The sequence below is a fragment of the Pseudomonas sp. TE9122 genome, from assembly GCF_056278925.1.
Genome location: NZ_JBWBQI010000001.1, coordinates 2614934 through 2672604 on the forward strand (window position 1 = coordinate 2614934; position 57671 = coordinate 2672604).

General features: G+C 60.5%; 40 protein-coding genes and 1 pseudogene (2 of these 41 running past the window's edge). 13 read left to right on the plus strand and 28 right to left on the minus strand.

Translation table 11 applies throughout. The features are described 5' to 3' along the window. From ACZ9BE_RS11855 to ACZ9BE_RS11870, 4 genes are all read left to right on the plus strand, one after another. Positions 1-527, plus strand: partial view of a glucose 1-dehydrogenase gene (locus tag ACZ9BE_RS11855; RefSeq protein WP_016774822.1) — the 3' portion only. It extends 331 nt beyond the left edge of the window; 527 of the gene's 858 nt are visible here — the last part of the coding sequence; the start codon falls outside the window, past its left edge; its stop codon occupies positions 525-527. Between the two features lie 87 nt (positions 528-614). Next, positions 615-1226, plus strand: a complete 612-nt coding sequence (locus tag ACZ9BE_RS11860) for a Yip1 family protein (RefSeq protein WP_056786193.1) — start codon at positions 615-617, stop codon at positions 1224-1226. Between the two features lie 42 nt (positions 1227-1268). Continuing rightward, complete coding sequence (locus ACZ9BE_RS11865) at positions 1269-2612, plus strand: cation:proton antiporter (RefSeq protein ID WP_476249461.1); 1344 nt, start codon at positions 1269-1271, stop codon at positions 2610-2612. Positions 2613-2796: 184 nt separating this feature from the next. Further along, a complete protein-coding gene (locus tag ACZ9BE_RS11870) occupies positions 2797-3090 on the plus strand; it encodes a hypothetical protein (protein ID WP_056786199.1) in 294 nt (97 codons plus the stop codon). Between the two features lie 234 nt (positions 3091-3324). Here the strand turns inward: ACZ9BE_RS11870 and ACZ9BE_RS11875 are convergent, their stop codons facing one another. From ACZ9BE_RS11875 to ACZ9BE_RS11890, 4 genes are read right to left on the minus strand one after another with little or no spacing between them, the layout of a single operon-like run. Continuing rightward, positions 3325-3858 carry a hypothetical protein gene (locus tag ACZ9BE_RS11875; RefSeq protein ID WP_016774826.1) on the minus strand — a complete coding sequence of 178 codons (534 nt, stop codon included), beginning with the start codon at positions 3856-3858 and terminating at the stop codon, positions 3325-3327. Between the two features lie 57 nt (positions 3859-3915). Next, on the minus strand, positions 3916-5856 hold the full coding sequence (locus ACZ9BE_RS11880) for a hybrid sensor histidine kinase/response regulator (RefSeq protein WP_476249462.1): 1941 nt from the start codon (positions 5854-5856) through the stop codon (positions 3916-3918). After that, positions 5849-8179, minus strand: coding sequence for an ATP-dependent DNA helicase (locus ACZ9BE_RS11885; protein WP_476249463.1), 2331 nt, complete (start codon positions 8177-8179; stop codon positions 5849-5851). Before ACZ9BE_RS11885 ends, ACZ9BE_RS11880 begins: the two co-directional genes overlap by 8 nt. Beyond that, a complete protein-coding gene (locus ACZ9BE_RS11890; protein WP_476249464.1) occupies positions 8176-9828 on the minus strand; it encodes a VRR-NUC domain-containing protein in 1653 nt (550 codons plus the stop codon). The genes ACZ9BE_RS11885 and ACZ9BE_RS11890 overlap by 4 nt, the downstream gene beginning before the upstream one ends. A gap of 195 nt (positions 9829-10023) precedes the next feature. Here ACZ9BE_RS11890 and ACZ9BE_RS11895 point away from each other — a divergent pair, with 195 nt between their 5' ends. Beyond that, a complete protein-coding gene (locus tag ACZ9BE_RS11895) occupies positions 10024-10248 on the plus strand; it encodes a YgdI/YgdR family lipoprotein (protein ID WP_016774830.1) in 225 nt (74 codons plus the stop codon). A gap of 207 nt (positions 10249-10455) precedes the next feature. Here the strand turns inward: ACZ9BE_RS11895 and ACZ9BE_RS11900 are convergent, their stop codons facing one another. From ACZ9BE_RS11900 to ACZ9BE_RS11960, 13 genes are all read right to left on the minus strand, one after another. After that, positions 10456-12309, minus strand: coding sequence for a polyurethane esterase (locus ACZ9BE_RS11900; RefSeq protein ID WP_476250138.1), 1854 nt, complete (start codon positions 12307-12309; stop codon positions 10456-10458). Between the two features lie 303 nt (positions 12310-12612). After that, entirely contained in the window at positions 12613-14301 is a 1689-nt protein-coding gene (locus ACZ9BE_RS11905; protein ID WP_476249465.1) for a polyurethane esterase, read from the minus strand. A 58-nt stretch (positions 14302-14359) separates the two neighbouring features. Then, positions 14360-17437 (minus strand): autotransporter domain-containing protein, encoded by a 3078-nt coding sequence (locus tag ACZ9BE_RS11910; RefSeq protein WP_476249466.1) that lies wholly within the window; start codon positions 17435-17437, stop codon positions 14360-14362. Positions 17438-17682: 245 nt separating this feature from the next. Beyond that, positions 17683-20628, minus strand: a complete 2946-nt coding sequence (eprS, locus tag ACZ9BE_RS11915) for an autotransporter serine peptidase EprS (protein WP_476249467.1) — start codon at positions 20626-20628, stop codon at positions 17683-17685. 632 nt (positions 20629-21260) lie between these two features. Beyond that, the gene (locus ACZ9BE_RS11920; RefSeq protein ID WP_476249468.1) at positions 21261-22631 is read right to left on the minus strand and encodes a TolC family outer membrane protein; all 1371 of its coding nucleotides are present in this window, start codon (positions 22629-22631) and stop codon (positions 21261-21263) included. A gap of 2 nt (positions 22632-22633) precedes the next feature. Then, positions 22634-23983, minus strand: coding sequence for an HlyD family type I secretion periplasmic adaptor subunit (locus tag ACZ9BE_RS11925; RefSeq protein WP_041480285.1), 1350 nt, complete (start codon positions 23981-23983; stop codon positions 22634-22636). After that, a complete protein-coding gene (locus ACZ9BE_RS11930; protein ID WP_056789839.1) occupies positions 23980-25752 on the minus strand; it encodes a type I secretion system permease/ATPase in 1773 nt (590 codons plus the stop codon). Before ACZ9BE_RS11930 ends, ACZ9BE_RS11925 begins: the two co-directional genes overlap by 4 nt. Positions 25753-25931: 179 nt before the next feature. Then, positions 25932-26354 (minus strand): AprI/Inh family metalloprotease inhibitor, encoded by a 423-nt coding sequence (locus tag ACZ9BE_RS11935; protein WP_476249469.1) that lies wholly within the window; start codon positions 26352-26354, stop codon positions 25932-25934. 91 nt (positions 26355-26445) lie between these two features. After that, positions 26446-27891: a serralysin family metalloprotease gene (locus tag ACZ9BE_RS11940; RefSeq protein WP_476249470.1), complete on the minus strand. Its 1446-nt coding sequence runs from the start codon at positions 27889-27891 to the stop codon at positions 26446-26448. 463 nt (positions 27892-28354) lie between these two features. Next, positions 28355-29440, minus strand: coding sequence for a polyamine ABC transporter substrate-binding protein (locus ACZ9BE_RS11945; RefSeq protein ID WP_150740902.1), 1086 nt, complete (start codon positions 29438-29440; stop codon positions 28355-28357). A gap of 55 nt (positions 29441-29495) precedes the next feature. After that, on the minus strand, positions 29496-29840 hold the full coding sequence (locus ACZ9BE_RS11950; protein WP_056789830.1) for a cupin domain-containing protein: 345 nt from the start codon (positions 29838-29840) through the stop codon (positions 29496-29498). A 31-nt stretch (positions 29841-29871) separates the two neighbouring features. Beyond that, a complete protein-coding gene (locus tag ACZ9BE_RS11955) occupies positions 29872-31278 on the minus strand; it encodes an NAD(P)/FAD-dependent oxidoreductase (RefSeq protein ID WP_056789827.1) in 1407 nt (468 codons plus the stop codon). Positions 31279-31330: 52 nt separating this feature from the next. Next, entirely contained in the window at positions 31331-32143 is an 813-nt protein-coding gene (locus ACZ9BE_RS11960; RefSeq protein ID WP_252882090.1) for a helix-turn-helix domain-containing protein, read from the minus strand. Positions 32144-32408: 265 nt separating this feature from the next. On the opposite strand from ACZ9BE_RS11960, the gene ACZ9BE_RS11965 reads away from it, so the two are divergent. Then, complete coding sequence (locus ACZ9BE_RS11965) at positions 32409-32681, plus strand: DUF1652 domain-containing protein (protein ID WP_041480416.1); 273 nt, start codon at positions 32409-32411, stop codon at positions 32679-32681. 50 nt (positions 32682-32731) lie between these two features. Here ACZ9BE_RS11965 and ACZ9BE_RS11970 read toward each other — a convergent pair whose 3' ends face one another. After that, complete coding sequence (locus ACZ9BE_RS11970) at positions 32732-35206, minus strand: UvrD-helicase domain-containing protein (protein ID WP_476249471.1); 2475 nt, start codon at positions 35204-35206, stop codon at positions 32732-32734. Positions 35207-35465: 259 nt separating this feature from the next. Here ACZ9BE_RS11970 and ACZ9BE_RS11975 point away from each other — a divergent pair, with 259 nt between their 5' ends. After that, positions 35466-36161 carry a pirin family protein gene (locus ACZ9BE_RS11975; RefSeq protein WP_016774845.1) on the plus strand — a complete coding sequence of 232 codons (696 nt, stop codon included), beginning with the start codon at positions 35466-35468 and terminating at the stop codon, positions 36159-36161. Between the two features lie 54 nt (positions 36162-36215). Here the strand turns inward: ACZ9BE_RS11975 and pgm are convergent, their stop codons facing one another. From pgm to ACZ9BE_RS11995, 4 genes are all read right to left on the minus strand, one after another. Continuing rightward, the gene (gene pgm / locus ACZ9BE_RS11980) at positions 36216-37862 is read right to left on the minus strand and encodes a phosphoglucomutase (alpha-D-glucose-1,6-bisphosphate-dependent) (RefSeq protein WP_056789815.1); all 1647 of its coding nucleotides are present in this window, start codon (positions 37860-37862) and stop codon (positions 36216-36218) included. A 108-nt stretch (positions 37863-37970) separates the two neighbouring features. Continuing rightward, positions 37971-39371: an aminotransferase-like domain-containing protein gene (locus tag ACZ9BE_RS11985; RefSeq protein ID WP_236169045.1), complete on the minus strand. Its 1401-nt coding sequence runs from the start codon at positions 39369-39371 to the stop codon at positions 37971-37973. Between the two features lie 49 nt (positions 39372-39420). Further along, positions 39421-40887 (minus strand): hypothetical protein, encoded by a 1467-nt coding sequence (locus ACZ9BE_RS11990; RefSeq protein WP_252867676.1) that lies wholly within the window; start codon positions 40885-40887, stop codon positions 39421-39423. Between the two features lie 551 nt (positions 40888-41438). Next, positions 41439-42461 (minus strand): zinc-dependent alcohol dehydrogenase family protein, encoded by a 1023-nt coding sequence (locus ACZ9BE_RS11995; RefSeq protein ID WP_095180096.1) that lies wholly within the window; start codon positions 42459-42461, stop codon positions 41439-41441. A 270-nt stretch (positions 42462-42731) separates the two neighbouring features. Between ACZ9BE_RS11995 and ACZ9BE_RS12000 the strand changes: the two genes are divergently transcribed. Further along, complete coding sequence (locus tag ACZ9BE_RS12000) at positions 42732-43646, plus strand: LysR family transcriptional regulator (protein ID WP_016774850.1); 915 nt, start codon at positions 42732-42734, stop codon at positions 43644-43646. A 6-nt stretch (positions 43647-43652) separates the two neighbouring features. Here ACZ9BE_RS12000 and ACZ9BE_RS12005 read toward each other — a convergent pair whose 3' ends face one another. The 3 genes from ACZ9BE_RS12005 to gcvA form a co-directional block, all read right to left on the minus strand. Next, the gene (locus ACZ9BE_RS12005; protein ID WP_256809980.1) at positions 43653-44414 is read right to left on the minus strand and encodes an SDR family oxidoreductase; all 762 of its coding nucleotides are present in this window, start codon (positions 44412-44414) and stop codon (positions 43653-43655) included. Positions 44415-44443: 29 nt separating this feature from the next. Next, positions 44444-45271, minus strand: coding sequence for a DMT family transporter (locus ACZ9BE_RS12010; protein WP_041480272.1), 828 nt, complete (start codon positions 45269-45271; stop codon positions 44444-44446). 75 nt (positions 45272-45346) lie between these two features. Beyond that, positions 45347-46252, minus strand: coding sequence for a transcriptional regulator GcvA (gene gcvA, locus ACZ9BE_RS12015; RefSeq protein WP_476249472.1), 906 nt, complete (start codon positions 46250-46252; stop codon positions 45347-45349). Between the two features lie 370 nt (positions 46253-46622). Here gcvA and mexE point away from each other — a divergent pair, with 370 nt between their 5' ends. The 3 genes from mexE to ACZ9BE_RS12030 are packed head-to-tail and all read left to right on the plus strand — an operon-like array spanning position 46623 to position 52501. Beyond that, positions 46623-47876, plus strand: a complete 1254-nt coding sequence (gene mexE, locus ACZ9BE_RS12020; RefSeq protein ID WP_095180098.1) for a multidrug efflux RND transporter periplasmic adaptor subunit MexE — start codon at positions 46623-46625, stop codon at positions 47874-47876. Positions 47877-47891: 15 nt separating this feature from the next. Further along, entirely contained in the window at positions 47892-51083 is a 3192-nt protein-coding gene (locus tag ACZ9BE_RS12025; protein WP_095180099.1) for an efflux RND transporter permease subunit, read from the plus strand. Next, complete coding sequence (locus ACZ9BE_RS12030; RefSeq protein ID WP_039761555.1) at positions 51080-52501, plus strand: efflux transporter outer membrane subunit; 1422 nt, start codon at positions 51080-51082, stop codon at positions 52499-52501. The genes ACZ9BE_RS12025 and ACZ9BE_RS12030 overlap by 4 nt, the downstream gene beginning before the upstream one ends. Before the next feature lie 202 nt (positions 52502-52703). Here ACZ9BE_RS12030 and ACZ9BE_RS12035 read toward each other — a convergent pair whose 3' ends face one another. From ACZ9BE_RS12035 to ACZ9BE_RS12045, 3 genes are read right to left on the minus strand one after another with little or no spacing between them, the layout of a single operon-like run. After that, positions 52704-53633 (minus strand): HlyD family secretion protein, encoded by a 930-nt coding sequence (locus ACZ9BE_RS12035; RefSeq protein ID WP_370695142.1) that lies wholly within the window; start codon positions 53631-53633, stop codon positions 52704-52706. A gap of 25 nt (positions 53634-53658) precedes the next feature. Further along, the gene (locus tag ACZ9BE_RS12040) at positions 53659-53859 is read right to left on the minus strand and encodes a DUF1656 domain-containing protein (protein WP_016774855.1); all 201 of its coding nucleotides are present in this window, start codon (positions 53857-53859) and stop codon (positions 53659-53661) included. Next, a complete protein-coding gene (locus ACZ9BE_RS12045) occupies positions 53849-55984 on the minus strand; it encodes an FUSC family protein (protein WP_476249473.1) in 2136 nt (711 codons plus the stop codon). The genes ACZ9BE_RS12040 and ACZ9BE_RS12045 overlap by 11 nt, the downstream gene beginning before the upstream one ends. A gap of 171 nt (positions 55985-56155) precedes the next feature. Here ACZ9BE_RS12045 and ACZ9BE_RS12050 point away from each other — a divergent pair, with 171 nt between their 5' ends. Both ACZ9BE_RS12050 and ACZ9BE_RS12055 read left to right on the plus strand, forming a co-directional pair. Continuing rightward, positions 56156-57211 carry a tetratricopeptide repeat protein gene (locus tag ACZ9BE_RS12050; protein WP_476249474.1) on the plus strand — a complete coding sequence of 352 codons (1056 nt, stop codon included), beginning with the start codon at positions 56156-56158 and terminating at the stop codon, positions 57209-57211. 132 nt (positions 57212-57343) lie between these two features. Next, a pseudogene (locus ACZ9BE_RS12055) lies at positions 57344-57671 on the plus strand (ATPase domain-containing protein); it runs 1176 nt beyond the window's last position.

A 57671-nucleotide genomic window follows, 5' to 3' on the forward strand; every position in this document is an offset into this window, starting at 1 on the left:
TCGACAAGACCGTCGAGCGCTTTGGCCGCATCGACATTCTGGTCAACAACGCCGCGTTCCAGATGACCCATGAAAACTTCGAGGAAATCCCCGATGACGAATGGGTGATGACCTTCGACGTGAATATCACTGCCATGTTCAGGATCTGCCAGGCGGCGATCAAACACATGCGCCCCGGTTCGTCGATTATCAACACCAGCTCGGTCAACTCGGACATGCCCAAGCCGACTCTGCTGGCGTACGCCACCACCAAAGGCGCAATCGCCAATTTCACCGGTGGCCTGGCGCAGATGCTCGGGCCGAAGGAAATTCGCGTCAACAGCGTCGCCCCTGGCCCGATCTGGACGCCGCTGATCGTCTCGACCATGCCCGACGAAGAAGTACAGAACTTCGGCGGCAGCACCCCGCTCGGCCGTCCGGGCCAACCGGTGGAAGTCGCACCGATTTACGTGCTGCTGGCCTCCGACGAAGCCAGCTATATCACCGGCCAGCGCTACGGCGTGACCGGCGGCAAACCGATGCTGTAACCGTGCAGCAGAAAAACTGAACCCGAGCGGCATGGCATCTCTCCATACCTTTAAGCGCCTACGGGCCAACTGGAACAGGAGGTTGTCATGTCCGCCCCCCTCGTCAGACTCTTCACCCAACCCAACTTCGCCTGGACCGATATCCGCCGCGAAGAAGAAACCCATCCCCGCCACTACCTCGCGCATTTGCTGCTGCTCGCGTTGATTCCGGCCGTGTGCCTGTTCATCGGCACCACTCAAGTCGGTTGGAGCCTCGCCGCGGGTGAGAACGTGCGCCTGAGCACGGCCAGCGCCCTGCAGTTGAGCGTGCTGCTGTACGTGACGATTGTCGCCGGTGTGGCGGTTATCGGCGGGTTTATCAGATGGATGTCGCGTTCATTTGACGCGCGGCCAACGCTGAATCAATGCATCGGTTTTGCCGCTTACACGGTGACGCCGTTTTTCCTCGCCGGGATCGCCGGGCTGTACCCGAGCCGCTGGCTGGCGATTCTGGTGCTCGGCGCGGCGTCAATCTATTCGACGTTTTTGCTGTTCGTCGGCCTGCCGACCTTCATGCATGAGCGCAAGGAGCAAGGCCTGTTGTATTCGGCGTGCGTGTGGGGCGTCGGCCTGCTGGTGCTGGTGACCATGCTGGTGTCGATGATTCTGCTGTGGTTCAACGTGCTCATCCCCGAGTACCTGCGCACGACCGTGAGCTGACCCGGTGCGCCTGTCCTTGAGAATTCACCGAAGTGAGCGGTCATGAGTTTCGGCGTATGGGTCGCGGTGCTCGGCGCCGTGCTGCTGACGCTGGCCCTGACGTCGTCTTGGTTGCGCTGGATGCCGGTCACCACCTCGGCGGTGTGCCTGCTGCTCGGCATCGCCATCGGCCCCAGCGGCCTCGACCTGCTGCAATTGCCGCTGGAAGAATCATCATTGTGGATGGAGCACCTGACTGAAGTCGCGGTGCTCTTTTCCTTGTTCGTCTGCGGTCTGAAGCTGCGGTTGCCGTTGGCCCACAAGACCTGGCGTATCGCTTTTGGTCTGGCCGGGCCGGTAATGATTCTGACGATTATCGGCGTGTGCCTGCTATTGCATTGGGGCCTGCAATTGCCGTGGGGACCGTCGTTGCTGATCGGCGCGATTCTGGCCCCGACCGACCCGGTGCTCGCCGCACTGGTGCAGGTCAATGATGCGCAGGACGTCGACAGCGTGCGCTTCGGCCTCTCCGGTGAAGCCGGGCTCAATGATGGCGTGGCTTTCCCTTTCGTGATTCTCGGCCTGCTGTTGCTGCACGGTGACGGCAGCGCTGGCGAATGGCAGCACTGGGTGCTTCGCAGTCTGTTGTGGGCGGTGCCGGCGGGTTTGCTCACCGGTTACTGGATGGGGCGCGGCATTGGCCGCATCGCTCTGTTACTACGCATTCACAACGAGGACAGCACCCTCGGCCCGAACGATTACCTGACCCTCGCGCTGATCGCACTGTCCTACGTGGTGGCCGACGCCATTGGCGGCTACGGCTTTCTTGCGGTCTTCGCTGCTGGCCTGGGTCTGCGTCAGGAGGAAGTCAAATCCACGGGCATCACCCAGGCACCTGCCGAGCATCTGGTGCAGCCGGTGGTCGGTCATCAGAACGTCGAACCACAGAACGCCGTGCATGGCGACACGGAGCAGTTGGAAGACAGCCAGGTCGCGGCGGGAATCATGATGGGCGACATGCTCGCATTCGGCAGTCTGGTCGAGCGGGCGATGGAAGTGTTTCTGGTGACCCTGCTCGGCGTCGTGCTGATTGCGCATTGGGACTGGCGGGCGTTGTGGATCGGCGCCGTGCTGTTCGGTCTGATCCGACCGCTGAGCGTGACGCTGATGCCGTGGGGCAATCTGCTCAGCGGGCCGCAGCGTTTGTTGATCGGCTGGTTTGGCATTCGTGGCATCGGCAGCCTGTTCTATCTGTTCTTCGCCCTGAACCATGGCCTCGATTCCGACGTTGCCAAGGTCTGTACCGACATCACGTTGTCGGTGGTGGCCCTGAGTATCCTGCTGCATGGCATCAGCACACAGCCGATGCTGGCGCGCTATGAAAGTCTGAAGCAACGAAAAAGCTGATTCTTCAACCGCTGCGCTTTGACGAAAATCATCGAAGATTTTTCTACAAAAAAATGGATCGCCGGGCGCGACCCAAGGGTCACACCTTTAACCGCGCCAACCATCCAGCGCGACCCGGCAGGTTCGGTTCCCCTGCGGTGAACAGCCTATCAAACGGAACCCCGACACAAACAAGGTCACAGTCATGAACGAATGCTCGACTCCTGCGCAAATCAAGGCTTGCAGAGCACTGGCTCTGGAACGCAATCGTCAACTGTTCGAAGAAGCCCACGAACTGAACCGAGCGGCCAACGCGCTGCTGGAACAGACCCCGACCGACTTCGAACGCTTTGAGCAATACCGGGCACTGCGCAAGAAAGCCGATGCGAAATTTGAAGATGCGATTGATCATCTGTGTGTGCTGAATGAGGATTTTCCGCCTATTCCGGCAGCGGTGCAGAATGCTGTTACACCGCGGCGTGAGCTGGAAATTGCGTGATAAAAGTCAAAAGCCCCTCACCCTAGCCCTCTCCCCGAGGGAGAGGGGACTGACCGGGGTGTTCTCACGTGCTACACCGACCTGGCGTACCGCGCCGAATGTAGATTTTGAAAAGCATGAAGATCTGCTCCCTTTCCCCCTCGCCCCCTTGGGGGAGAGGGCTGGGGTGAGGGGGTAAGATCTCACTAACACCACAAAATCCAGCACCTGTCCCCTGCCCCCGACCAATCCACCTCAAGGATTGGTCACCTGAATAAACACCGCATACACCCCCAACATCACCCAGAACGTCGCAAAAATCCAAGGCGTGCGCACTGAGAACAGCAGCGACTTGCGATAGCCCTTGTGGCTCGATTCCATTTCGCTGAACAGTGGAGACTCGTCATACGCCGCGCCCATCACCGGCTCGCTGTGCAGCAACTGGCTCTGTTTGAAGTGCCAGTGATCGATGATGTCGTACGCCGCACGAATCCCCGGCCAGGCATTCAGCGAACTGAGCACACCAAGCAGCGCCAGAAACGGCGGCACGACAAGGGTGAACATCTTGCCCCACTCGGGATTTAGGTTGGCCATGCACGAGGCGAAAGCGATCACCAGAAACGACTGCGCCGCCAGATAGGCGTCGGTGCGGTTGGCAAGGATGCTGGTTTCGTACTGGATTTCCCGGCGATAGAAATCCAGACGCTCCTTGGGTGAGCCAAACATCTTGGCGTCGTGTTCAGCCAAGGCTTCTTCAACAGCGCTTGGCTGGGTCAATATGCGAGACAAGATACGTGCCCTCCAAAAGTGAACAAGACTTTTGGAAAGGCACGCGTCAGCACTAGTTCAGCCGGATCGACCAGCGCGCCACTTCATCGACTGGGCGATGATCTGTACCAGATTCAACTGGGTGAACGGTTTCGGCAGACGCTGCAGATCGGCGGCGAAGCCTTCCAAACGTTCGGCGTATCCAGTGGCGAGAATGATCGGCAAATCCGGCTTGAGCATGCGCAAGGCATGGGCCAGTTGCGCGCCGCTCATTTTTGGCATGGCCATGTCGGTGATCACCAGATCGATCACTTCGCCCTGATCGAACAGCGCCAGCGCCTGGGCGCCGGAGGTCGCGCCGATGACGCGGTGGCCGAGGTCTTCCAGCAGCAGACTGGTGCTGGTCAGCACCAGCGAATCGTCATCGACCACCAGCACACTGAGCCTCGGCACCGCAATGGGCGCGGCGTTGCTGTACGCCGGGCGACTGGCCGTTTGCTCTAGCGCCACCGGAATCCACAGTTCGGCCGCCGTGCCGTGGCCCTTCTCGCTTTTGAGAGTAAAGCGCCCGCCCAACTGCTCGATAAAGCCGTGCACCATCGACAAGCCCAGCCCGGTGCCTTTGCCCAGGCCCTTGGTGGTGAAGAACGGGTCGCGGGCGCAGGCCAGCGTGGCTTCATCCATGCCTTCGCCGCTGTCGATCAGGCTCAGGCACACGTAACGCCCCGCTGCCAGGGTCGAATGAGTTTGTTCCAGCACCACTTCGGCTTGCGCCTGAATGATCACCGTGCCGCCCTCGGGCATGGCATCGCGGGCATTGGTGGCGAGATTGAGGATCGCCAGCTCCAGCTGATTGCTGTCGGCCAGCACTGGCTGCAGATCGTCGGGAAAGCGTGTTTCGATACGAATGCCCGGTCCGAGCGAACTGCGCAGCAGCCCGGTGATGCCTTGCACCAGTTGCGGGATATCCACCGATTCGGTCTTGAGTTCCTGACGCCGGGCGAAGGCCAGCATGCGCTGGGTCAACGAGACACCGCGCAAGGCCCCTTGGGTGGCGTTCTCCAGCAGTCGAGCGATTTTCGGCGCGTCGCCGATGCGTTTCTGCACGATCTCGAGATTGCCGAGAATCACCGTCAGCAGGTTGTTGAAGTCATGGGCGATACCGCCGCTGAGTTGGCCGATCGCCTGCATCTTCTGCGCCTGGAACAACGCCTCGCGGGTCTTTTCCAGGGCCTGCTGCGCCTCGTGCGCCTCGGTCACATCGCGGGTGATCTTGGCAAAGCCGAGCAGCGTGCCGGTGTCGCCGCGAATCGCATCGACGACCACGTGGGCAAGAAACCGCGTGCCGTCCTTGCGCATCCGCCAACTGCGGCTCTCGAACCGGCCTTCGCGGGTGGCAATCTCCAGCGAGCGCTGCGGCTCGCCGAGTTCGCGGTCTTCGGGGGTGTAGAAAATCGAAAAATGCTGGCCGATGATTTCTTCCGGCAAGTAACCCTTGATGCGCTGCGCGCCCTGGTTCCAGTTGCTGACGCAACCTTCGGGGCTGAGCATGTAGATCGCGTAGTCGGTAACGCCCTGCACCAGCAGGCGGAACTGCTGTTCGCTTTGCTTGAGGGTTTCCTCGGCCATCTTGCGGTCGGTGAGGTCGCGAGTGATCTTGGCGAAACCGAGCAGTTCGCCGTTGGGGTCGATGATCGGATCGATCACCACGTGCGACCAGAAGTGCGTGCCGTCCTTGCGCACGCGCCAGCCCTCGCCTTCGAAGCGACCTTCACGGATCGCTGTGTCCAGCGCCCGTTGCGGCATGCCGTTGGCGCGGTCTTCCGGGGTATAGAAACGCGAGAAATGCTCGCCGATGATTTCCGCTTCTTCGTAGCCCTTGAAGCGTTTGGCGCCGGAGTTCCAACTGGTGATGGTACCGTCGGGGTCGATCATGTAGATCGCATAGTCGACAACCGCGTCGATCAGCAGCCGGAAACGGCTGTCTTCGATCGCTGCGGTACTGTTGTTTTCACTCATCACACTCACCAGCCACTGTCATGGGCTGAAGTATGCGTGAATCCGTCGATTTGAAAAGCGCCGGTTCGCTTTTGATCGCCCACCAGCGCGGCAGCAGTTGCTGGATGCGGCTCTCGGCAAAGCGGTCATCAATGAGCATGACCGTGCCGCGATCCTCACGGGTGCGAATCACCCGCCCGGCGGCTTGTACGACTTTTTGCATGCCCGGATACAGATAGGTGTAGTCGTAGCCGGCGCCAAAAATGGCGGCCATGCGCCGCTTCATCTGCTCGTTGACCGGGTTGAGCTGAGCCAGCCCCAGCGTGGCGATGAACGCGCCGATCAGCCGCGCGCCGGGCAAATCGATGCCCTCGCCAAACGCCCCGCCCAGCACCGCAAACCCGACGCCCTGGCTGTCGGCGCTGAACTGGTCGAGAAACGCCTGCCGCGCGCCCTCGGCCATGCCCCGCGATTGCAGCCATTGAGTGATGTGCGGATGGCGCTCGGCCAATAAGGTCGCGACCTGTTGCAGGTAATCGAAACTGCTGAAGAACGCCAGATAGTTGCCCGGGCGCTCGCTGAACTGGCGCGCGATCAGCTCGACGATAGGCTCCAGCGAGGCCTGGCGATGGTTAAAACGCGTGGAGATCTGGCTGACGATGTGCACCTGCAACTGCTCGGCGCTGAACGGCGATTCGACGTCGATGCACACCGTGTCGGCGGGCGTGCCGAGCAGGTCGGCGTAATAATTGCGCGGGCTCAGCGTGGCCGAGAACAGCACGCTACTGCGCGCCGCTGTCAGGCGCGGGCCGATGAACGAAGCCGGCACCACGTTGCGCAGGCACAGTTGCGACAACGGACGTTTGCGGTCGAGATCGCGTTTGCTGATATCGAACAGGTAATGCTCGTCGTACAGCTCGGCGACCCGGGCGAATTGCAGCAAGTCGAAATAGAAATTCTGCAGGCCGCTGTCGAGGCCTTGCGGATGTTCGTTGAGGTAATCGCCAATGGCCGCGCAACACAGCGAAATGGCGTGCAGGAGCTTGTCCGGCGCCTTGTCGTACGCCTGATACGCCGCCAGTTGCGGCGCATGCAGCGCGTTCCATTCGCGGTTGACCCGTTGCAGGGCATTCTTCAGCGCTGCCGGCGCGGTTTTGCGCACGCTGGCGAGGGTGAACTGGTCGAGGCTGGCGCTGTACATTTGCCGGCCGCGTTCGACCAGGTTGTGCGCCTCGTCGGCCAGCACCGCGACTTTCCATTGATTGAGCTGGGCCAGGCCGAACAGCAGCGCGCTGAAGTCGAAGTAATAGTTGTAGTCGGCAACCACCACATCCGCCCAACGGGCCATTTCCTGACTGAGGTAATACGGGCATACGCTGTGCTGCGCGGCAACTTCACGCATCGCCGCCTGATCCAGCAGATTGATATGGCTGGCAGATTCGCGGGCAGCCGGCAGGCGATCATAAAAACCCTGGGCCAACGGACAGGATTCACCGTGGCAGGCTTTGTCCGGATGTTCGCAGGCCTTGTCGCGAGCAACCATTTCCATCACCCGCAGCGGCAAGTCCGGCGCTTGCCTGAACAACACCTGACTGGCATCGAGCGCCAGTTTGCGTCCGGGAGTCTTGGCGGTGAGAAAGAACACCTTGTCCAGTTGCTGCGGCGCCAGGGCCTTGAGCATTGGGAATAGCGTGCCAAGGGTTTTGCCAATCCCGGTCGGTGCCTGGGCCATCAGACAGCGGCCGGTGCTGACGGCTTTGAACACTGATTCGGCCAGATGCCGTTGGCCGGGACGAAAATCCGCATGCGGGAACGCCAGTTGCTGCGCGGCCAGATTGCGCGCTTCGCGATGGGCCATTTCCTGCTCGGCCCATTGCAGGAACAAGCCGCACTGCTGCGTGAAAAACGTCTGGAGTGACTCGGCGCTGTGGGATTCGACCAGGCAGGTTTCCTTTTCGCTGACGACGTCGAAATACACCAGCGCCAGATTGATCTGCTGCAATTGCAGTTTCTGGCACATCAACCAGCCGTAGATTTTCGCCTGCGCCCAGTGCAACTGGCGGTGATTGGCCGGTTGCCTGCTGAGGTCGCCGCGATAGGTTTTGACTTCTTCCAGGCAGTTTTGCGCCGGGTCGTAGCCATCCGCCCTGCCCTTGACCTTCAGCTCGCCGAATTCGCCTTGCAGCGCCACTTCGCTCTGGTACTGCTCACTGCGCCGCGACGCCACGGTGCGATGGCCGACGATGCCTTCGAGCGCCGTTGGTGACGGGGTGAAGCGCAGGTCGAGATCACCGGTCTTGGCGGTGAACTCGCACAGTGCACGCACGGCAACGCTGTAACTCAAGCGCTCTGCTCCGCCCATTGCACGTAACACACCGCCACTGGCATCTGGTGCTCGTGGCAGAACTCCAGCCAGCGCAGTTGATTGTCCTGCAAGCGGTCGCCGGGGCCTTTGACTTCGATCATCCGGTAGGTCTTGTGCTGCGGCCAGAACTGGATCAGGTCCGGCATGCCAGCGCGGTTGGCCTTGATGTCGAGCAATAGACGATTGCACCAGTGTTTGAGGTGTTCGGCGGGCAGACAGGCCAGCGCCTGTTCCAGCAAGTCTTCGTTGAGCGCGCCCCAGAACACGAACGGCGACTGGATGCCCCACTTGTCGACGAAGCGCTGGCGGATGGTCTCGGCGTAGCGGCCGTCATCGAGTTCGCCCAGGCAGGCCTGGAACAGCTCGGCGCGGCGCTCGAGGAAGTCTTCGCTGAGCAGATCCACCGGGCCGCGCTGGAACGGGTGGAAGAACGCGCCCGGCAACGGCGCGAAGATCGCCGGCCAGCACAACAGGCCGAACAGTGAATTGATCAGGCTGTTCTCGACGTAATGCACCGGGCCGTCATCGGCGTGCAAGTGCGCTTGTACGTGAAATTCCACCGACCGCGCCGGATCGCTGCGCGGCAAATGCAAATCGAGGCGCTCGACCTCTCTGGCCTTGGCACGCTTGAGCGGCGGGCCACCGAGTTTGCGCCGCAGACGCGGGACGATGCGTTGTAAGCCCTGCTGCTCGGCGGCACTTTGCGGCGCCTGTTCGGCCAGCGTGCCGAGCTCCAGCGCCAGCGCGTATTCGCCGCAACGTTCAAGCACACGGATCATCCGCAGTCGCGCACCAGGATAGGCGCAGTCGCGGTAAACACTCAGGGCCAGCGCAAAGTCGCCGATGCGCTCGGCATACTGGCCGATCTGGAACAACGCCTTGGCTTGCCGACGGCGTAGCCACGGGTTGTCGAACTGCACGGCGTTGATCTGTTCGACGATTTCCGCCAGCGGCTCACCGGCCTCGAAACGCAGCTGGCACTGATGCAGAAACAGGCAGGCATCGACGTCTTCGCGACTGCGCAGGCCTCGGGAGTCAGCGCAGAACTCGACTTTTTCATAAGTGAAGATGCCCAGGTCGGCCAGCACGAACTCCGACCAGTCCTGATACAGATTGCCGAAGAACATCAGCCGCAGGCGATCGCACAAATCCATCAGGGTCAGGCTGAACAGCCGGTCGGCCAGTTGCGGCGCCCAGACGCGCAGGGTTTGCGCCTCGCTGAACTGTTCGGCCAGCACGGGCAGCCACTCGTCCTTGCGCCCTTTCGGCTGTTCTATAAAGGTGCCGAACGCTTGCAGCAGCTCGGCCTTGAGCAGGACATCAAACAGCTCTGCCAGGGTCAGCGCAGCGTGTTCGTCGAGCCAGCCGTGTTCGAGCAACGGCCGCGCCGCCTCGGCAATGTCGCCGATTTCCAGATAGTTGAGTTTGCTCGCGCGAAAGTGAATGCCCTTGCGCATGACCATGCGCACCAGCAATCCCTGCGAGGCTTGCGGCAGCGTGTTGAAGTCGCGGATGAAGCCGTGCTCGCTTGCGCTCATCACATCGGCATAGCGAAGCCCAAGCCAATCAAGCACTTGCCGGAAGTTGTTGAGGTAATAGAACGGATCGTCGAGAGGGTTGGAGGTCACGGGAATTCAAAGCCACGGCAAGCGAACACTGGTTATGCGTACAGATAACAGCTCAGCCCTGCCCGGCGCAAACGGAAAAAGATCAATGGCATTTTTTCGCGCCGCCATCGAACTTTTCCGCCGCTGCTGGCACCAACCGCGTTACAGGGCCGACAATGCCCGCAATCACATTCAAGCAAGGAGTCAGAGGTGGGTATGAAAATCAAGATGCTGGGTATTCCTGTAGCAGTCGCAGCCCTGTTGGCGCTGGGCGGCTGTTCGACCCAGACCGTGGTGACGCTGCAGAACGGCACCCAGTACCTGACTGAGGACATGCCGAAGACCGAGACCGAAGATGGTTTCTACGAATTCGAAGACATCTCTGGCGCCAAGGTCAAGGTTCGCGCCGATGAAGTCGCGACCGTGCGCAAGGAAGACTGACTTGGCCTGAATGATCGTTCCCATGCGCAGCAAAGGAATGCCTCCACGGACGCTCCGCGTTCGGCTCTCGAGTGGGACGCAGAGCGTCCCGGGCTGCATTCCCACGCGGAGCGTGGGAACGATCACACACTGGATCTGCGTCGTTCACAAATCCCCTGTGGGAGCGAGCCTGCTCGCGAAGGGGCCGGCACAGGCCCCGCATCAACCTCAGGCGATAACCACCCCGTCGTCGCTCAAACTCCCCAGCGCCACCCCCACCAACGTCACCGAATCCCCACCAAATGTCAGTACGGTATCCTGCCCGACCGCCGACGCATGGGCGCGCAAATCATCCCCCGGCAACACACCCTGTACGCCGAGAAACACCAGTTTGTCATCGGCCGTGTAGCCAACGACCCGATCCTGGCCGAACGCGCCGTGGAACAGAAACGTATCCGCCCCGCCGCCCGATTCCAGCAAATCGTTGCCAGCGCCGCCGACAAACACATCATTGCCCGCGCCGCCGAGCAAATGATCATTGCCCTCAAGGCCAAACAGCCAATCGCCGCCCGCATGCGCCTTGAGCATGTCATTGGCAGCCGTGCCTTTCATGCTCGACTCATAAACGGTGAGATTACTGCCGACTTTCAGCCCCGTGGCCGTGACGCTGTGCAACACGTCGTCCTTGAACACGCCCCAGAGAAAACCCGGCTCTTTGCTGACAATGCTGCCGATGTCGCGGGTAATGCTGATCCCGCCGTTGGCATCGCGGATGTACAGGTTGCCGGCACCGTCGTTGGCGAAATCAAAGTTCTTCACTGTTTGCTGCAAGTCGAGCGTGTTGTTGCCCTGCCCGCCCAGAATGACGTTGTAGCCGCCGATGTCGCGGAAGCTGTCGTTGCCGGCGCGTCCCTCCAGGTAGTCGTTGCCGCTGCCGCCCTGGATCAGGTCGTTGCCGTCACTGCCAATAATGAACGTGCTGCCCTTGTGGGTTTCGGCGTTACGGTTGAGGTCCTGTACCCAAGTGTTGGCCCGCGCCGGGTCGGACAGGTTGGCGACGATGATCGTCGAGTCGCGGCTGGTAAGGTCGTAGAACTTCGATTCCAGCACGCGGGTCATGCCGTCGCCGTAGCCAGTGGGCAGGTGCGAAATCCAGGTCGGGATATTCAGGATCGAATACGGCAGCACGTTCCAGGCGTTCGAGGCGTAGTGATCGTTGAAGCTGACGAGGTTGTCGGTGGTGGATGTGTGCGGCGCATCGTGCACACCCACCGAGGCACTGCTGAAGGTCGAACCGTCGAGGGCGCGAAACACCGGGTCGTTTTCGTAGCCGATATTCAGCACCTTGTCGCCGCTGCTCTGGGTCGGCGAGGCGTAGGCGATGTAGTTGGAATCGGCGAAGAAACCGCCCCACTTGCCAGCGCTCAAGTCAGCCATGCTGTTCACCGCCAGGCCGCCCAGGCTATGACCGCTGACCAGCACGTCCTTGCCGCTGAGGCCGTTGGCCCGGGCGAATGCGACGACATCGTTGAGCAGATTGCCGAAAGCTTCGCCGACGTAGTTTTTTGCGTAATCGGCCGGGCCGAACGCCGCGAGCAGATCGTTGATCACGTCGCCAATCGAATCACCAATGAGGATTTCGCGCGGGCCGCTGGTGCCGCGAAAGGCGATACCCAGTTCGGTGAGGTGACCCTGGACATCGTACTTGCCGAGGATTTCCACTTGCGCGCTGGTGTAGCCGGCCTTCTCGCCGAAGAACGTCCCGCGTGCATCGGTCTTGCCGTCGTAGCCCAATTGCGCAGCGGTGATGGGCGTCCAGCCGGCCTTTTGCACGGCATCGAGGGCGAGTTTTTCCGAGTCGGGATTCCACGGGATACCGGGGATCACCCCTTGCGAATCGGTGCCGCCAATCAGTGCGGTGACCAGCGTTGCCGGCAGGCCCAGGCCGAAGCCGTTGTGCTGATAACCGGCGGCGAAGCCGTTATCGAGGTTGTGATAGGAATACAGCGTGATCGCCATGGCATCGCTGAACAGCGCCGCGGAATCGGCTGTGCCGAAGTTCTTGTAGTCGTATACACCCATTGCCATTGCCTCTCTTGTTGTTGGAATTGTCAGAGATAGCTCACAGCCAGAGCGCGGGGCTCTGGAGCATTCGTTACATCTTGCACATCCTCTGTAGGAGCTGCCGAAGGCTGCGATCTTGTGGGACGCAGAGCGTCCCCGGCTGCATTCCCACACAGAGCGTGGGAACGTTCATGTGTACGCCGTACCTGTGGGAGCGAGCCTGCTCGCGAAGGCGGCAGCACATTCAACATCACAATCGCCTGACCCACCGCTTTCGCGAGCAGGTTCGCTCCCACAATGAGATCTCCTGCAACTTCGGAATCAGGCAAAGACGAAACTCGAGTCCGTCAGGTCAGTCACGCCGACGCCAATCAGCGTCACGGCAAAATCGCCGACCTTCAGCACGGTATCAGCGCCGGACTGCGCGGCATGCTGCTTGTAGTCATAACCCTGTCCCGCGCCCGCGACGCCCATGAACAGCAGTTTGTCGCTGCCTTGATAACCATTGATCGCATCGAAACCGAACGCACCGCTGAACAGGAAGGTGTTGCCGCCACCCACCGCCGTCATCACGTCGTTGCCGGCGCCACCCACAAAAGTCACCTGCGACTTGTCGCTGATCAGTTGATCATCGCCACCAAGGCCAAACAGCCAGTCGCCATCGGCCGTGGCATGCAAGGCATTGCCGTAGCCATCACCGCTGAGCGAATGGTTGTACTGGGTCAGTTCGCTGCCGTTGCTCAGGCCCTTGGCGGTGACGCCCCAGGTGATCTCCTTGCTGCCCCACCACGAACCGGCCTCTTTACTGACCAGCGCGCCGATGTCGCGGGTCAGGCTGACGCCGCCGTAGGCGTCGCGCACGTACAGCGTGCCGTCGCCGTCGTTGGCGAAGCTGAAGTTCTGCAACGGTTTCTGCAGTTCGAAGGTGTTATGGCCCTGCCCGCCGAAAATGACGTTGTAGCCGCCGTCATCACGAAAACGGTCGTCGCCGCCCAGTCCTTCAAGAAAGTCGTTACCCGCCCCGCCCTTGAGCCAGTCGCTGCTCTGCGTGCCGATGATGAAGGTGCTGCCGCTGTGCGGCTCGCCGCTGCGGCCCAGGTCCTCGACCCAGGTCTTGCTCCGCGATGCCTCGTCGAGATTGGCGACGATGATTGTCGAGTCGCGCTCGGTCAGGTTGTAGAACGCCGAATCGATCACCCGATTCAAGCCATCGGCGTAGCCCAGTGAACTGTGCGCCGACCAGTTCAACGGGTTGGCGATGCTGAACGGCACCAGGTTCTGCGCCGTGGAAGCGTAGTTATCGGTGAAATTGACCAGGTTGTCGGTGGTCGATTCGTGGGGCTTGTCGTGCTTGCCCATCGATGCCGTGCTGAACGTGGTGCCGTCGAGCACGCGAAATACCGGATCGTTTTCGAAACCGATATTGAGCACCTGGTTGCCGGAGTTGCTCTGGGTCGGCGAGGCGAAGGCGATGTAATTGGCATCCTTGTAGAAGCCGCCCCAGTTGTCCCCGCTCAATTCAGCAACACTATTTACCCCAAGCCCGCCGAGGCTGTGGCCGCTGATCAATACGTCCTTGGCAGCAACACCGTTGGCAATCGCGAAAGCGGCGACGGCCTTGAGCAGATTGTCGAACGCGTTTTTCGCGTAATTGCTCGCGTAATCCGACGGCCCGACCGCCGCGAGCAGATTGTTTTTCAGATCACCGAAAGTGTCGCTGTAACCCAGCCCGCCAGTGCCGCGAAAGGCAATGCCAAGGCCGATCAACTTGCCAGCAGCGTCATACTTGCCGAGCACTTCGGCCTCGGCGCTGGTGAAGCCATCCTGTTCCCCGAAGAACGTGCCTTGCACGCCGACCTTGCCCTGATAGCCCAGCGCCGTCGCCGTGACCGGTGCCCACGCCGTGGCCGGCAACGGTTTGCCGGTGGGCGTGTAGGCATACAGCGTCAGTGCGATGGCGTCGCTGTACAACCCTTTGCCGTCGGCATTTTTGTAATCGAACAATCCCATGTGCAGCGCTCCTTTTCCTTGAAAAACCGGCAGCCCGAGAAGCGCTGCCGGTTACGCCTCAGAACTGCCAGTCGAGGGTCAGACCGACGCCGTGATCCTTCTCGTTCGAGCCGATCAGGCCGTTGTAGTCAAGGTTGACCCGCACGTCGCGATTGAGCGCCAGCCCGGCGCGCACTCCGACCACAGCAGCGTCACGATCCATCGACACGCTCTGCACGGTGAACGCGCTATTGCCGTTGGCGAAGGCCAGATGGCTGTCGGCATCGACGCTGCTCAGGTTGTGCTGCCAGCCGAGACTGGCGCCCAGTTCCAACTGATGCTTGTCCGACACAGCGAAGCTGCGCTTGGCGCGCACGCCGAGGGTCGACAGCACCACGTCGCGGTTGTCTTCACCACCCTTGAGCGCGGCAGCGTCACCCTTCTCGGTGAAGCTGTCGGTGTTGAGGTGCACGTAGGACAGATTGGCGAACGGCTCCAGGTTCATCGGTTGCAGGCCCAGATCGTATGCGGCCTCGGTGAACACTTGCGCGGTGGTCGCGTCGCGTTTGGTTTTCTGTTTGCCGCTGACGTCGCCGAACTGCAGATCACGTTTGACGTCGATGCGATGCCAGCTGTAGGCGCCGCCGACGGTCAGGCGCAACGCGTCGATTTCATGGCCCAGATACGCACCCAAGTGGTAGCTGTCGACCGACGCCGACGAATGCGTGCCGCTGCCCATGCTCAACGAACTGTCGCTGTAACCGGTGACGAAACCGAGACGGGTATCTTCAGCAATCAGACCGTCGACACCAGCCAGCAGCCCACCGATGGAGCTATTGGAATCGGCATTGTCGTGTCCGCCGTCACTCTCGCCCCACGAGCCGAGGACCTTGACCCAGACGTTGCTGCGATCATCAGTCGGCGCATCGGCATTGAACAGATCACGCTCACGCAGGCGCTCGCCGACGGCTTCGCGCAGGTAGCGGCTGTCGTTGATCAGCAGCGTGCCGATGGCCGGGTGAATCTCGCCGGACAACTGTTGAAAGGCCTGCTGCGCCGACGCCGCGTTGGGCGACAGCAACAGGGTTTCGAACAGCGCGTTGCCCGCACCCAGACGTTCGGCAGCCGCACCGACGGCGCGCTGGTTCGGCGTCAGACCGACGCTGGCGAACGATGCCTCATTGCGCCCGACCGCCAGTTGAATGCCGCCCGCCGAATAATCCAGAGTGCCGCCAAGGAAGGCGTAATTCGGCAAGACCTGACCGAAGCGCCCTTCAATGCCGCCCGCCGCTTGCAGGATGTTGTAGCGAGTGCCGAGCAGGCTTTGCACTTCGCCGGTGCTGAGCAAGGTCGGGCTGTTTTCCAGCGACAGGCTCACCGTGGCACCGTCGATGATGGCTTTGCCGCCCGCAACGATCTGATCGCTGCTGGTTGGCGACAGCTCTACGGCGTAGGTCGAACCCGGCGCGAAGGTCACGTCACCGGCGACGTTCAAGGTGCCGATGGAGTTGCCCGGCGCCACCGTACCGCCGCTGTTCACTGCCAGCGCGCCGATGCGGCCATTGCCGCCGAGGATGCCGCCATTGTTGACAGTGACCGCCGATTGCAGCGAACCGTTGATGGCCAGTCGACCCTGATTGACCAGGGTCGGGCCGCTGTAAGTGTTATTGCCGGTCAGCACCAGGGTGCCGATGCCTTGCTTGGTCAGACCGCCGTGGCCGCCGATGTCGTTGCGCCAGGTGTCGAGGCCGCACGTGATATCGATGCACACGCGTTCGGTGGGTTTGCCCTGATCGATGATCGCACCGATGCCCGGCAAGTCAGCCACGAACTGGCCGGACCCGTAAGCGCCCTGCACGCGGAATTCTTCGGGAATGTCCTGCTCGGTCACGAACATCGCCGGGCCGTTGATGGCCTTGCGCAGGTTGATCATGCCCCAACCGTACAAGGCGTCGATGCCCGGCGCACCGAGGTCGGTCGCAGTGGTGCGCAACACGCTGGCGACCTGGTCGCCGCTCATGTACGGAAAACGCTCCATCAGTACGGCAATGGAACCAGCGACATGCGGCGCCGCCATCGAGGTGCCGTTGTAATTGGCGTAGCTGGTGGTCAGGTTGCCGGCGTTGGTGCCTTCGATGATCGAGCTGTAGATCTTGGTGCCCGGCGCCGAGACGCAGTAACTCGCCGTATAGCCGCAGCGCGAGGAGAACGTGCTGATCACGTACGGATTGGCGCTGGCGGTGTCCGGGTTTTGCTGCAACGCGGCGACGGTGATCCAGTTCGGCGCGATGTCCGGGACGAAATAACCCAGGCCGGCAATGGCGTCGGGATTGTTCAGGTTGTAATCGTTGCCGGCGGCAAAAATGGTGACGATGCCGCTGCGAGCGGCGGCGATGGCGCCGTCGTAAGCGCCGCCGGGTTTGGTGCCGAGCAGCGTGCGGATTTCGTTAAATTGCAATTGCGCGTCGTTGACGGTGAAGTGCGGATACGCCGGATCGCGGCCGCCGAGGTCGAAGCGGTCGGTGATGCCGATGCCCCAGCTGTTGTTGATGATCCGCGCACCGCTGGCGATCAGCGCATCCCAACCGGCCTTGTACACCGCGCCGTCGTTGCCGCGCACGATGCCGTCTTCCGGGCCTGGGTCGCCGTTATCGGCGCTGATGATCTGCGCACCGAATGCAACACCGTGCATCACCCCGCCGTCGCGACTGCCCGCCGCGATGCCGCCGACGTGCGTGCCATGGGCGCCGAGCTTGCCGTTGGAGCCGACCGAGGGTGAACCGTCATAGAGGAACGCATCGCCGGCCTTTACCGGGATGTAAGGGTCGGTGTATTCGCGAATGCCGCTGGTGACCAGGGTGACGACTTTGTTGCTGCCGGAGAACTCCGGATGTGCGGCGTAGACCGGCTGATCGAAGATGCCCAGCTTCACGCCTTTGCCGGTGTAGCCGGCGGCGTAGGCGTAATCCGCGCCGATCGCGCCCAAGCCCCAGTCAGCCTTGAATTCATTGCTGCGCCAGCTCGACGGATCGCCGCTGCGGCCGTTTTCAACGTAAGGCGCTGCCTGTGCCATCGCACTGGCACAGAGCATGGCGACTGTCAGGGTTTTCAGGGCAAAGCGGCCACCCGATTGCGCGGGGGTATTGTTGTTATCCATCCACGACCTTCCTTAGTGATGTTGCGAAGAATCCGGTTGCCTTGATCGTTCCCACGCTCCGCGTGGGAATGCAGCCCGGGACGCTCTGCGTCCCATTGGAACGCGGAGCGTCCCTGGAGGCGTTCCCACGCAGAGCGTGGGGACGATCAATTCCCTTGCTGCACGTGGGAACGATCAGGTTTTGCGACTGCTGCGCAGTCGAGCGGGGATAAATCCCCTCGCCACTGTGGCTCAAACCCATGTAATCAGAACTGCCAGTTCAGACTCAGCCCTACGCCATGCAGCTTCTCGCGGCTGGCCAGTTGGCCGTTGTAATCGAGGTTGACCCGCACGTCCTTGCTCAATGCCAGACTGGCCTGCACGCCGACCAGTGCGGCATCACGTACCAGCGCCGAACTCTCCACTGAGTACGGCGTGCCGCCGCTGGCAAAACGCAAATGCTGCTCTGATTCGATATCGCTGAGGCTGTGCTGCCAGCCGAGACGCGCGCTGACGTCCAGCGCTTGCTGGTTCGAAAGGTTGAAGGTTTTGCTCGCCCGCACGCCCAAGGTGCTCAGCGCCACATCGCGTCGATCTCCAGAGCTTTTGAGCGCAGCGGCATCGCCCTTTTCGGTGAAGCCTTCGGTGTCCAGATGCAGGTAGGTCAGGTTGGCGAACGGTTCCAGCGCCAGCGCTTGCAGCTGCAAGCGATACGCCGCTTCGCCGAAGACTTGGGTGGTGGTCGCGTCAACTTTGGCTTTCTGCTTGGCGCTGACCTCGTCGTATTGCAGATCGCGCTTCACATCGCCGCGATGCCAGCTGTAGGCCGCGCCAGTGCTCAAGCGCCAGGCGCCGAGATCGTGTGCGGCGTAAGTGCCGAGGTGATAGCTGTCGACTTTCGCCGAAGAATGCGTGCCCGAGCCCATGTTCAAGGAGCTGTCGCTGTAGCCAGTGACCAGACCGATGCGGGTCTGCTCGTCCAGCGCGCCGTCGACCCCCGCCAGCAGGCCGCCGATCGAGGTGTTGTAGCCCGCCGTGTCGTGGCCCGAATCGGTACTGCCCCAGGCGCCGAGTGCTTTGATCCAGCCATTGCTGCGTGTCGCCGATTCATCGTGCAGCCGCTCGCCAACCGCATCACGCAACTGGCGGCTGTCATTGATCAGCATCGTCCCCAGCGCCGGATAAATCTCGCCGCTCAGTTGCTGGAAGGCTTGCTGCGCCGAGGCCTGAGTCGGTGCACGAAGCACACTTTCGTAAACCGAATTGCCGGCGCCCAGACCTTCAACTGCAGCGGCCACCGAACGCTGGTTCGGCGTTTGCCCGACGCTGGCGAAGCTTGTGGCATTGCGCTGGATATTCAGCTGGATGCCGCTTGCGGCGTAGTCGAGGGCGCCGCCGATGAACAGGTAGTTCGGCACTACTGCAGCGAACTGCCCCTGCACGCCGCCGGCCGCTTGCAGGATGTTGTACTGGCGACCAAGCAGGCTTTGCGCTTCGGCGCTGCTGAGCAAGGTCGGGCTGTTTTCCAGCGCCAGGCTGACGCTGGCGCCGCTGACGGTTGCCGTGCCACCGGCAACGATGCGGTCACTGCTTGTGGGCGATAGCTCGACGGCGTAAGTCGAGCCCGGGGCGAGTGTCACATCACCAGCGACGTTCAAGGTGCCGATGGAATTGCCCGGTGCGACCCGGCCGCCGCTGTTGGCGGTCAACGCGCCGATGCGTCCGGAGCCGCCGAGGGTGCCGCTGTCGTTGACGGTGACCGCTGAGGTCAGCGAACCGTTCACGGTCAGCAGACCGCCGTTGACGGTGGTCGGGCCGCGATAGGTGTTAGCGCCACTGAGCAGCAATTGCCCGGCGCCGGACTTGATCAGGCTGCCCTCATACACCCGGTTTGCCGCTGCCGCATCACGCAGCATGCCGATGGCGTAATCGGTCTGGTCCTGCTGACTGGCGCCGGCCGGGACACCGTTCTCCCAGCCTTTGTCCTGCAGGGTTTGCTGCCAGGCGCTGTGCTCGGCGAGGTCTTCGCGCTGGCGCTGGAGCAGCGCCTTGTCAGAGATGTCATTGCTCCAGACATCGCGCTGCCCTGCCCCCAGATTCGCGTCGAACGTACCGAGCAATTGCCCCGGCCCGCGCATCGCCCGATTGAGATTGGCGACGCCCCAACCGACGCGCTCGTTCGGTGCGTCGGTGACCGCGCCATCGAGCTGGGTGGCGGTGGTCAGCAGCACCTCGAGCGCCTGCTGATTGTTCATGTACGGATAACGTTCCATCACCAGCGCCAGGGCGCCGGTCGCGTGCGGCGCCGCCATCGAGGTACCGGACTTGATCGCATAACCGCCACCGGGAATGGTGCTGTCGATCTTCGCCCCCGGTGTGGTGATGCACCAGTATTTGGCGATGCCGCACTGGTTGTATTTCTGCTGATTGCTCTGATCGAGCCCGGACACCGCCAGCCAGTGACCTTCCAGATCCGGCTGAAAGTACGGCAGCGCCGAACGTACGCTGGCATTCGGGTAGCCGCTGTTGCCGGCGCTGAAGACATTGATCACGCCGCGCCGGGAAACATCGGCAGCGGCGTCGAGCCAGGTGCCCTTGTTCCAGTGTTGCGCGTAGGCGGCGTGCAGATCCGCGAGAGTGCGGTAACTGACATCCGGCGGCTGACTGCCCCAACTGTTGTTGATCGCCCGCACCCCGGCATTGGCGAGGCTGTCGTAGACCGCTTTGAAATAACGCGGATCAGGGCTGGGGCCGAAGAGGAAACTGTCGTTCTTGTTGGTGTTGCCGACGTAGATTTGCGCGTTGTACGCCACCCCGTGCATGCCGCTGCCATCACGGGCGGCGCCCATGGTGCCGACCACGTGGGTGCCGTGGGAATCGTTGTTGGGGTTGAGCGTGCCGTCGACGTTGAACACTGAGCCATCGACGTAGCTGCCGCTGGCGGTTACCGGGTGATAACGGTCGGCGGAGAATTCGGGGTGGGCGGCATCGAAACCGGAATCGAGCGCGCCGATTTTCACGCCCTTGCCGGTGATGCCGGTTGCGTAGGCCTGATCGGCCTGCATGCGTTCCAGGCCCCAGTCGCGCAGGAACTCGGCGCTGCGCCAACTGGCCGGATTGCCGGGCTGGCCGGGTTCCAGGTATTGCGCCTGCGTTGCCGAGGTCACCAGCAATAGCGTGCCGAGCGAAATCGGCTTGATGCGTACGTCCATGGTCATCATTCTCTTTTTTGTTGTTTTGTTCAGGGCTGATAGCGGTGTCGCCCGTTCCCCTCACCCCAGCCCTCTCCCAAAGGGAGAGGGAGCCGACCGTGTTGTCTTCAGTTATTCAGCGACCTGGAAAACCAGTCGATTACGGATTCAGCACAGCTCGTTCAAGTCGGTGCATCTCGCCAATCTCCCCGGATCGGTCCCCTCTCCCTCTGGGAGAGGGTTAGGGTGAGGGCTGTTGCGCGACCACAAATGCTTCGTCCACCCGCGCCAAATCCTGCTCATTAACGTCTCGGTGCAAAGCCTCAGATCCTGCGGTGTCGCCCGTTCCCCTCACCCCAGCCCTCTCCCAAAGGGAGAGGGAGCCGACCGTGTTGTCTTCAGTTATTCAGCGACCTGGAAAACCAGTCGATTACGGATTCAGCACAGCTCGTTCAAATCGGTGCATCTCGCCAACCTTCCCGGATCGGTCCCCTCACCCCAGCCCTCTCCCAAAGGGGGAGGGAGCCGACCGTGTTGTCTTCAGTTATTCAGCGACCTGGAAAACCAGTCGATTACGGATTCAGCACAGCTCGTTCAAGTCGGTGCATCTCGCCAATCTCCCCGGATCGGTCCCCTCTCCCTCTGGGAGAGGGTTAGGGTGAGGGCTGTTGCGCGACCACAAATGCTTCGTCCACCCGCGCCAGATCCTGTTCGTTCAAAGTCCCGGCGTAGTAATGCAATTTGGTCCAGGCCATGAGGTAGTCGTAGCGTGCCTGGGCCAGGTCGCGGCGGGTGGTGAACAGTTGCTGCTCGGCATTCAACGCATCGAGATTGGTGCGTTCGCCGCCCAGAATGCTTTGTCGGGTCGAGACCACCAGTGCTTCCGCCGACTTCAAAGCCTTCTGATAAGCACGCAATTTGTTCACGCCCGAGAGGCAGGCGCTGAACTGTCGGCGCAGTTCGATCAAGGTTTCGCGGGTTTTGCCATCCAGTTCGTATTCGGCCTGTTCCATGGTGCGGCTGGCCTGACGTGTGGAGGCCGACACCCCGCCGCCGGCGTACAGCGGCACGCTGACTTCAAGGCCGATGGTGTTGGTTTCGTAGCGCTGGTTATAGGTGTTGCCGCTTTCGGACTCGTTGTCGCGCATCGAGGCATAGGCGCTTACTTTCGGCAGATGTCCGGCGCGGTTGCGTTCGACTTCATAGCGCGCAACTTCCACGGCCTGCCGCTGCGAAGCGAGGTTCGGGTTGTTGCTGATCGCCAGTTCATGCCAAGTGTCGAAATTGGCCGGTTGCAGCGTGAAGGTCTGGAATTGCTGACCAAGCGGCGCCAGGTCGCCGATGTCCACTGCCGGCACGCCCACCAGCGCACCCAGCTCACGCAAGGCGGCATCCTGCTCGTTGCGCGCTTCGATTTCCTCGGCAGTCGCCAGCTCATAGCGCGACTCGGCTTCGAGAATATCGGTGCGCGTGCCCTCGCCCTGCTTGAACATGTGTTCGTTCTGCTGGAACTGTTGCTCGTAGGCCTTCTTCTTCGCCTGGGCGATGTCGATCTGGTCCTGGGCGAACAAGGCTTTGGTGTAGTTGTCCAGCACGCGCACCAACAGTTCCTGACTCTTGCCGCGAAAGGCTTCGTCGGCAAACAACGACTGCGCCACGCCTTTGCGATACGCCGCGTAAGCTTCGTAATCAAGCAGCGGTTGCTGCACCGTCAGCGCCGAGCCGTAACTGTTGTAGTTGCGCTCATCGGTGCGGTTGCGCGCACGATCATCCAGAGACGTCGCCTTGGACGAGTTGCGGCCCTTGTTGTAGGTGTAGCCGATCCGTGGCAGCAGGCCGGCGCGGCCAATCACGCGGTTTTCCAGGCCAGCATCGCGCTCCTTGATTGCACCGAGAAACACCGGATCGTTGCGCAACGCCTGTTCGTAAATCTCGAATGGCCCCATGGCCGCGACTGCCGAGTGACTCGCGAGCAGCATCATTGCCGCCCCCAGCATTGAAAGCTTTTTCATACAGCCGAACATCCTTATTCCTCGGTCAACGCGGAACCGGCGCGATCGAGCAGCGGTTTGAACAAATAGTTGAGGAGTGAACGCTCACCGGTGCGCACGAACATTTCCGCCGGCATACCGGGCTTGATCACCAGGCCGTTGAGCTTTTCCATGGCCTGATCGCTGACGCTGCTGCGCAACACGTAATACGGCACGCCGGTTTTCTCATCGACCATCTGGTCGGCGGAGATCAGGCTGACTGCGCCGGGCACGCGCGGGGTTTTGCTCTGGTTGAACGCGGTAAACAGGATGTCCACCGGCAAATGCGTGCCGACCTTGTCGATCAGGTTGATCGGCAAGTGCCCTTCCACTTCCAGGGTGGTGCCTTGCGGAACGATCTCCAGCAGGGTTTCGCCCTGACGCACCACAGCGCCTTCGGTGTGCACGCCGAGGTTGACTGCCACGCCATCGGCGGTGGCGAGGATCTCGCTGTGTTGCAGGTCGAAACCGGCGGAGGTCAATTGCTCGGACAGGGTTACGCTTTTCAACTGCGCATCGGCCAGTTGCGTGCGCACTTCCTTCTGGTATTCCTCGCCGTGCTGCTGCAACTTCAGGCGCGATTCAAGGATGCCCTGCTCCACACGCCCGCTTTCGCCGGTGTTTTCCGCCAGCTGCTGCTGCACCTGCGACAGTTGCCGCTGGTAGTCCATCAAGCGATTGCGCGGGATGTAGCCGTTGTCGGCCAGCGGTTGCAGGTTGCTCAGTTGTTGTTGCAGGGAACTGGCCTGAGCATTGAGGTCGCTGCGGGCGCGGCGCATGCCGGCCAGTTGTGCGGTGGCGCCTTCGATATTGGCGCGCAGTGCCGCTTGTTCCCGGGAGAATGCTTCGCGGCGGCTGCTGAACAGTTGCCGCTGGCCTTCCAGCACCAGCGCCAGGCGCGGGTCCGGGTCGTTGCTCAGCTCGGCCGGAAAGGTCACTTGCTTGAGGTTGTCGCGCTCGGCTTGCCAGCGCGCGAGGCTGGCCCAAGCCATGCGGTACTGCGCCTGTAGCGATTGCACGTCGGCAGCCACTTGCGTCTGATCAAGGCGGAACAACGGCTGGCCCTGCTTCACGATCTCGCCTTCGCGCACCAGAATCCGGCTGACCACGCCGCTGCTCATCGACTGCACGGCCTTGCGCTTGCCCGAGACCACCACGGTGCCCTGCACCGGAATGCCCTGATCCAGCGGCGCCAGTGCCGCCCAGGTGAAGAAACTGCCAGCGCCGACGATGGCCAGAATCCAGCCCATGCGCGCGAAGAATTTCGCATCACGCTCCGGGCGCTCGGTGAGGTAGGCGTGTTCCATGTTCGCTTCGTTTTCAGTGTTCATGCTGGCGCTGCTCATACACCCGAATTCCTTGTCGAGGGCTGATACTGCCGGCTCATGCTGAGCCCGCCCGGTGTTTGTGCGGCTTTTTCGCGTTGCTGTTCGTGCTGGCCGGAAAGTGCCTTGAGCACATCCTGACTCGGGCCGAACGCCTGCAAACGACCATCGTTGAGCACGAGCAATTTGTCAGCCTGAGCCAGCACCGAAGAACGGTGCGTGACCAGAATCACCGTGGTGCCTTGCGCCTTGAGTTGCGCAATGGCGCTGGCCAGTGCGGCTTCGCCGACGGTGTCGAGGTTGGAATTGGGTTCATCGAGCACCACCAGACTCGGCGTGCCGTACAGCGCGCGGGCCAGGGCCACGCGTTGCTTCTGGCCACCGGACAAGCCGCTGCCGTCCTCGCCCAGTTGCGTGTCGTAGCCCTGCGGCAGGCGCAGGACCATCTCGTGGACACCGGCCTGTTGCGCGGCGGTGACGACTTTTTGCGGGTCGGCTTCGCTGAATCGTGCAATGTTTTCGGCAATGGAGCCGCTGAACAGCTCGATGTCTTGCGGCAAATAACCAATGTACGGGCCGAGCTGATCACGGTTCCAGCGGTGGATATCAGCGCCGTCGAGGCGCACCGTGCCGCCCAGAACCGGCCACACGCCGACCAGCACTCGAGCCAGCGTCGACTTGCCGGAACCAGACGCGCCGAGCACGCCGAGCACTTCGCCAGCACTCAGATTGAAATTGACCATGTGCAAAGTGGCCGCACGCTGCCCCGGCGGGCCGGCGCTGACTTGTTCGAAGCTGATCTGGCCTTTCGGTGCCGGCAGTGCCATCGCCTCGTCGCTAGGCGGAAACGCCTGCAACAGCGCATCAAGGCGCCGGTAAGCCAGCTTCGCCCCGCTCCACTGCTTCCAAACGGCGATCAACTGATCGATCGGGCTCAGTACGCGACCCATCAGGATCGAACCGGCGATCATCATCCCCGCAGTCATGTCGCCCTTGATCACCAGCAACGCGCCCAGGCCCAGCACCAACGATTGCAGGCACAGGCGCAGGGTCTTGCTCAGCGAACTGATCACCGCACCGGTGTCGCTGGCCTGGTTCTGCAAGCCGAGGAAGCGCGAATGCACCCCGAACCAGCGCTTGCGCAGCGAGCCGAGCATGCCCATCGCCTGAATGGTTTCGGCGTTGTGCAAGTGACTGGTAGCCAACTGACTGGACTGCTGGGAAAAACCGGCGGCTTCGCCCAGCGGTTTTTTGGTCATGTATTCGTTGAGGCAGGCCAGTGCGATCAGCAGCAACGCGCCTGCCGTGGCCAGCACGCCAAGCCAGACGTTGAACAGGTAAATGACAAACAGATAGACCGGGAACCACGGCGCATCGAAGAAGGCGAACAGCGCCGGGCCGGTGACGAACTGGCGGATGTGGGTCAGGTCGCCCAGCGACTGCCCGGCGTTACCCTCACCCTTGAACAGGTTGCGCTCGAACGCGGCCTGATAGACGCGCAGATTGAAGCGCCGCTCCAATTGGCTGCCGATGCGGATGACGATAAAGCTGCGGATCACTTCCAGCAGGCCGATGAAGGCGAAGAACCCGACCACCATCAACGACAGCATCGCCAGAGTGGTTTCGTTCTGTGACGACAGCACCCGGTCGTAAACTTGCAGCATGTAGATCGACGGCACCAGCATCAGCACGTTGATCAACGCAGTGAAACAACCGACGCTGATCAGAATGCTTTTATAGTCGCCCAATGCCTTGATTAACGGAGCGGCCGGAGACTTCGCCATCTTCATTGATTCTTCCTGAGTTCATAGTCTCGTCGGTGCGGACGAGCATTCCATTGATATTTCGCGTACCTGCCAAAGATCATTTGCAAGTAGTGCTTACAATTTCATAACAAGTTGATCGGCTTCGCGGTTATAACGCTCAGTTATTGCAGTACATCAACTTCGCGCAACTACCCAGCCACCGCTTAGTGCCCGACGCGTTCGAGCAAGATAAGCAATTGCGAACTCAACCTGCTTGTGTAAGAGCCATCCCCCCGGCGGCTGAAAAAGGCGATTTTCGAACCCTCCTTGCCAGTGATGGCAATGCCATCGGGTTCTGGAAACCAGCCAATCGGGACTTCGCTCAACCACGCGCCCAGACAATCGGCGCCCTCGCCCAAGGTCTTGTCTGGCGCAAGATCGACAACGCATGTGTTCGACGGCTTGTCTTGCAACGACCGCGTTTCGGGTGTGTCGTTGTGACCGGTCAATGTGGCCTGCCAGCGCCCGGCGAATGCCGAGGGTTCTTCGAGTCTGAGGCTGCTTGCCATGCTTGTCGCTCCGGTCATCATCAGCGTGACTGCCATCAGCCATGCCATCGTCGTGTCAGTTAAAACGTATCGAGTCATAGGAAATTTCACTTCCGCTCGTAGCCTTGCTCGGGGATCAGGCCGATGCAAGCGAAGAAAGCGACGCACGAGGCGCCGCTTTCCTTTCACATCACGCCACGATGTCGCTGGTCGCAGCCTGGCCCACGGTGCTGACGATGAAGTCAGCCACGCCATGCCCGGAGAAATCCACCGACAACAGGCTATTGCCGCCCGACGAGGTCAACACTGCGTCGCCGGCCGAACCGGTGAAGCTGTTGACGAAGTGCAGGCCCGCACCGTTGGTGATGCCGGTCAGGTCGATTTTGTCCAGACCGCTGACGAAATCGAGGATCTGATCGATCGCACCTGGCTTGGAGTCCGAGCTGGCGGCGAACACGAAAGTGTCCGAACCGGCGCCGCCCCACAGCTTGTCGGCACCGCCAGCGCCGTACAGGATGTCGTTACCGGCACCGCCCTTCAGCTCGTTGGCCACGCTGTTGCCGATCAACAGATCGCTGCCCGAACCACCAATCGCGTTCTCGATGACCGCGCCCTTGGCGATCGACACGTTACCGACCATGCCGCCAACGTCGGAGAACGAAGCGCTGTTGAGGTTGATCTTCTGGTTCTGGGTGAAACCGGAGAAATCCAGGGTGTCCTTGCCGCCGGCATCCCACACCGAGAACACCACTTTGTCGCTCGACGACGACGCGCTGAGGAAATCGCGGCCGGTATTGGAGTTGAAGCCGTAGGTGGTGTCGCCGGTGCGGGTGGTGGTGTTGGCGCCGTAGAGTTTCTGGATGGCTGCGATGTCGTCCATCAGCGGGCCGGACGAATAGGCTTCGACGCCGCCCTTGCTGAAGTTCTGGTTGGTGTTGCTCTCGCTCCAGTAACTCATGACGCTGTAGCCACGGGTGTCCTGGCCGTAGGTCGCGTCGTTGTAGGTCGGGTTGCCGTTGCCGGCGTTGTAGTCGCCAGGGTGAGCAAGGCCCAGGGTATGGCCGATTTCGTGGGTCAGGGTCTGACGACCGTAGTTGTTCAGATCCGGGTTCTTGTTCTGCGTGTAACCGCTGTTGATCAAGTACCACGAGGTGCCGTCATAACCGGCGCCGGTCCCCGGCAGATAGGCAAACGCCGCAGCGCCATCCTGGCCACCGCTGTAGTTACCGAAGGTCATGTGCCCGTCGCCGCCCGAGGCTCTCTCGGTGAAGGTGACATTGGCCACATCGGCCCAGGACTGCATGGCGAGCTTGGCCTGCGCCTGTTGCTGCGCGCTGAACTGACTGAACCCGGTGATCCCGTGCTTGTTCATCGTGCTGTTCGAGGCCGAGGTCAGGAACGTATAGGTGAGTTCGATCTTGCCGCTGCCGTCCTTGTCCTGGTAGGCAGCGCCGTCACGCAGCAATTGCGTAGCCGCCTGGTCGACGGAGTACGAGGGTTTGCCATTGACCGTGAGGTTGCCGCCGCGGTCGTACTGATGGCTGAAGCCATTGATCTGGTTGTACGCCGAGCTGAAGGCAGCCAGCTGGAAAGCCTGTTCGGCGGAATCAACAGCATTGGTTTTAACTTTCGACATAAACACACTTCCTTGTTTAGCAATGGAACAGTTTTTGTCCGACAGGACGATCTTTGGCGAGATCGTCCTATCACTCGCCCAATGAAGGCGTAACGAACCTGACACAATTGGAAATCTGTCGTAAAGGATTTTTTTGCGATCCAATTTGGTGGTATCAGGAAACTGCCGTAAACAAAGCGTGCGGGGAGGAAAGATTGTTTTTAGTTGCGATGAGGGCGGAAATTGTCTGACGATTTTCTATTTAAATATTAAATATCGCTAAGTTTGAATTTGTTGGGCAAGTCACACTTTCAGTCAGCGGTGCCAGTGCTTTGATATCAACTATGCTGATTCATTGAATAACAAATGTGGGAGCGAGCCTGCTCGCGAAGGCGCCAAGCCAGTCAACATAAGAGTCGAATGACAAACCGCTTCGCGAGCAGGCTCGCTCCCACAGGGGTCTTGTACGTTGGCCTGAAAAAACTCAGCTGCCGGTACGAATCTTGTTCCAAACCCGCGTCCGGATCCGGTCGATATTCAGCGGCATCGCTTCCAGCGCGAACAGCTTGCCCATCATTTCCGCACTCGGGTAAACCTTGGTGTCGTTCTTGATCGCCGGATCGATGAGCGTGTCCGCCTGTTCGTTGCCATTGGCGTAGTGCACATAGTTGGTGATGCCGGCCATGACATCGGGGCGCAGCAGGTAATTCATGAAGGCGTATCCGGCCTTTTCGTCCGGTGCGTCGGCGGGCATGGCGACCATATCGAACCAGATCGCCGCGCCTTCCTTGGGAATCGCATAACCGATCTCGACGCCGTTCTTGGCTTCCTTGGCGCGGTTCTCCGCTTGCAGGATGTCGCCGGAAAAGCCGACTGCTACGCAGATGTCGCCGTTGGCCAGGTCACTGGTGTACTTGGAGGAATGGAAGTAGCTGACATAGGGCCGCACTTTCATCAGCAAAGCTTCGGCTTTTTTGTAGTCTTCGGGATTCTTGCTGTGGTGCGGCAGGCCGAGGTAGTTAAGTGCCGCTGGGAGCAGTTCCGGGCCGTTGTCGAGGATCGCCACGCCGCACTTTTGCAGTTTTTCCATGTATTCGGGTTTGAAGATCAGATCCCAGGAATCCACCGGCGCGTCGTCGCCCAGCACCGCTTTGACCTTGGCGATGTTGTAGCCGATACCGGTGCTGCCCCACAGATAAGGGAAACCGTGCTCGTTGTTCGGGTCGTTGGTCTGCAAGGCTTTGAGCAGTGCCGGGTTGAGGTTCTTCCAGTTCGGCAACTGACTCTTGTCGAGTTTCTTCAGCGCCCCACCCTGAATCTGCCGCGCCATGAAGTGGTTCGACGGGAACACCACGTCGTAACCGGATTTGCCGGTCATCAATTTGCCGTCGAGGGTTTCGTTGCTGTCGTAGACGTCGTAGGTGACGCCGATGCCCGTGTCTTTCTGGAAATTCTTCGTGGTGTCCGGGGCGATGTAGTCGGACCAGTTGTAGACCTTGACCGTCTCGGCCGCGTGACTGACGGAAGCGGCCAGCAGCAGCGGCGCCAATGCGAGGGTTTTCTGGATCATGGGGCGATTCCTGTATGGGCTTTTTTTGTTGGCAGGCAATCAAAGGATCGAACAATCAGAAAATCAGCACGTAGCTCTTGCGCACGGTTTCCTGGATATCCCAGATCCCGAGCGTGTTGGCTGGCAACATCAGTGCGTCGCCGCCTTGTATGTGCAGGGTTTCGCCGCCACCGTCGGGGGTGAAGGTGCAGCGCCCGGAAATGAAATGGCAGAACTCCTGCGCGGTGATCTGCCGCCGCCAGCGGCCCGGGGTGCATTCCCAGACGCCGGTTTCGACACCGTCGTCGCGCTCGACGCTGGTGGTCGAGGCAATTGCGACAGGTTCGCCGAGGGGCACGGCGACCGGGTTGGACTCCTCGAGTTCGAGCCCGGCGGTGTTCTTGAATTGGGTGATGCTCATGGCGTGACCTGTTTGTTGAGGGAAACGACGTTCAGTGCATGAAACCTTCCATGAACCCGGCGACTTGGCTGGCGAGCTTGCGCCGCCAGGGCGCGGTCGCCGGATTGGCCAGCGTCTGGTCTTCATGCACGAAACTTTTGATGATCGCGTTGTAGCCGAGCCAGCGGCATGGCTCTGGCTCCCAGGCACGCAGCGCGTGAATGCCACCGTCGGGCAGGACCCACGGTTGTTGGGTCAGCTCGCTGTCGCGCTCGAGAATCAGATCGGCCAGGGTGCGCCCGCCAAGGTTGCTGGCGCCGACGCCCTCGCCGCCGTAACCGCCCGATAGCGCGATGCCGTTGGCGCGGTCGCAAAGCATGTGCGGCTTGAAATGCCGCGACATGCCGAGGTTGCCGCCCCAGGCGTGGGTGATTTGCACATTTTTCAGCTGCGGGAACAGTTCGCCGAACAGATAGCGGCGCAACTCGACTTCATCGCGAGTGAGGTTGAAGTCATGGCGCAGCTTGCCGGCGAACTGATAGCCGCCACGGGCGCCGAAAATCAGGCGGTTGTCGGCACTGCGCTGGCCATAGGTGACTTGACGGCTGAACTCACTGAAGGCCTGGCCGCGATTCAGGCCGATTTCGTCCCAGGTCGCGGCGGACAGCGGCTCGGTGGCGACAATCAGACTTTGCACCGGCAGCTGATAGCGGCCCAGCGGCGGCAACGTCACCGAATAGCCTTCCACGGCCGGGACGATCCAGCGGCTGCGTACGCTGGCCTTGGCAGTGCGCAAACTGCCGGATTGCCAGTGGGTAACCGGGCTGTTTTCGTAGATTTTCACGCCCATGTTCTGCACGGTACGCGCCAGGCCACGGACCAGTTTCGCCGGGTGAATGGTCGCGACATGGGGAGCGAAGATGCCGCCGTAGGGCTTGGCCACGCGGATCTGCTGGGCCAGTTGCTCGGGACTCAGCCAGCGGTAATCGTCGTCAGTCAGGCCTTGGGCATGCAGCTTGTTCAGGTAATCGCGCAGAACGGTTTCCTGCTCTGGGTAGCGCGCAGCACAATAAAGCACCCCGCCCTTGCGGTAATCGCAGTCGATGCCTTCGCGTTCAACGACGATCTCTACTTCATCAGGAATGCTGTGCAGCAGATCAAACGACGCCCGCCGTTGCTGCGGCGATAAGCCTGCGAGCAAGCGATCCTCACCCAGCAAGTTACCCATCAGCCAGCCGCCATTGCGTCCGGACGCACCGAACCCGGCGGTTTGCGCCTCGATGATGGCGATATCCAGGCCGGGCGCCTGTTTTTTCAGGTAGTACGCCGTCCACAGTCCGGTGTAACCGGCGCCGATGATCGCCACGTCGACATCTAGATCCCGCTCAAGCGCAGGGCGCGCCAGCAGCGGTTCATCGAGCTGATCCATCCACAAACTGATCGTGCGCCACGCCGACATGCCAGACTCCGCCACTGAAAACCTTCGATGGCGTCGATCCTAGTGGCTGCCTTCAGTGGATGTCTTGCGCGCGTGCCCGCAGAGAAATTTGTTTGGCGTAGGCCTTGGGCGACTGGCCGGTGTGCTCGCGAAAGCATTTGTAAAACGCCGACAGCGAATTGAAACCGGCGGCAAACGCCAGCTCGTCGACGCGCAATGGCGGTGCGGCGCTGTCCAGTGCACGCAGCAAATGCTGCAGGCGCGCCTGGTTGACGTAGCGATAAAAGCTTTGCCCGAGTACCTGATTGAGCAGATAGGAAATCTGATTGCGGCTGTACCCGCACTCCTTCGCCACCCTTTGCAGGTCAAGCTCAGGGTCCAGATAAGGCTGCTGCTTCTCGAAATACTGCTGCAGGTCTTCGGCCATGAAGCTCAGTTGGCGCGGTGACAGACCGAGACGACTGACCGCCGGACGGCTCGGTGCCGAACTGCCGTTGGTTTGGGTACGCACCAGCGAGGCGTATTCATTGACGCGCCATATCAGGCCGTCCTTGACCGTGATCGCTTCGCTGGAACGGAACGACACCAAACCATCGCCGCCACGCAAGGTCACTTCGTACTGAATGAACGCGGTGTTGCCATCCACCCGGATGCGGTCGCAATGCTCGAGCAGTTCGTCGGATTCTCGCGGCATGCTCACGCGCACGTAGTCGCGCAACTCATTAAGACCGAGTACACGGTTCTGAAAGAAATCGCTGTACTGGATATCGGCGTGATAAAGCGCCATGACGCTGTCCAGATCCCGGTGTTTCCAGCTCAGGTGATAGCGCATGACCGTGGCGGCCGTGGCCTGGGTCTGTTCTGGGCCGTCGTCATCGGCGTGCATAAGCGGCTCGGCGAAAAAGAACCGAGCTTGCCCAACTTCCTCTGCCGCTTCAATGAAAAATCCATGGTGGCGTTTTGGCGATAATCGATGAGCCAGTGACTTACATCAAAAAATGCGAATCAATCGCTAAACGGACTGAAAAAACTCACAGTTTTTTCACACACGGATGCTACTTTTAAAGCTCAAGCACTGGTTGAGCCAATGAAGGCTCTTCCCACCTAACATGAGCAAAAGGAAGCGCTCGATGAAGCAGGCGGGCAACACCATGAATAAAGGGTTCAGCAAAGTCACCTTTCCAAATGCTTGCCAGCTGATGCGCTGGCATTTTCATCCCATGGGTTTCGAGGCGACGATGGATGCGCCGGGCAGCCTGATCGCCCGTCTGTTTGATCGTGCCAGCGGCGAAACCATGATCGCCATTGCCGGCATTCCCTGCGCAACGGTGATGAACGCGGCGGACGTCGAGCGCATCATCGAGGCCATCGAAGATGAGCTGGAAGCTTTCACTCCTCCGGAATCTCTCAAGAACTACGCATAACCGCCTGATTTAAAACAAAAAGCCCGCAGCGATGCGGGCTTTTTTATTGATCAGGCGCTGGCCTTCTCGGTTCGATGATCGACGAAGAACGGCTTGCCCTTGGCAACTCGATCCGATGCCCTCGGCATGTTTACCGCTTGGGTTTCCTGCGGTTCGACGTACCAGTAGCAATGGCTGACGGCGCGCGTGATACCAACGTAGGCAAGGCGCAGGATTTCGTCTTTTTGCGCATTGTCGTACGGCTCGCTATCGCCACTTTTGCCCAATCCCGCCATGCGATACACCTGGTTCTTGTACGGAGAACTGGTCAGATGCTGGCAATCACCCAGCAGGAATACCGCATCAGCCTGCAAGCCTTTGGCGCTGTGATAGGTCAGCTGTTTCAGCCGCCGCGCATCATAGGGCAAGCTCGAATCCACATTAATTACAGGCTGAATATGCTTCTCAATCAATAACTTATCGCTGCTTTTTCGATAAAGCATCAGGATTGAATCACCCCGCCGGTAATGCTCGGCCAGACGCTGCCCCAACGCTTCATCGTCACGCTCAAGCACGTTGACCGGGTGAAGCGGCTTGGGCTCACCACTGGCCTTGGCCTTCTTGCCTGCGATCGCCGGCGCTGCACGGACAATGTGTTCGGCTGCGTCGATGATGTGCTGATGGCTGCGATAGTTGTCACTGAGCATCACTCTCGTGGTGCTCGGGGAAGGAAATTCCTTGTTGAACTCCATGAAGTAGCTCGGAGAACTGCCGCGCCAGCCGTAAATCGACTGCCAGTCATCACCGACGCACAATAGCGACGACCGCTGCGCCCCTCGCCCAACGTGCATGGCCGGGCCACGGCTGCGGATTTCATTGAGGCTGGCGCGAATCCACGAAACGATCTGCGGCGATACGTCCTGGAATTCGTCGATCATCAAATGCGCCATCGGCCGCAGCAACTCATCGCTGAGCAGCTTGAGGTTGTCCGGCGAGTGTTCGCTGAACAACGCGAACATGCGGTTGTAGGTCATCACTGGCGGTTTCTGATCCAGCAGGTGATCTTCAAATGCGCGCCAGAACAGGCTCAGGGCCTCAAAGAAAAAACGATCAGGATCGTCCTTGGCGAAGCTCATCCGGCTGACCGCGTCCGGCACATCCAGGCCGAGGTTTTCGATGAAGCCCGCCGCGGCGACAAAACAGTCCAGCAATGGCGCGGATGCCAGCTCGCCCTTGACCTTGTAATCAAATCCGGGACCGGCGCTGGCATCTCCGGCCAACGTCGCAAGAACGCGCCTGGATGACTCGTAACTATCCATCCATATCAATGGCTTACGGCAGAAAGCTTGAAACAGAGTGCGCTTGACCGCCCACTCTGCACGGACACTCAGCTTGGTGTTGGGTCGGGTCAGCTGGGCGTTTTCCTTGGGATCAAAGCCGAGCACCACCCAGGCATCGAGGCTGGGAATATAGCCGTGAGCGTGGAACTTCGAGCCATTGATTTCGAAGGCCTGCCGATTCGGCTCGATGCCTTTAATGGGCCACGCACCGGCGCGAAACCACAGATCCTCGATGACATCGCAGAGCTCTTCATCGCGCTTGGCCGCCAGTTCGGTGACCGCCATGCGTTTCTGCACATCGGGGTGGTCGCGTTCCAGTTCCTTTAATTGCAAACCCGCGCGGGACAGCGGCTGGATCAACTGGCGGAAACGCTCATCGTCGTTGAACAGCCGGTGATAACAAGCGTTCAGTTGCTGCCGCTGCGCGTCGTTGATCCGCAGGTCAAACGGATTGCTGTCGACCTCCTCTGCGCCACTTTGCGGGCGATCGCTGAGGTTCTCGAAGGCCTGCAAGCGCTCGAAACCCGGCAGGCTGCGCACCATCGGCAGGATGCGCGAGTGGAAGGTTCGCACCAGTTCGCGCGCCTGCTTGAGGTTCAGCGGCTGCCCCCACAACGTGAATATTTCGATGAGCTTGTTGATGAAGTCCTTGCGCGATTCACGGGTGAAGGTCACCACAGTCATCGAATCCAGCTCAAAACCCAGATAATGGCTGAGCAACAGTATGCGCAGCACCAATGTGGTCGACTTGCCGGCGCCCGCACCGGCGACCACCGAGGTGGACGGCGTATCGCTGAAGATCATTTTCCATTGCGCGGCGCTGGGCTGGGCGTGGGCCGGGAGCAAACGAGCGACGTCAGCCTTGATGCGTTTTTTCAATTCGGCGGTGAGCGGCAGGCGCCAGTCATCGAACAGGTTGTTATCGACGCTGGGCGGCCGATGCTCGGTGTTGCGGCTGTCGCGAATCAGCAGAACCTGGCGGCCTTCCTCCAGACCCTCAAGCTTGCCCTCCTTGAAACCATATTCGACGCCGGCTGTGTGGCCACTGCGAAATCCGTCAGCTTGCCCGTGCAGCCACGATGCCCGGTGCTGCGCGCGCAGCTTGGTCAGACCGTGACCAAAGAATCGCGCGGCCAGACGCTTGAACCAGGGCATCTCGGCCAGTGGACGAAGTTCAGGGGGAAGATCGGGGGTGTGTTGCGCCACGCTGACGGACTCCAGGGTGTGAGGCTGTGGCGGCTATGGTGTCTGGATTTGCTGATGAGTTCTAGCGAAATGCTTACAGGTCATCGGTTTAGGCGACGAATTGAAAGTCGGATGAGACGATTTTGAGGCAAATTCCTATCAAATAACCTGATCATGATGCGGCAGTTTTTGCGCTTTTTATCGATGATTGCTTGATAGATGATCGTCGTCATCAACCACGGGGCCCGCCCCCTGACGAACCTAATTTAAGGAGACGATCATGCTTGAACTCAGACCCTTCAGCTCGCTGGGCGGCGCCCATCATGGCTGGCTGGACGCGCATCACCACTTTTCGTTTGCCGAATACTACGATCCGCAGCGGATGAGCTGGGGCAACTTGCGCGTGTGGAACGACGACATCATCGCCGCAGGCACCGGTTTCCCGCAGCATCCGCACCGCGACATGGAAATCATCACTTACGTGCGTGAAGGTGCCATCACGCACCAGGACAATTTGGGCAACAAGGGCCGCACCGAAGCCGGTGACGTACAAGTGATGAGCGCCGGCACGGGCATCGCCCACAGCGAGTACAACCTCGAAGACAAGGAAACCAAGATCTTCCAGATCTGGATTCTGCCGACCGAAACCGGTGCGCCGCCGTCCTGGGGCGCCAAGCCGTTTCCCAAAGGCGAGCGCGAAGGTTTTGTCACATTGGCCAGCGGCAAGGACGGTGACGATGAAAGCCTGCACATTCGCGCCAATGCGCGTCTGGTGGCGGCGAACATCAAGGCCGGTGAAACCGCTGAATACCGGCTAGACGAAGGGCGTCGCGCCTATCTGGTTCCGGCCACTGGCGTGATCGAGGTCAATGGCTTGCGTGCCCAAGCGCGTGACGGTGTGGCGGTGGCCCATGAGCAAGTGCTTACGGTCACGGCAATCGAAGACAGCGAGATCGTACTGGTCGACCTGGCTTGATCTGCAGGCAATAAAAAAGGGCAACCCTCATGGTTGCCCTTTTTCATGTGCGCATTATTTGCTGGAAATGGCGCCATCTACCAAAGTTTGCGCCTCGGCCACCAGTTGCTTGAGGTGGTCATCGCCGAGGAAGCTTTCGGCGTAGATCTTGTAGATGTCTTCAGTGCCCGAAGGACGTGCGGCAAACCAGCCGTTTTCGGTCATGACTTTCAAACCACCAATGGCCTGATCGTTGCCCGGGGCATGGCTGAGGATGCTCTGGATCTTTTCGCCTGCCAGCTCGGTCGAGGTAACCTGTTCCGGCGCCAGCTTGCTCAGCAGTGCCTTCTGCTCAGGGTTGGCCTTGGCGTCGACGCGTACCGAGAACGGCTCGCCCAGTTCGTCGGTCAGCGCGCGGTAGGCCTGACTTGGATCGCGCCCGGTGCGCGCCGTCATTTCGGCGGCGAGCAAGGCTGGAATCAGACCGTCCTTGTCGGTGCTCCATACACCGCCATCCTTGCGCAGGAACGAGGCGCCAGCGCTCTCTTCACCGCCAAAACCCAGCGAACCATCGAACAGGCCATCGGCGAACCATTTGAAACCGACCGGCACTTCGTAGAGACGACGGCCCAGGCGCTTGGCCACGCGGTCGATCAGGCCGCTGCTGACCACGGTTTTGCCCACGGCGGCATCAGCGCGCCATTGCGGACGGTTCTGGAACAGGTAGTCGATGGATACCGCCAGATAGTTGTTCGGCGCGAGCAAACCACCGGACGGCGTGACGATGCCGTGGCGGTCGTGGTCCGGGTCGCAGGCAAACGCCACGTCGAAGCGCTCTTTGAGGCCGATCAGGCCCTGCATCGCGTGGCTGGACGACGGATCCATACGGATTTGGCCGTCCCAGTCGACGGTCATGAAACGGAACGTTGAATCGACCTGTTTATTCACCACTTCCAGGTCGAGACGGTAGTGTTCGGCAATGGCCGACCAATAGCGCACCCCTGCTCCGCCCAGCGGATCGACACCCAGACGCAGCTTGGCGTCGCGGATGGCATCGAAGTCGATGACGTTGATCAGGTCGGCGACATAGGTGTTCAGGTAATCGTGGCGATGGGTCGTGCTGGCCTTGAGCGCCTGCTCGTAGCTGATGCGTTTGACCCCGGCCAGTTTGTTCGCCAGCAGTTCGTTAGCCTTGGCTTCGATCCACTTGGTGATGTGGGTATCGGCCGGGCCACCGTTGGTTGGGTTGTATTTGTAGCCACCGCTCTGTGGCGGGTTATGCGACGGCGTGATGACGATACCGTCCGCCAAGCCAGAGGTCCGGCCGCGGTTGTAGCAGAGAATGGCGTGGGAAATTGCCGGGGTCGGTGTGTACTCATCGCCTTCGGCGATCATCACGGTGACGCCGTTGGCGGCGAGGACTTCCAGTGCGCTGGCGCCCGCCGGGGTCGACAGTGCATGGGTGTCGATGCCGACGAACAGCGGGCCGGTGATGCCCTGGGCTTCGCGATACAGGCAGATCGCCTGGCTGATGGCCAGAACGTGCCATTCGTTGAAACTCAAATCGAACGAACTGCCGCGGTGGCCGGACGTGCCGAACGCCACTCGCTGGGTAGAAATCGATGCATCAGGCTGGCCGGTGTAATAGGCCGTAACCAGTCGCGGGATGTCGACTAACAGTTCTGCCGGTGCCGGTTTGCCCGCAAAAGGACTGAGTGTCATGCAAAAACCTCTGAAATCGGAGTGGTTCAGGAAATGCAGCGCAGTTTACTGGCAGTTTGACCACTGTGCGACGGGATGTATCCGAAACTCGCCCGATGTTTTTTAACGTTATTGGCCGGGCGACAGGCGCAAGGCATCGCCGAGCAAGCCGATGACACTCGGCAAATCCCGCTCGCCATGGTTCAGCGCGCTCAAACGCAGATGATCCGCATGCAAGCCCTGCAGACTGAACAGCTCGCCCGGCGCCACGATGATCTGTTGCTTGAGCAGGCGATGAAACACGCTTGCCATGTCGACCGGGCGTAACGAACGCACCCACACCGTCGCCCCGCCCGGCGGCTCGCCAATCTGCAGGGTATCGCCCAGGCGTTCGCGCAGTGTCTGGATCAACACGGCTCGCCGCTCACCCAGCATTCGCCGCAACACGAATAAATGCTGATCAAGCCGTCCGCCATTCAACAGCCGCGCAATCGCCTTTTGGCGAATGGGCGACAAGCGAAACGCCCGCAGCAGAAAATGGCGCTGCAATTCCTCGCGCCAGTGACGCGACAAGACAAAGCCGAATGGTGCTTCGGCGCCGATGAATTTCTCGAAAGTGGAAAACACCAGCAGACGATCAGGATCGAGCCAACTGCGCAAACGCTGCGAATCATTGCGCTCGTCAAGCTCGCTGTAGCAGTCGTTTTCCAGTACCCAGACGCCATGATGATTGAGCAACTGCGCCGTGGCCTGCTGACACTCGCGAGTGAAACCGTTGCCTTGGGGCATGCTCAGTACGGAAGACAGCAGGATCAAACGAACCGGCTCGTTCTTCAGCAGTGATTCGAGTGCCGACAGATCGAGCACGCCTCGGGCAAGCAATGGCCACTCGATCACGCGTACTCCGCACGACTCGAGCAGGCGCAGGATGACCCAGTCGCACGGTGATTCGACAATCACGGTGGCCTGACGCAATCCAAGCACCGAAATCAGAATCTCCAGGACGCCACGCAGATCAGCGCCGATATAAATGTCATCGGCATGCCAGAAGTGCTCTGTCGAGCTGGTATACCGCGCCGCCAGCGCAACCCGCAGTTCCAGTTCACCGCAAGGCTGCACGAATGTCTGCAACTGACGCGGGTATTGACGCAAGAGCTCACGTTCCGAGGTCAGCAACGGACTGTCCAACGGTTGCAGCGAGGCCGGTTCGTCAGCACTCAACACACACATCCCGGGACGCCTGGCGTTGACGTACAGGGTCTCCAGCAGGTCATTGCCGTTGCCGGGTGCATCCATGCTGAACTGCGCTTGCGCGTAATACCCTGACTTGGCGATCGAATAGACCCGGCCTTCCTTTTCCAGAAGCGAATAGGCGTATTGCACCGTTGAGATGGAGACATTCAGCCGGTCCGCCAGTTGTCGCAAGGAAGGCATGCGTACCGCCCCACCACCTCCGGCAGCATCAATCAGCGTTGTCAGATATCGATAAACTGCCTGATAAACAAAGTCGTTGTCCCGCGCGCCCTTCACACCCTCATTTCCGTAGATATTGGTTCACAATCCAGGCTCTGGCTCACCGTCAGCGTTCCGTCGACCGCTCGAACGGCGCAGCCGAACGCGCCTCGTCCGAACCCGAACTCTCCGAGGAGAATTGCGCAGGTGCATCAATCTGCACAGGACCCATCGCATACAGGCGGTTCAACAGCCTGACTGGCAAACCGCTGACTTCCGTCAGCCACTTCATCACCTGCTCGGGTGCGTGCAGACCCTGCATGGCGCGGTGCAGGTCCGGCATGGCGACCAGCATGCCGGGATGACAGTTGCGCAGGAAGCGTTCGAGACCTTTGCCGTTGTCGATGAACGGCGCAAACAGCAGGCACGCCAACTGCGTTTCGGTCAATCCGAAACCATTGCTGAGGTAATCCTCGGCAAGCATCCGCAGTTGTTCTGGCCCGCCGGCGTTGTCGTAGCTGGCCAGCAAGTGCTCGCAGACGGTTTCGGCAACCTGCTTTCGCCGCATGTCGGCCAGCGTGTGCCGGACGTAATCGTCGATGCCCGCCTCATAGGCGCGCCCCTCGATGAACCGTGCGTACAAACCTCGCACATGTGCCGAGATCAGAGGATCAGCAAACACCGCTTCGCCTTGGTATAGCGCCAGATCATCAGGTTCATAACCGAGAAACTCGCCCAACAGCGGCCAGCGGTCCTCGAGCTTGCCGACCATCATGTCGTTGATGTCGATAAAACTGGTGCGCCGGCAGGCTTCGAATTCACCTTCCGGTCGCCACACGGTCCGGTCATCATCGGCACGCAGTTCCCGGTAAAAGTCATCACCGAGCTCGTCGAGCAGAGGAAAAAGCGTTTCGAATCCGGCATTGACCAGGCCTGGAGCCGGTATTGCCACTCGCTGCATCGCGCGGTTCAGGCCTTCGAGGAAATGCTGCTGACTGCCTTTGGTTTCGGTGCTGATCATGGCATCGACGCCGTTGTTCCAGCGCGCGATCTGGCTGTAGTACTCGGCCGTCGCCAGGTAGGCGTCATCCCATAATTCAGGCGTTTCCAGCCAGGTGCGACAGTGCCCCACCAGCAGCAGATTGACCCGGCTGGCCTCGCGCCCTTCATTGCTGACAGGCGTGCGATGGTCGAACGGCAGGACCTCGCGGTTATCCACCATCAGCACCTCGACCCGCGGATCGTCATAAAGGAATAGCGCGCTGTAGCTGCGATGCAGGTTTTGCAGGGCGAGCGGGCTGTCGCCATTCCAGCGCAGGGAAGCCACGCGCAGCTGAAAGGTCGCCGGAGCACGGCCGGCAATGGTCAACTGAGCGGCCCGGAGCAAGGCCAGGGTATAGCAGCCGTCACGCAGGCCGGACTGAGGCACCAGCACCTTGAACTGCCCGATGTTTTCCATGCCGCCAGCGGCCACCACCAAGCGCTGTATCAGCAACTGCAATGCCGTGCGCTCGGCTCGGGAAAAGAAACTCAGCAAACGCTGCAATACTTGCTGATAGACATAGTTCATTGCCTGATCATGGATCGTGCTCATCGGTATTTACCCGGTATCAAAAGTTTCATGCCGCGCAGACATGACAGTAGGCGCGCGGCAATTGGATCAATAAGTAATAGACGCTGAAATGCTAACACTTACAAAGTTGTAGTTATTTGAAACACTTCACCTGAACAAAGCCTTCCAGATGCCAAGCTTGACGCTCAACCACCCGTATTCATTGGCCTTTCGCCACTCAACAATGTTCTGAGGAAACTTCCCACAACGTCCCACGCCAAATCATTACAAGAAAAAGAGAAGCAACTTCCGAATCGCCCTACAGCAATTAAACAGAAATTGACGAAGCCAGCAGAGCCAGCCATTTGATATTGCATCGGACAAATTGAATGCACAGCCATAGCTCATTCCTTGAGATGAAAGTAATCATTCAATTATCAGTGCTTATAGTGTGATTAGAAGATACAGATGAACGGCAAAAACCAGTTCAGTTGCTGAAAAGGCCAATGCTTCGATATCGGGGAGGGTTTACTGACAGCGGAGGGTATAAACAGAAAAGAGTCCGTGGGGGCCACGGACTCTGATGAGCGGATTTACGCGGTTTCCACTTGCAGGGCCACTCGCTCGCGGCATGGGCATTCGTCCATGTAGCGATGTGCTTCGACGAACTCGTTGAACGGGAATACACGAGTCTTGAGCGGCAAAAGCACGCGGTCAGCGGTCAACTGGTTGATGTCACGCAGAGCACGCTGCAGAGCGACGTGGTCCTGGACAATGCCCAGCTCCGGCTTGCCGGTGAAGTTGCCGATGCAGTGCACGAAGAACTGAATGTTCTTCTGGAACGCTGCACACGCCGGGAATGGGGTCTGGTTACCACCTTGCAGCCCGTACAGCACCAGACTGCCGCGTGGCGCCAGCACATCGCCGAGCAACGACATCTGCGGGCCGCCAAGACCATCGAACACCACATCGACGCCGCGATTGTCGGTGATCTTGTTGATACGCATCAACAGATCTTCCTCTTCGGTGACGATGACCTTCTCCGCACCGAGGGACAGCAGGTACTCCCGCTCCTCCGCCGATTTGGTCGCCGCGATCACTCGCACACCCAGCGCCTTGCCCAATTGAACAAAAGACGGGCCGGCGCAGTGGCTGGCGTCAGTCACCAGCGCAAATTGACCGGGTTTGACCCGCGCCAGATCGGCATAAGCGAAGTAGGCGATCAGCAGCGGCGTGTAATGCACGCTCGCTTCGATCGGGCTGAGCACATCGGGATAACGGGTCAGCGCGGTGCGCGGCAGGACGATCGACTCGCCGTACACCGGATAGTCGTTCGGGCTTTCCGCCGGAAAACTGGCCACTTTGTCGCCGACGGACAGGTCTTCGACATCAGCGCCCACCGCAGTGACCACGCCAGCCATTTCATGACCGAGGCCCGAAGGCAGACGTGCCTGGGACGACGCCAGATTCTGGCGCCACAGGGTGTCGTACCAACTGATGCCGATTGCCTCGACACGCACCTGCACTTCGCCAGGACCTGGCTGAGCAGCCGCATGCTCTTCGCATTTGAGCACCTCGGCCGGACCAAACTTGTGAAAACGGATCGTGCGGGACATCGCAAACCTCGTCAAAGTAACCTCTAATGCCATGAACTCTATCTGGGCTTTCGACCCAAGACCATCAGTGGCTATTAATAGTCGACATGCCTGTCATTGATTCCGCATCAAGGGCGGCATTGGCAAAATCCATGAAAAAAGGCCTGCCACCGTCGCAGTAAAGCTGAATTTTCCGGTGCAGAGTACCAGCCTTTCCCCGTAAGATTCATGCCGGCCATTGTTCTCATATGGCCGCCCTCGTCAAGTTTGATGACTCTGCCAGGACTCCAGATGAATCGTAATGACCTGCGTCGTGTCGACCTGAACCTGCTGATCGTGTTCGAAACATTGATGCACGAACGCAGTGTGACTCGGGCCGCGGAAAAATTGTTCCTCGGCCAACCGGCTATCAGTGCGGCGCTGTCGCGCCTGCGCAGCCTGTTTGACGATCCCTTGTTTGTCCGCACCGGTCGCAGCATGGAACCTTCCGCGCGCGCGGTGGAAATCTTCGCCCTGCTCTCGCCTGCCCTTGATTCGATCTCGACCGCCGTCAGTCGTGCCGCCGATTTTGATCCGGCGACCAGCACCTCGGTGTTTCGCATCGGTTTGTCCGACGACGTCGAATTCGCGCTGCTGCCCATGCTGCTCAAGCGTCTGCGCGCCGAAGCACCGGGCATTGTCCTCGTGGTACGGCGGGTCAATTACATATTGATGCCGGGCCTGCTGGCCTCGGGCGAGATTTCGATCGGCGTCAGCTACACCACCGACCTGCCGGCCAACGCCAAGCGCAAGGTCCTGCGCCGCAGCGCACCGAAGCTGCTGCGCGCCGACACCGTGCCGGGGCCGCTGAGCCTGGACGACTACTGCGCCCGACCGCACGCACTGGTGTCGTTTGCTGGTGACCTAAGTGGTTTTGTCGATGAAGAACTGGAAAAACTCGGACGCAAACGGCACGTGGTGCTCGCGGTGCCACAGTTCAACGGACTGGGCACGCTGCTTGCGGGCACCGATATCGTCGCGACCGTGCCGGATTACACGGCTGAGGCACTGACGGCAGCTGGCGGTCTGCGGGCTGAAGATCCACCGCTGCCGACGCGTACATTTGAACTGCACATGGCCTGGCGTGGGTCGCAGGATAACGACCCGGGAGAGCGGTGGTTGAGGTCGCGGATTCAGATGTTTTTTGGGGATCCGGATAGCCTGTAGCCGGACCTACTTGCCACCCGTCACATCCAGAAAAGTCCCGGTGACAAACGAAGCCTCCGCGCTGGCCAGCCACAAGATGGCCCGCGCCACCTCTTCCGGCTGACCGCCCCGGCCCATCGGGATCGACTCCTTCACGCGATCCACCCGCCCCGGCTCGCCGCCGCTGGCGTGCATATCGGTATAGATGTGCCCCGGGCGAATGCAGTTAACCCGAATTCCCTCGCGCGCGACTTCCTTGGCAAAGCCGATGGTGAAAGTTTCCAGCGCGCCTTTCGACGCTGCATAGTCGACGTATTCATTGGGACTGCCCAGGCGCGCGGAGGCAGACGAAATATTGATCACCACGCCACCCGTTCCGCCGTGGCGCAGAGACATGCGCTTCACCGCCTGCTGCGCGCACAAGATCGGCCCCAACGCATTGACTGCGAAGATGCGCTGCATGCGTTCGAAGCTGAGGCCCTCCATGCGTGACTGTTTTGCCAGAACGCCTGCGTTATTGACCAGAACGTCGATCCGTCCAAATGAGCGATCGACGGCCGAGAACAGTTCAGCAACCTGCTCGGGGTCAGCACTGTCAGCACGCACCGCGATGCCTTTGCGCCCCAACGCTTCGATATCCGCCACCACCTCAAGAGCGGCAGACTCGTTGGCGACGTAGCTGATGGCGACGTCGTAGCCTTGCGCGGCGGCGAGTCGGGCGGTGGCGGCGCCGACTCCGCGACTGCCGCCGGTGATCAGAATCAGCGGTGCTTGTGAGACTTTATCCATGCGACGTTCTCCTGAGCAGTTGGCCTATGTCAGCCGATGATGATGGCGCCGCTGGCGATGACCACGCATGCCAGCATCCTGCGGACGGTGAGCTTTTCACCGAGGAACAAATAGCCGAGCAATGCCGCGAACAGCACGCTGGTTTCGCGCAGGGCCGACACCGCGCCCAGTGGCGCTTCGTTCATCGCGTAGATAACGATTGCGTAAGCCAGTAAGGAAACCAGTCCGCCGCCCACAGCGGCGAGCATGCCGGGCCGTACGGAAAACAGACTGCGGGCGTCGCGCAGGCCGATATACACCAATGGCATCAACACACCCCACAGGGCGCTCATCCACACCGTGTACGCGAGCGGCGCACCGGAAAGCCTGGCGCCAATGCCATCGACGACGCTGTAGGCGGCGATGAAACAACCGGTGCCCAGCGCATACGGCAGGCTCGGCACCGACAGGCTGCGCCCTCGGAACGCCAACGAAATGATCCCCCCGGACACCAGACCAATGCCGAGCAGTTCGCCGGGGGTTATGGTTTCGCCGGCAAACAGCGCGGCGCCGAGGGTGATCAGCGCTGGCGACGACCCACGGGAAATCGGATAGATCTGCCCTAGATCGCCGACCCGATAGCTGCGCACCAGAAACAGGTTGTAGCCGACATGCAGCAGTGCCGAGAGCAGCGCATACCCCCAGCTCTCAGGTGCAGGCGCGGCCATGAAAAAGGTGGCGATGAGGCAGACGATGGCGATGGCCACGCACATCATCGTCATCGACCAGAGCCGATCGGCGCCACCGCGCAGCAGCGCGTTCCAGCTGGCGTGCAGGAGCGCGGCGAACAGAACGAGGAGTACGAGATGGATTGGCATGCAGCATTCTAAGCATCCCTGGCATCGGCCTTACAGTGAAGTCTCCTCATTACACCGTGAGCAATTGCTCATACTTCAGCGCTGTGCGCTCTGCACCTTCAGCGCTTCACTGAGCAACCATTGACGAAATCTGAGGATGTGCGGCTGGGCTTCGATGCCTTTGGGACAGACGAAATAATAGGCAAGCGGCGATGTGAACGGCACATCGAACAGCCTCAGCAAGCGGCCGTCACCGATTTCATTTTCGACATGCCCACTGCGCACCAACGCCACTCCCTGGCCGAGCAACGCAGCTTCCACCGTCATGTTGGTGTCGCCAAACCTGACGCCTTCGCGCAGCGGTAAAAACTCCAGCCCGACGGACTGAAACCACACCTCCCATTTCGGCGCCAACTCGGCGCCGTCGCGAATGAGTAGCGGCATCTGCAGCAACTCGGCGGGACTGCCCGGCCTGCCGACGCGCTGCAGCAGTTCGGGGCTGGCCACGGGAAACACCTGTTCGCCGAAGAGGAACTCTGAATACAGACCGGGGTAATTGCCCTTGCCCAAGCGGATTGCGACATCGGCTTCGCCATTGGCGAAGTGGATGATCTTGTCCGTGGTATCCAGCGACACCAACAGCTCCGGGTGCAGGCGCGACAGATTCGGCAAGCGTGGCAGCAGCCACTTCAACGCGAACGAATAGGTGGTGCTGACAGTCAGGCGAACCCTGTCCTTTTGCTCGCGCAGATCCTCCAGCGTTGCTTCAAGGCTGATGAAAAACTCGCGCACGATCGGCGCCAGCGTCGCCCCCGCTGTTGTAAGGCGCAACGCCTTGCCGCGCTCGAACAATTGCAAGCCCCAGAGTTCTTCAAGGTGCCGGAGCTGATGACTGACGGCGCTCTGGGTCACGTGCAACTCTTGAGCGGCAGCCGTGAACGTCGGATGTCGGGTGGCCACTTCAAAAGCACGCAGGGTCGCGGTCGGGGGCAGGTCGCGCATAAAAATGATCCGGGGACGATAAATGTCAGAGCATGAGGTTGCGCTCATGTTAGAGCGAAACTCCCTTGGTTGCCCGTTCCGCGACATTGGCGTATTGCTCCGGCAAGTGGGCGAGGTGCTGGTAACAGCGAGGTATTTAATCGCCGGATAATCCTCCGCGCGCAGCGTCGGTCGCAATCATTGCAGATCAAGCAACACAGAATTGCCTTCAGGCCGATTGTTAGCCCCCTAACGAAAGGTGCATGCTAGAGGGCTGCCTCGGCGCTTATATCATTCCGAATGATAGTTACCTTTGCTTCATTCGATTCGTGCCATCACACCCGCGCCGAGCATCATCCGCCCATCTTCAATACTTCGGCGGATTGCATCCATGGAACAATCACTCAAACATTTGCGCTTCCCGTTGGCCATGCTGGCCGTACTGGTGATGAGCGCCTGCGGCAAAACTCCGGAGACTGCCGGCGCCCCGCCCGCTGCCAAAGTCAGCGTGGCCAAGGTGCTGGAACAACCGGTCAACGAGTGGGACGAATTTACCGGGCGCCTCGAAGCGCCGGAAACCGTTGAAATCCGCCCACGGGTTTCGGGCCAGATCGATCAGGTCGCGTTCACCGAAGGCGCGCTGGTCAAGAAAGGCGACCTGCTGTTCCAGATCGATCCGCGTCCGTTCCAGGCCGAGGTACGCCGCCTCGAAGCTCTGGTTGCTCAAGCCCGCGCCACCGCCACTCGCAGCGAAAACGAAGCCGCTCGCGGTGAACGTCTGCGTACCAGCAACGCCATTTCCGCTGAACTGGCCGACTCGCGCACCAGCGCTGCCCAAGAGGCCCGCGCCGCCGTCGGTGCTCTGCAGGCACAATTGGACCTGGCCAAACTGAATCTGAGCTTCACCCGCGTGACCGCACCGATCAGCGGCCGCGTCAGCCGCGCCGAAATCACTGCCGGCAACCTGGTGACCGCCGATACCACCGCACTGACCAGCGTCGTCTCCACCGACAAGGTCTACGCCTATTTCGACGCCGACGAACGCGTGTTCCTCAAATACACCCAACTGGCCCGCAACGGCCAGCGTGGCGCCACTACGCCGGTATACATGGGCCTGTCCAACGAAGACGGCAACCCGCACCTCGGCCAGATGAACTTCGTCGACAACCAGGTCAATCCGAAAACCGGCACCATCCGTGGTCGCGCAGTCTTCGACAACGCTGACGGCACCTACACCCCGGGCTTGTACGCACGGCTGAAACTGGTCGGCAGCGGCACCTACAACGCCATGCTGATCAATGACGAAGCCGTGGGCACTGACCTGGGCAAGAAGTTCGTGCTGGTGATGGATGGCGACAACAAGACCGCCTACCGCGCCGTAGAACTCGGTCCGAAGATTGAAGGCCTGCGCATCGTCCGCAACGGTCTGAACAAGGACGACACCATCATCGTCAAGGGCTTGCAACGGGTTCGTCCTGGCTCACCGGTCACCCCTGAGGTGATTCCGATGGCCAGCGAGCAGACCCTCGCCGCCCTCGCTCAACAACGTCAAGCGCTGGAAGCCAGCAACCTGCCCAAAGTTGCCCCTTCCAAGGGTGCATCGGGTTCGGCTGCGAAGCTGGCTGCTACGACCCCACGCGGTTAAGGGACGACAACTCCGATGAATTTTTCCCAATTCTTCATTTCCCGGCCGATCTTCGCAGCGGTGCTGTCGCTGTTGATCCTGATCGCCGGTGCGATCTCGCTGTTCCAGTTGCCGATCAGCGAATACCCGGAAGTCGTGCCGCCGACCGTGGTCGTGCGCGCCAACTTCCCGGGCGCCAACCCCAAAGTCATCGGTGAAACCGTGGCCGCTCCGCTGGAGCAGGCCATCACCGGCGTCGAGAACATGCTGTACATGTCCTCGCAGTCGACCGCCGACGGCAAGATCACCCTGACCATCACCTTCGCCCTGGGCACTGACCTGGACAACGCGCAGGTGCAAGTGCAGAACCGGGTGACCCGGACCGAGCCGAAGCTTCCCGAGGAAGTAACGCGCATCGGTATCACCGTCGACAAGGCATCGCCGGACCTGACCATGGTTGTGCACTTGACCTCACCGGACAAGCGCTACGACATGCTGTACCTGTCCAACTACGCGATCCTCAACATCAAGGATGAGCTTGCTCGCCTCGGTGGTGTCGGTGACGTGCAGTTGTTCGGTATGGGCGACTACTCGCTGCGCGTCTGGCTTGACCCGAACAAGACCGCTTCACGCAATCTGACCGCCACCGATGTGGTGACCGCGATTCGCGAACAGAACCGTCAGGTCGCCGCCGGTCAACTGGGCGCGCCCCCTGCCCCGACCGCGCAAAGCTTCCAGCTGTCGGTCAACACCCAAGGCCGTCTGGTCTCCGAAGAAGAGTTCGAGAACATCGTCATTCGCGCAGGCGACGACGGTGAGATCACTCGCCTGAAGGACATCGCACGCATTGAACTGGGTTCCAGCCAATACGCCTTGCGCTCGCTGCTGAACAATCAGCCGGCTGTAGCGATTCCGATCTTCCAGCGTCCCGGTTCCAACGCCATCGACATTTCCAACGAAGTGCGCGGCAAGATGGAAGAGCTGAAGAAAGGCTTCCCGCAGGGCATGGACTACAGCATCGTGTATGACCCGACGATCTTCGTTCGTGGCTCGATCGAGGCGGTGGTGCACACCCTGTTCGAAGCGCTGATCCTCGTGGTGCTGGTGGTGATTCTGTTCCTGCAGACCTGGCGCGCCTCGATCATCCCGTTGGTGGCGGTGCCGGTATCGTTGATCGGTACGTTTGCGGTCATGCACCTGTTCGGTTTCTCGCTCAACGCCCTGTCGCTGTTTGGCCTGGTACTGGCCATCGGTATCGTGGTGGATGACGCCATCGTCGTGGTGGAAAACGTCGAACGGAACATCGAACTCGGCCTGACGCCGGTCGAAGCGACCAAGCGCGCCATGCGGGAAGTGACCGGGCCGATCGTGGCCACCGCACTGGTGCTGTGTGCGGTGTTCATTCCAGCGGCGTTCATTTCCGGCCTCACCGGGCAGTTCTACAAACAGTTCGCACTGACCATCGCTATCTCGACAGTGATCTCGGCGTTCAACTCGCTGACCCTGTCGCCAGCATTGGCCGCTGTGTTGCTGAAAAGCCACGACGCGCCGAAAGACCGCTTCTCGAAAGTGCTCGACAAGATCTTCGGCGGCTGGCTGTTCCGTCCGTTCAACCGTTTCTTCGACCGTGCCAGTCATGGCTACGTCGGCACCGTGCGCCGGGTTATCCGTAGCAGCGGCATCGCCCTGCTCGTATATGCAGGCCTGATGGTACTGACCTTCTTCGGTTTCTCCAGCACGCCGACCGGTTTCGTACCCGGCCAGGACAAGCAATACCTGGTGGCCTTCGCGCAATTGCCGGATGCCGCGAGCCTGGATCGCACCGAAGACGTGATCAAGCGTATGTCCGACCTCGCGCTGAAACAGCCGGGCGTGGAAAGCGCCGTAGCGTTCCCGGGCCTGTCGATCAACGGTTTCACCAACAGCCCGAACGCCGGCATCGTCTTCGTGACGCTGAAACCGTTCGACGAGCGTAAAGCCCCGAGCATGTCCGCCGGCGCGATTGCCGGCGCCTTGAACGGCCAGTACGCGAACATTCAGGAAGCGTACATGGCGATCTTCCCGCCACCGCCGGTACAAGGTCTGGGCACCATTGGTGGTTTCCGCCTGCAAATCGAAGACCGGGGCAACCTGGGCTACGACGAGCTGTACAAAGAAACCATGAACATCATCAACAAAAGCCACAACGTGCCGGAACTGGCCGGTCTGTTCACCAGCTACACGGTGAACGTGCCGCAGGTCGATGCCGCCATCGACCGTGAAAAAGCCAAGACCCACGGCGTGGCCGTCAGCGATATCTTCGACACCCTGCAGATCTATTTGGGTTCGCTGTATGCCAACGACTTCAACCGCTTCGGGCGCACCTATCAGGTCAACGTTCAGGCTGAACAGCAGTTCCGTCTTGAGTCCGACCAGATCGGTCAGCTGAAAGTACGCAACAACAAAGGCGAAATGATCCCGCTGGCGACCTTCATCAAGGTCAGCGACACCTCGGGACCGGATCGCGTGATGCACTACAACGGCTTCATCACCGCTGAAATCAACGGTGCCGCAGCCCCGGGCTACAGCTCTGGCCAGGCGGAAAAAGCCATCGAGAAACTACTCAAGGAAGAACTTCCGAACGGCATGACCTATGAGTGGACCGACCTGACCTACCAGCAGATTCTGTCCGGCAACACCGCGCTGTTCGTGTTCCCGCTCTGCGTACTGCTGGCGTTCCTGGTGCTCGCCGCCCAATACGAAAGCTGGAGCCTGCCACTGGCGGTGATCCTGATCGTACCGATGACGCTGCTGTCGGCCATCACCGGTGTGATCATTTCCGGCGGTGACAACAACATCTTCACCCAGATCGGCTTGATCGTACTGGTGGGACTTGCCTGTAAAAACGCGATTCTGATCGTCGAGTTCGCCAAGGATAAACAGGAAGAAGGCCTCGATCCGCTCGCTGCGGTGCTGGAAGCCTGCCGCCTGCGTCTGCGGCCGATCCTGATGACCTCCTTCGCGTTCATCATGGGTGTGGTGCCACTGGTGTTCTCCAGCGGCGCCGGTGCCGAAATGCGTCACGCCATGGGTGTCGCGGTGTTCTCCGGGATGCTCGGGGTGACCTTCTTCGGTCTGCTGCTGACGCCAGTGTTCTATGTACTGATCCGTAACTTTGTCGAACGCGGCGAGCAGCGCAAAGCAGCCAAGGCGCACACTCTTCAAAAGCCACTGGAGGCGCAACAATGAGTCTGAAAGTCTTCCTGCCGAGTCTGCTGGTGCTGGCCCTCAGCGCCTGCGCCGTCGGCCCCGACTACAAGACCCCAGCTACGGAGGCGGCCAACATCACGACCGCCACCGACGGCGCCGCCGGGCAAAAGAACTTCGACCGTTCGAAATTCGAAGGCATCTGGTGGCAGCAATTCGACGATCCGACTCTGAACCAGTTGGTGAGCCAGTCGCTGCAAGGCAACCGTGAACTGCGCGTGGCGTTCGCCCGCTGGAAAGCCGCCCGGGCGATCCGCGACGACGCCAGCAATGATGCGATGCCGACCATCACCAGCCGCGCCAGCAGCGACTTGGGCAAGGGCCAGATTCCCGGCCAGACCACCGACCGGGTCAATAGCGAGCGCTATGACCTCGGTCTGGACATGGCCTGGGAGCTCGACCTGTTCGGCCGCATCCAGCGCAATCTGGAAGCCAGTGACGCCGACCAGCAGGCGGCCGAAGCGGATCTTTACCAGTTGCAAGTCACCATGATTGCCGAACTGGTCGACGCCTACGGTCAACTGCGTGGCGCTCAGCTGCGGGAAAAGATCGCCGTGGCCAACCTCAACAACCAGCAGGAGTCGCGCAAGATCACCATCAGCCTGCGTGACGCCGGTGTCGGTGATCAGCTCGATGTCGAACGCGCCGATGCGCGTCTGGCCAACGTCGAAGCCACGGTGCCGCAGCTGCAGGCGGAACAGGTTCGGCAGAAAAACCGTATCGCCACCCTGCTCGGCGAACGCCCGGACAAACTGACCGTCGACCTGAGCCCGAAAGATCTGCCGGCCATCGCCAAGGCGCTGCCGATCGGTGATCCGGGTGAACTGCTGCAACGTCGTCCGGACATTCTCAGCGCCGAACGGCAATTGGCTTCGGCCACTGCGCGCATCGGCGTGGCCAAGGCCGACCTGTTCCCGCGGGTCAGCCTCAGCGGCTTCCTCGGCTGGACCGCCGGACGTGGCTCGCAGATCGGTTCCTCGGCAGCCAACGCCTGGGCACTCGGCCCGAGCATCACCTGGGCTGCATTTGACCTCGGCAGCGTCCGCGCCCGTTTGCGCGGTGCCGATGCTGACGCCGAAGGCGCGCTGGCCAACTACGAGCAACAGGTGCTGCTGGCGCTGGAAGAATCGGAAAATGCCTTCAGCGATTACGGCAAGCGTCAGCAACGTTTGATCTCGCTGATCCGTCAGAGCGAATCGAGTCGCAAGGCCGCTGATCTGGCGGAAATCCGCTACCGCGAAGGCACCACCGATTTCCTCGTCCTGCTCGACGCCCAGCGTGAGCGCCTGAACGCCGAAGACAGTCAGGCACAGGCCGAAGTCGAGCTGTATCGCGGCATCGTCGCGATCTACAAGGCCCTCGGCGGTGGCTGGCAACCGGAGACGGTCGCCAGCAAGTAAAGGTTGTTAAAGAGCTCCTTTGGTTGGCCGCAACCAACCAAATTTTTTGCCCCGCGTATCATTCGGTCGCGGGGTTTTTTTATGCCTGTTTGCAGCACTGGGATTTTTTGTGGGAGCGAGCCTGCTCGCGAAAGCGTCAGGTCAGACATATCAGCGGTGGCTGATACTCTGCCTTCGCGAGCAGGCTCGCTCCCACAATGGATCAGCGGTGATCCTCCAGGACGGTGACAGTGGCGGTGGTACCGGCGCGCAGGCGATTCTTGCCGGCAAAGTCACCATCAATCCCAATGCGCACCGGCACCCGTTGCGCGAGCTTCACCCAGGTGTAACTCGGGTTGATGTTTGCCAGCAATCGGCTGCCGGGCGCGTTTTCGCGGTCGGCGATGGCGAAGGCGATGCTTTCCACTGTGCCGCCGAAGCGCTCACCACTCATCAATTGAATGCGTACCCGATCACCCTCCGCGATTCGCGGCAGCTTGGTTTCTTCGAAATAGCCGCTGACGTAGAACGAATCGCTGTCGACCAACGCCAGCAGTGCCCCGCCCGCCTGTGCGTAATCACCTTGGCGGGTAAGCAGGTTGGTGACATAACCGCTGACCGGCGATTCGACGCGGGTGCGCTGCAAATCCAGTTCAGCCTGGGTCAGCGCGGCAATTGCCAGTTGCACATTGGCTTCGGCCAAGCCGAGGTTGGCCTGATTGCGCAACAGATCCGCCTGGGCAACCGCTACGTCGGTACTGGCCTTCTCCCATTCTTCACCGGAAATCGCGAAGCCCTGCTTCAGCGTCCGGCGCCGGCGCTCCTCGCTCTGACGTTGTTTGAGCAACGCTTCACTGGCGACGATTGCCGCTTGCGATTGCCCCAGCGAAGCCTTGGACACTTCCACCGAGCGTCGGGCATGCTCGACCGCCAGTTGATAGCGCGCCGGATCGATCTCCAGCAACAACTGGCCCTTGTCGACATGCTGGTTGTCCTGCACCGCCAGTTTGACGATACGCCCCGAAACATCCGCCGACAGCGTTACCACATCCGCCCTCACCCGAGCATCTCGTGTCCACGGCGCGCGGGTGTAATACTCCCAGGCAAACCAGCCGAGGACGATCGCCAGGATCACCACTGCCACGGTCATCATTCGTGCAACTAGTGCTTTCAAGACATCAGGCTCCCATCAACAGAATCAGCGTGGCGCAGACACAGGCGTACAGCGCGCCTTCGAACAGCGCTTCATGCCAGACCAGGCGCAGTACGCCCAGGCGGCGCAAGCACCAGTCCAGCAACATGAAAATCGGGATCGCCAGTAACAGAGCCTGGGCAATCGGCGGCAGATAAACCCCGCCAATTTCGAAATCAATGGGCAAGTTGCGGTTCTCCTTCCAGACCTTGAGGTTGCAAATATTCGCCGTGCCGCTCGAGGAACGACACCACAATCAGCAGCGCCACACGCATGCGAAAAACCGACCATAAATGTTCATGGCTGGCGGCGTGCAACTCGTCCAGCTCATCTCCGAGTTGGTGCAACGTCGCCAGAAGCACCGGGAGCTGCACATCCGCGCGTCCGGCGACCAGGCGACCGGTCTTGCGTAACGCCGATACCAGGCGCTGGCTGAACGCATCGGTGAGTAACGCGTTGTTCTGCGCCTGCTGCCTCATCTGATGCATGGCCACGCCCAAGGCTACGCAAGCCAGGCTGATCTCATACAAGCGTTGCATGGCGCGATCGTTTGCCGCTGGCAGCAGGCCGAGCATGCTGGTCAGGCGATCGGTCATCCGACTCTCGAAGGCGAATTGTTGTTCATCGGTGGCCGGCATTTTGCTCAGTTGGTACACCTGCTCCCGCGCTTCGCCGTACAGGCGCCGGATGCGCAAGGCCGGGCGGAACGGGAAGATCAGCGCATAAACGATCAAGGCCAGCATCGCTGCACTGACGTAGGCGCCGGCGAATTCGAACCATTGGATCGCCGTATTCTGCCCAGTGCCGGAGTTTTGCGGCCCGAGCATGAGAAAACTCGACAGCCCAAGGCCCATGCCGATACCGGCGGTGGCCGGACTGGAAATGCCCACGGCAATGGCATACAGCAGCGGCGCCAGCAGCAAGGCCAGCAGCTCGAAATCACTGATCGCGGGCACCAGCATGAATTGATAGAACGCCGACACCACCAGCGCCAGAGCCAAACCTCGCGCATAGCTTTGCGCAGCCATCAGCGGACGCGGAAACGTCGCCATCAGCGAGCAGAGAATTCCCACCAGAATCATTCCGCCGCGCGCGCCATCCCACGCCGTTTCGATCCAGATCAATCCGCTGACCAACAGCGCGGTAAAGGCGCGAATGGCGTTCATCGAGGCCAGGGTGAAATCCAGATGCAACGGACTGCTCTGGCCGCGATAGAGGCAACTGGCCGGGCGCCCTTCCTGAATGGCGTCGCTCAGTTCGAGAATCTGCTCCAGCTGCTGCAGCAGGCGCGCCTGCTCCCAACGCAGCGCCCAGGCCAGTGAACGCAGGGTCGCGCTCATGTTCTCGGTCTGCTGCTCGGCCTTGTACGCCAACGCTTCGAACTGTTGCTGCAAGGTGACGAAACGTTGCCGGTCCGCACCAGACAGCGCACGACCCTGTTGCGCCAGTTGCTCAAGCAACGTCAGTTCCTCGGCCCGCAGTTGCTGCACCTCCAGCGGCAGATCGCCCTCCCAGCGTTCGATGAGCAATTCGCGCTGATGCCGTAGCGCGGTCAGTCGCGAGGTCAGCAGCATCAGTTGATTGCCGAGCAGCAACACCAGATTGTCGGCATCGCGCAAACGTGGGGCATCGAAATACAAATGGCGCCGCAACCCCTCCAATGCGCTGATCTCGCCGAGCAGTTGCATCTGCCGACGCTGAAAATCGGCTTCGCTTTCTTCCGTGCGAAGCACTTCGGCGGCGTGGCTGGCGGCCAGTTTGATCACCTGATCGATTTTGGCGAAATAACCTTTGGCCACTGCTTCAGGCCGGGCTGTGAGCAGGCTCACCACGCACACGCAGGCAACGGCCAGCAGGGTTTCGGTGACGCGGGTGACCGCTAGCAAAAACGTGCCTTCCTGGTCCGGGATCGCCAGCAAGGCCACCACCACCGCCGTGTAGCCACTGAGCACGAACGCCTGGGAACTGGTGTAGCGCAACAAGGTGCCGCCCGCTGTGCACAGCGCCAGCCACAACGCCAATGTCGTGATGAACGGCAGCGGCGCCTGAGGAAAAATCGCCATGATCAGCACCGCCACCGCGGCACCCACGGTGGTGCCGATCACCTGGCCGAAACTGCGCGCCAGTGCCATCCCTGCCAATGGCTGACTGACAATCACAACAGCCATGATCGACCACTTCGGTTGTTCGAGATCGAAAATGAAAGCCAGATAGAGCGTCAACAGCCCGGCGGCGATGGTCCGCAGGGCAAACAGCAGAACAGCCTGACCGGGATGGATCAAAGCCTTGAAATAAGCGAACAGCGCTGGCATGGGCACACTCTTTAAAACGACTTCTGCAAGCGTAGACATTGCAGCAAAAGCCTGACGGATTTCACAGTCGACACGTGTTGTAGGACGATTCGCCGGCAACGGTTTGACTCCCGCGCCAAGCTGAACGAAGCTTGCCGCTCTGCTCAAGTTCGAAGCTTTCGGAAACCCCGCATGACTCAGTCCCGCCGCAACCTGCTGATCGGCCTAGGCCTCGTACTGATCCTCGGCGTCGTCTGGCTGTCATGGCGCAGCAGCACACCGACCATCCCCGATGCTATCAAACATGGCTACAGCGAAGCGCTGAACGCCGCGCGCACTGGTGAACCCGGAGCGGCGCGCCAGTTGTACCAGCAATTGGGCCGCCCGGACATCTCGGTCAAACGCCGGGTCTGGCTGCACGGCGAGCTGCCCAACTACCCCAGCCCGCAGGCCTTGAAACTGGCTGACATCGACCTGCATCACGAAGCGCCGCAAGTGCGCGTCGCCGCGATCAAAAGCATCGTCGGGCTGGTGCCCGGCGGGCAACGCAGTCTGCTGCTCGGACCGTTGCTCGACGACGCAGAACAAACCGTGCGGTTCGCCGCGATCAATGCCCTGCTCGGCCTGAGCCCGGACGAGCTCGGCCTATATTTCGCACCGCTACAGCAGGCTATCGACGGCTGGCAACAGACCTTGGAAAACCAGCCGGAAAGCGCTGCCAACTATGCGCAACTGGCCCGTCTTTATATCCATAACGCCGAATACAAACAGGCCCAACAGGCGTTGGACAATACCTTGCGTCTGGAACCCGGCAACCTGCCGGCGCTGGTCATGCAGATCGATGTGCTTGACCGCCAGGGCCAGAGCGATGCCGCTCGCCAGTTGCTCGCACGTCAACTCAAGGCGCAGCCTGATTCCGCCTATCTGCAACATGCCCTCGGCCTGTGGCTGCTGCACCACGGCCAGCGCGAATACGCCCTGCTCGGCCTGTCCAAAGCGGTAGAACTGGAGCCGGCCAACAAGGATTATCGGTACGACCTCGCCACCACTCTGCACAGCGCGGAAGAACTGGAAGCGGCGCAAAAACAGCTGCAGGAAATCGTCCAGCGCCATCCCGCCGACCGCAAGGCGCGGGTGTTGCTGATCAACTACTGGAAGGAAAGCGGCCAACTGCAGAATGTGCAGATCCTGTTGGCGCAACTGGAGCAGCTGAATCCGGACGACCCGGCCTTGCAACAAGGTCTTTAATCCAGTCAGGGCGGACTCAATTGGCCGCCCGTCCAAGAAAAAGCGGAACCGTGAACACGCCGTGAGGTCAAGTTACTCAGGTGGCTCACTCTAGCCAGCCGCCGGATTACCCTAGTCATAAGAGGGCGTTTTTTGACTACATCAAACGAGTTGATCAGTGCAAAGGCCGCCGTCGGCATTGTAGGTCTGGATGACATCCTTGCCGGTGGCTTGTCTCGCGGCCATGTGTTTTTGCTCGAGGGGGAACCCGGGACCGGCAAAACCACCGTGGCGTTGCATTTCCTGCGCGCCGGTGCGCTGGCCGGGGAACGCTGCCTGTACATCACTCTCTCGGAAACCGAGAAAGAACTGCGTCAAGGTGCGCTCTCCCACGGTTGGGAGCTGAACGAAAACATCAAGATCTTCGAGCTGACACCGCCGGAAAGCCTGCTCAATGCCGAACACCAGCAAAGTCTGCTGT

What these genes read in the sequence shown, in the direction of transcription:
- ACZ9BE_RS11860 (WP_056786193.1), top strand. Translation starts at nt 615, where the DNA reads ATGTCCGCCCCCCTCGTCAGACTCTTCACCCAACCCAACTTCGCCTGG.
- ACZ9BE_RS11865 (WP_476249461.1), top strand. Translation starts at nt 1,269, where the DNA reads ATGAGTTTCGGCGTATGGGTCGCGGTGCTCGGCGCCGTGCTGCTGACG.
- ACZ9BE_RS11870 (WP_056786199.1), top strand. Translation starts at nt 2,797, where the DNA reads ATGAACGAATGCTCGACTCCTGCGCAAATCAAGGCTTGCAGAGCACTG.
- ACZ9BE_RS11880 (WP_476249462.1), bottom strand. Translation starts at nt 5,856, where the DNA reads ATGAGTGAAAACAACAGTACCGCAGCGATCGAAGACAGCCGTTTCCGG.
- ACZ9BE_RS11895 (WP_016774830.1), top strand. Translation starts at nt 10,024, where the DNA reads ATGAAAATCAAGATGCTGGGTATTCCTGTAGCAGTCGCAGCCCTGTTG.
- ACZ9BE_RS11900 (WP_476250138.1), bottom strand. Translation starts at nt 12,309, where the DNA reads ATGGGTGTATACGACTACAAGAACTTCGGCACAGCCGATTCCGCGGCG.
- ACZ9BE_RS11905 (WP_476249465.1), bottom strand. Translation starts at nt 14,301, where the DNA reads ATGGGATTGTTCGATTACAAAAATGCCGACGGCAAAGGGTTGTACAGC.
- ACZ9BE_RS11910 (WP_476249466.1), bottom strand. Translation starts at nt 17,437, where the DNA reads ATGGATAACAACAATACCCCCGCGCAATCGGGTGGCCGCTTTGCCCTG.
- eprS (WP_476249467.1), bottom strand. Translation starts at nt 20,628, where the DNA reads ATGGACGTACGCATCAAGCCGATTTCGCTCGGCACGCTATTGCTGGTG.
- ACZ9BE_RS11920 (WP_476249468.1), bottom strand. Translation starts at nt 22,631, where the DNA reads ATGTTCGGCTGTATGAAAAAGCTTTCAATGCTGGGGGCGGCAATGATG.
- ACZ9BE_RS11925 (WP_041480285.1), bottom strand. Translation starts at nt 23,983, where the DNA reads ATGAGCAGCGCCAGCATGAACACTGAAAACGAAGCGAACATGGAACAC.
- ACZ9BE_RS11930 (WP_056789839.1), bottom strand. Translation starts at nt 25,752, where the DNA reads ATGAAGATGGCGAAGTCTCCGGCCGCTCCGTTAATCAAGGCATTGGGC.
- ACZ9BE_RS11935 (WP_476249469.1), bottom strand. Translation starts at nt 26,354, where the DNA reads ATGACTCGATACGTTTTAACTGACACGACGATGGCATGGCTGATGGCA.
- ACZ9BE_RS11940 (WP_476249470.1), bottom strand. Translation starts at nt 27,891, where the DNA reads ATGTCGAAAGTTAAAACCAATGCTGTTGATTCCGCCGAACAGGCTTTC.
- ACZ9BE_RS11945 (WP_150740902.1), bottom strand. Translation starts at nt 29,440, where the DNA reads ATGATCCAGAAAACCCTCGCATTGGCGCCGCTGCTGCTGGCCGCTTCC.
- ACZ9BE_RS11950 (WP_056789830.1), bottom strand. Translation starts at nt 29,840, where the DNA reads ATGAGCATCACCCAATTCAAGAACACCGCCGGGCTCGAACTCGAGGAG.
- ACZ9BE_RS11955 (WP_056789827.1), bottom strand. Translation starts at nt 31,278, where the DNA reads ATGTCGGCGTGGCGCACGATCAGTTTGTGGATGGATCAGCTCGATGAA.
- ACZ9BE_RS11960 (WP_252882090.1), bottom strand. Translation starts at nt 32,143, where the DNA reads ATGCACGCCGATGACGACGGCCCAGAACAGACCCAGGCCACGGCCGCC.
- ACZ9BE_RS11965 (WP_041480416.1), top strand. Translation starts at nt 32,409, where the DNA reads ATGAATAAAGGGTTCAGCAAAGTCACCTTTCCAAATGCTTGCCAGCTG.
- ACZ9BE_RS11975 (WP_016774845.1), top strand. Translation starts at nt 35,466, where the DNA reads ATGCTTGAACTCAGACCCTTCAGCTCGCTGGGCGGCGCCCATCATGGC.
- pgm (WP_056789815.1), bottom strand. Translation starts at nt 37,862, where the DNA reads ATGACACTCAGTCCTTTTGCGGGCAAACCGGCACCGGCAGAACTGTTA.
- ACZ9BE_RS11990 (WP_252867676.1), bottom strand. Translation starts at nt 40,887, where the DNA reads ATGAGCACGATCCATGATCAGGCAATGAACTATGTCTATCAGCAAGTA.
- ACZ9BE_RS11995 (WP_095180096.1), bottom strand. Translation starts at nt 42,461, where the DNA reads ATGTCCCGCACGATCCGTTTTCACAAGTTTGGTCCGGCCGAGGTGCTC.
- ACZ9BE_RS12000 (WP_016774850.1), top strand. Translation starts at nt 42,732, where the DNA reads ATGAATCGTAATGACCTGCGTCGTGTCGACCTGAACCTGCTGATCGTG.
- ACZ9BE_RS12005 (WP_256809980.1), bottom strand. Translation starts at nt 44,414, where the DNA reads ATGGATAAAGTCTCACAAGCACCGCTGATTCTGATCACCGGCGGCAGT.
- ACZ9BE_RS12010 (WP_041480272.1), bottom strand. Translation starts at nt 45,271, where the DNA reads ATGCCAATCCATCTCGTACTCCTCGTTCTGTTCGCCGCGCTCCTGCAC.
- gcvA (WP_476249472.1), bottom strand. Translation starts at nt 46,252, where the DNA reads ATGCGCGACCTGCCCCCGACCGCGACCCTGCGTGCTTTTGAAGTGGCC.
- mexE (WP_095180098.1), top strand. Translation starts at nt 46,623, where the DNA reads ATGGAACAATCACTCAAACATTTGCGCTTCCCGTTGGCCATGCTGGCC.
- ACZ9BE_RS12025 (WP_095180099.1), top strand. Translation starts at nt 47,892, where the DNA reads ATGAATTTTTCCCAATTCTTCATTTCCCGGCCGATCTTCGCAGCGGTG.
- ACZ9BE_RS12030 (WP_039761555.1), top strand. Translation starts at nt 51,080, where the DNA reads ATGAGTCTGAAAGTCTTCCTGCCGAGTCTGCTGGTGCTGGCCCTCAGC.
- ACZ9BE_RS12035 (WP_370695142.1), bottom strand. Translation starts at nt 53,633, where the DNA reads ATGATGACCGTGGCAGTGGTGATCCTGGCGATCGTCCTCGGCTGGTTT.
- ACZ9BE_RS12045 (WP_476249473.1), bottom strand. Translation starts at nt 55,984, where the DNA reads ATGCCAGCGCTGTTCGCTTATTTCAAGGCTTTGATCCATCCCGGTCAG.
- ACZ9BE_RS12050 (WP_476249474.1), top strand. Translation starts at nt 56,156, where the DNA reads ATGACTCAGTCCCGCCGCAACCTGCTGATCGGCCTAGGCCTCGTACTG.